63 protein-coding genes and 1 pseudogene (2 of these 64 running past the window's edge) are annotated in these 57159 nt (G+C 28.5%); 30 read left to right on the forward strand and 34 right to left on the reverse strand.

The window, feature by feature from the left end; all coding sequences use genetic code 11:
• The 9 genes and pseudogenes from AC5SMR_RS05590 to rnhA all read left to right on the forward strand — a co-directional run.
• Positions 1–320, forward strand: partial view of a F0F1 ATP synthase subunit B family protein gene (locus AC5SMR_RS05590; RefSeq protein ID WP_230454319.1) — the 3' portion only. Its footprint begins 271 nt before the window's first position; only the last 320 of its 591 coding nucleotides appear in the window; the start codon falls outside the window, past its left edge; its stop codon occupies positions 318–320.
• Entirely contained in the window at positions 301–807 is a 507-nt protein-coding gene (locus tag AC5SMR_RS05595; protein ID WP_006997789.1) for a F0F1 ATP synthase subunit B family protein, read from the forward strand. The genes AC5SMR_RS05590 and AC5SMR_RS05595 overlap by 20 nt, the downstream gene beginning before the upstream one ends.
• A gap of 39 nt (positions 808–846) precedes the next feature.
• Positions 847–2304, forward strand: a complete 1458-nt coding sequence (gene crtI, locus AC5SMR_RS05600) for a phytoene desaturase family protein (protein WP_494576605.1) — start codon at positions 847–849, stop codon at positions 2302–2304.
• Positions 2304–3155: a phytoene/squalene synthase family protein gene (locus tag AC5SMR_RS05605; protein WP_494576606.1), complete on the forward strand. Its 852-nt coding sequence runs from the start codon at positions 2304–2306 to the stop codon at positions 3153–3155. The genes crtI and AC5SMR_RS05605 overlap by 1 nt, the downstream gene beginning before the upstream one ends.
• Positions 3142–4218: a lycopene cyclase family protein gene (locus tag AC5SMR_RS05610; RefSeq protein ID WP_494576607.1), complete on the forward strand. Its 1077-nt coding sequence runs from the start codon at positions 3142–3144 to the stop codon at positions 4216–4218. Before AC5SMR_RS05605 ends, AC5SMR_RS05610 begins: the two co-directional genes overlap by 14 nt.
• Positions 4208–5146 (forward strand): Brp/Blh family beta-carotene 15,15'-dioxygenase, encoded by a 939-nt coding sequence (locus AC5SMR_RS05615; protein WP_494576608.1) that lies wholly within the window; start codon positions 4208–4210, stop codon positions 5144–5146. Before AC5SMR_RS05610 ends, AC5SMR_RS05615 begins: the two co-directional genes overlap by 11 nt.
• A complete protein-coding gene (ispH, locus tag AC5SMR_RS05620) occupies positions 5136–6080 on the forward strand; it encodes a 4-hydroxy-3-methylbut-2-enyl diphosphate reductase (protein ID WP_494576609.1) in 945 nt (314 codons plus the stop codon). Before AC5SMR_RS05615 ends, ispH begins: the two co-directional genes overlap by 11 nt.
• A pseudogene (locus AC5SMR_RS05625) lies at positions 6081–7048 on the forward strand (homoserine kinase). It abuts the gene before it with no gap.
• Entirely contained in the window at positions 7048–7473 is a 426-nt protein-coding gene (gene rnhA, locus AC5SMR_RS05630; protein ID WP_494576610.1) for a ribonuclease HI, read from the forward strand. Before AC5SMR_RS05625 ends, rnhA begins: the two are co-directional and overlap by 1 nt.
• Here the strand turns inward: rnhA and AC5SMR_RS05635 are convergent.
• The 9 genes from AC5SMR_RS05635 to AC5SMR_RS05675 form a co-directional block, all read right to left on the reverse strand.
• Positions 7465–7950: a peroxiredoxin gene (locus AC5SMR_RS05635; protein WP_494576611.1), complete on the reverse strand. Its 486-nt coding sequence runs from the start codon at positions 7948–7950 to the stop codon at positions 7465–7467. The two genes, rnhA and AC5SMR_RS05635, sit on opposite strands and share 9 nt — an antisense overlap.
• Entirely contained in the window at positions 7947–9326 is a 1380-nt protein-coding gene (gene thrC / locus AC5SMR_RS05640; protein WP_494576612.1) for a threonine synthase, read from the reverse strand. Before thrC ends, AC5SMR_RS05635 begins: the two co-directional genes overlap by 4 nt.
• Complete coding sequence (locus AC5SMR_RS05645; protein ID WP_494576613.1) at positions 9327–9980, reverse strand: SURF1 family protein; 654 nt, start codon at positions 9978–9980, stop codon at positions 9327–9329.
• A 10-nt stretch (positions 9981–9990) separates the two neighbouring features.
• Positions 9991–10779, reverse strand: coding sequence for a cytochrome c oxidase subunit 3 (locus AC5SMR_RS05650; protein ID WP_494576614.1), 789 nt, complete (start codon positions 10777–10779; stop codon positions 9991–9993).
• A 2-nt stretch (positions 10780–10781) separates the two neighbouring features.
• A complete protein-coding gene (locus tag AC5SMR_RS05655) occupies positions 10782–11318 on the reverse strand; it encodes a cytochrome c oxidase assembly protein (protein ID WP_494576615.1) in 537 nt (178 codons plus the stop codon).
• A gap of 121 nt (positions 11319–11439) precedes the next feature.
• On the reverse strand, positions 11440–12351 hold the full coding sequence (gene cyoE / locus AC5SMR_RS05660; RefSeq protein WP_494576616.1) for a heme o synthase: 912 nt from the start codon (positions 12349–12351) through the stop codon (positions 11440–11442).
• A gap of 32 nt (positions 12352–12383) precedes the next feature.
• The gene (gene ctaD, locus AC5SMR_RS05665; RefSeq protein ID WP_011281496.1) at positions 12384–14018 is read right to left on the reverse strand and encodes a cytochrome c oxidase subunit I; all 1635 of its coding nucleotides are present in this window, start codon (positions 14016–14018) and stop codon (positions 12384–12386) included.
• A 2-nt stretch (positions 14019–14020) separates the two neighbouring features.
• Positions 14021–14836 (reverse strand): cytochrome c oxidase subunit II, encoded by an 816-nt coding sequence (gene coxB, locus AC5SMR_RS05670; RefSeq protein ID WP_271499669.1) that lies wholly within the window; start codon positions 14834–14836, stop codon positions 14021–14023.
• Between the two features lie 61 nt (positions 14837–14897).
• Positions 14898–15599 (reverse strand): RsmE family RNA methyltransferase, encoded by a 702-nt coding sequence (locus AC5SMR_RS05675; protein ID WP_011281498.1) that lies wholly within the window; start codon positions 15597–15599, stop codon positions 14898–14900.
• Between the two features lie 17 nt (positions 15600–15616).
• Here AC5SMR_RS05675 and AC5SMR_RS05680 point away from each other — a divergent pair, with 17 nt between their 5' ends.
• Positions 15617–16279, forward strand: coding sequence for a haloacid dehalogenase type II (locus AC5SMR_RS05680; RefSeq protein WP_006997771.1), 663 nt, complete (start codon positions 15617–15619; stop codon positions 16277–16279).
• Here the strand turns inward: AC5SMR_RS05680 and AC5SMR_RS05685 are convergent.
• Positions 16272–16631, reverse strand: a complete 360-nt coding sequence (locus tag AC5SMR_RS05685) for a winged helix-turn-helix transcriptional regulator (protein ID WP_006997770.1) — start codon at positions 16629–16631, stop codon at positions 16272–16274. The genes AC5SMR_RS05680 and AC5SMR_RS05685 overlap by 8 nt on opposite strands.
• 94 nt (positions 16632–16725) lie before the next feature.
• On the opposite strand from AC5SMR_RS05685, the gene AC5SMR_RS05690 reads away from it, so the two are divergent.
• Genes AC5SMR_RS05690 through AC5SMR_RS05700 form a run of 3 tightly spaced genes read left to right on the forward strand, consistent with a single transcriptional unit; the run spans position 16726 to position 18815 of the window.
• Positions 16726–16965: a CDGSH iron-sulfur domain-containing protein gene (locus tag AC5SMR_RS05690; RefSeq protein ID WP_271564200.1), complete on the forward strand. Its 240-nt coding sequence runs from the start codon at positions 16726–16728 to the stop codon at positions 16963–16965.
• A 36-nt stretch (positions 16966–17001) separates the two neighbouring features.
• A complete protein-coding gene (locus AC5SMR_RS05695) occupies positions 17002–17841 on the forward strand; it encodes a pirin family protein (RefSeq protein WP_494576617.1) in 840 nt (279 codons plus the stop codon).
• Positions 17841–18815, forward strand: coding sequence for a quinone oxidoreductase family protein (locus tag AC5SMR_RS05700; protein WP_494576618.1), 975 nt, complete (start codon positions 17841–17843; stop codon positions 18813–18815). The genes AC5SMR_RS05695 and AC5SMR_RS05700 overlap by 1 nt, the downstream gene beginning before the upstream one ends.
• On the opposite strand, the gene AC5SMR_RS05705 is transcribed toward AC5SMR_RS05700, so the two are convergent.
• Complete coding sequence (locus AC5SMR_RS05705; protein WP_271486171.1) at positions 18812–19216, reverse strand: DUF2721 domain-containing protein; 405 nt, start codon at positions 19214–19216, stop codon at positions 18812–18814. The two genes, AC5SMR_RS05700 and AC5SMR_RS05705, sit on opposite strands and share 4 nt — an antisense overlap.
• A gap of 52 nt (positions 19217–19268) precedes the next feature.
• Between AC5SMR_RS05705 and ubiA the strand changes: the two genes are divergently transcribed.
• The 5 genes from ubiA to AC5SMR_RS05730 are packed head-to-tail and all read left to right on the forward strand — an operon-like array spanning position 19269 to position 24919.
• Positions 19269–20132 (forward strand): 4-hydroxybenzoate octaprenyltransferase, encoded by an 864-nt coding sequence (gene ubiA, locus AC5SMR_RS05710; protein WP_494576619.1) that lies wholly within the window; start codon positions 19269–19271, stop codon positions 20130–20132.
• Entirely contained in the window at positions 20133–21875 is a 1743-nt protein-coding gene (locus AC5SMR_RS05715; protein ID WP_494576620.1) for an ABC transporter ATP-binding protein, read from the forward strand.
• Positions 21875–23131 carry a 3-deoxy-D-manno-octulosonic acid transferase gene (locus AC5SMR_RS05720; RefSeq protein WP_494576621.1) on the forward strand — a complete coding sequence of 419 codons (1257 nt, stop codon included), beginning with the start codon at positions 21875–21877 and terminating at the stop codon, positions 23129–23131. The genes AC5SMR_RS05715 and AC5SMR_RS05720 overlap by 1 nt, the downstream gene beginning before the upstream one ends.
• Positions 23121–24062: a tetraacyldisaccharide 4'-kinase gene (gene lpxK / locus AC5SMR_RS05725; protein WP_494576622.1), complete on the forward strand. Its 942-nt coding sequence runs from the start codon at positions 23121–23123 to the stop codon at positions 24060–24062. Before AC5SMR_RS05720 ends, lpxK begins: the two co-directional genes overlap by 11 nt.
• Positions 24059–24919, forward strand: a complete 861-nt coding sequence (locus tag AC5SMR_RS05730; protein ID WP_494576623.1) for a lysophospholipid acyltransferase family protein — start codon at positions 24059–24061, stop codon at positions 24917–24919. The genes lpxK and AC5SMR_RS05730 overlap by 4 nt, the downstream gene beginning before the upstream one ends.
• 13 nt (positions 24920–24932) lie before the next feature.
• Here the strand turns inward: AC5SMR_RS05730 and AC5SMR_RS05735 are convergent, their stop codons facing one another.
• Positions 24933–25121, reverse strand: coding sequence for a DUF2093 domain-containing protein (locus tag AC5SMR_RS05735; protein ID WP_271486152.1), 189 nt, complete (start codon positions 25119–25121; stop codon positions 24933–24935).
• 21 nt (positions 25122–25142) lie between these two features.
• Between AC5SMR_RS05735 and purD the strand changes: the two genes are divergently transcribed.
• Entirely contained in the window at positions 25143–26408 is a 1266-nt protein-coding gene (gene purD, locus AC5SMR_RS05740; protein WP_494576624.1) for a phosphoribosylamine--glycine ligase, read from the forward strand.
• Positions 26405–26971: a 16S rRNA (guanine(966)-N(2))-methyltransferase RsmD gene (gene rsmD / locus AC5SMR_RS05745; RefSeq protein ID WP_494576625.1), complete on the forward strand. Its 567-nt coding sequence runs from the start codon at positions 26405–26407 to the stop codon at positions 26969–26971. Before purD ends, rsmD begins: the two co-directional genes overlap by 4 nt.
• On the opposite strand, the gene AC5SMR_RS05750 is transcribed toward rsmD, so the two are convergent.
• Genes AC5SMR_RS05750 through AC5SMR_RS05775 form a run of 6 tightly spaced genes read right to left on the reverse strand, consistent with a single transcriptional unit; the run spans position 26968 to position 33409 of the window.
• Positions 26968–28125: a phosphoglucose isomerase-related protein gene (locus tag AC5SMR_RS05750; protein ID WP_494576626.1), complete on the reverse strand. Its 1158-nt coding sequence runs from the start codon at positions 28123–28125 to the stop codon at positions 26968–26970. The two genes, rsmD and AC5SMR_RS05750, sit on opposite strands and share 4 nt — an antisense overlap.
• Positions 28125–28457 (reverse strand): DUF3035 domain-containing protein, encoded by a 333-nt coding sequence (locus AC5SMR_RS05755; protein WP_271766931.1) that lies wholly within the window; start codon positions 28455–28457, stop codon positions 28125–28127. The genes AC5SMR_RS05750 and AC5SMR_RS05755 overlap by 1 nt, the downstream gene beginning before the upstream one ends.
• Positions 28441–28941, reverse strand: a complete 501-nt coding sequence (lspA, locus tag AC5SMR_RS05760; RefSeq protein ID WP_494577404.1) for a signal peptidase II — start codon at positions 28939–28941, stop codon at positions 28441–28443. The genes AC5SMR_RS05755 and lspA overlap by 17 nt, the downstream gene beginning before the upstream one ends.
• A 9-nt stretch (positions 28942–28950) precedes the next feature.
• The gene (gene ileS, locus AC5SMR_RS05765; protein ID WP_494576627.1) at positions 28951–31668 is read right to left on the reverse strand and encodes an isoleucine--tRNA ligase; all 2718 of its coding nucleotides are present in this window, start codon (positions 31666–31668) and stop codon (positions 28951–28953) included.
• Position 31669: 1 nt separating this feature from the next.
• Complete coding sequence (gene ribF / locus AC5SMR_RS05770) at positions 31670–32587, reverse strand: riboflavin biosynthesis protein RibF (protein ID WP_027307185.1); 918 nt, start codon at positions 32585–32587, stop codon at positions 31670–31672.
• A gap of 3 nt (positions 32588–32590) precedes the next feature.
• Positions 32591–33409 carry a TIGR01459 family HAD-type hydrolase gene (locus tag AC5SMR_RS05775; RefSeq protein WP_494576628.1) on the reverse strand — a complete coding sequence of 273 codons (819 nt, stop codon included), beginning with the start codon at positions 33407–33409 and terminating at the stop codon, positions 32591–32593.
• 123 nt (positions 33410–33532) lie between these two features.
• Here AC5SMR_RS05775 and groES point away from each other — a divergent pair, with 123 nt between their 5' ends.
• On the forward strand, positions 33533–33823 hold the full coding sequence (groES, locus tag AC5SMR_RS05780; protein WP_494577405.1) for a co-chaperone GroES: 291 nt from the start codon (positions 33533–33535) through the stop codon (positions 33821–33823).
• 23 nt (positions 33824–33846) lie between these two features.
• Positions 33847–35508 (forward strand): chaperonin GroEL, encoded by a 1662-nt coding sequence (gene groL / locus AC5SMR_RS05785; RefSeq protein WP_494576629.1) that lies wholly within the window; start codon positions 33847–33849, stop codon positions 35506–35508.
• Positions 35509–35640: 132 nt separating this feature from the next.
• On the opposite strand, the gene AC5SMR_RS05790 is transcribed toward groL, so the two are convergent.
• From AC5SMR_RS05790 to AC5SMR_RS05825, 8 genes are all read right to left on the reverse strand, one after another.
• On the reverse strand, positions 35641–35946 hold the full coding sequence (locus AC5SMR_RS05790; RefSeq protein ID WP_494576630.1) for a hypothetical protein: 306 nt from the start codon (positions 35944–35946) through the stop codon (positions 35641–35643).
• Positions 35943–36215, reverse strand: coding sequence for a hypothetical protein (locus AC5SMR_RS05795; protein ID WP_494576631.1), 273 nt, complete (start codon positions 36213–36215; stop codon positions 35943–35945). Before AC5SMR_RS05795 ends, AC5SMR_RS05790 begins: the two co-directional genes overlap by 4 nt.
• 7 nt (positions 36216–36222) lie before the next feature.
• The gene (locus AC5SMR_RS05800) at positions 36223–36345 is read right to left on the reverse strand and encodes a hypothetical protein (RefSeq protein WP_494576632.1); all 123 of its coding nucleotides are present in this window, start codon (positions 36343–36345) and stop codon (positions 36223–36225) included.
• A gap of 3 nt (positions 36346–36348) precedes the next feature.
• Positions 36349–37176 carry an MORN repeat-containing protein gene (locus AC5SMR_RS05805; protein ID WP_494576633.1) on the reverse strand — a complete coding sequence of 276 codons (828 nt, stop codon included), beginning with the start codon at positions 37174–37176 and terminating at the stop codon, positions 36349–36351.
• 272 nt (positions 37177–37448) lie between these two features.
• Positions 37449–38132 (reverse strand): FkbM family methyltransferase, encoded by a 684-nt coding sequence (locus AC5SMR_RS05810; RefSeq protein ID WP_494576634.1) that lies wholly within the window; start codon positions 38130–38132, stop codon positions 37449–37451.
• Between the two features lie 151 nt (positions 38133–38283).
• The gene (locus AC5SMR_RS05815) at positions 38284–39147 is read right to left on the reverse strand and encodes a class I SAM-dependent methyltransferase (RefSeq protein ID WP_494576635.1); all 864 of its coding nucleotides are present in this window, start codon (positions 39145–39147) and stop codon (positions 38284–38286) included.
• A gap of 3 nt (positions 39148–39150) precedes the next feature.
• Positions 39151–40440, reverse strand: a complete 1290-nt coding sequence (locus AC5SMR_RS05820; protein WP_494576636.1) for a DUF4910 domain-containing protein — start codon at positions 40438–40440, stop codon at positions 39151–39153.
• Between the two features lie 359 nt (positions 40441–40799).
• Positions 40800–42452 carry a DEAD/DEAH box helicase gene (locus AC5SMR_RS05825; RefSeq protein ID WP_494576637.1) on the reverse strand — a complete coding sequence of 551 codons (1653 nt, stop codon included), beginning with the start codon at positions 42450–42452 and terminating at the stop codon, positions 40800–40802.
• A gap of 195 nt (positions 42453–42647) precedes the next feature.
• On the opposite strand from AC5SMR_RS05825, the gene typA reads away from it, so the two are divergent.
• Entirely contained in the window at positions 42648–44474 is a 1827-nt protein-coding gene (gene typA / locus AC5SMR_RS05830) for a translational GTPase TypA (RefSeq protein ID WP_494576638.1), read from the forward strand.
• Here the strand turns inward: typA and yczE are convergent.
• A complete protein-coding gene (yczE, locus tag AC5SMR_RS05835) occupies positions 44471–45118 on the reverse strand; it encodes a membrane protein YczE (protein ID WP_494576639.1) in 648 nt (215 codons plus the stop codon). The two genes, typA and yczE, sit on opposite strands and share 4 nt — an antisense overlap.
• A gap of 53 nt (positions 45119–45171) precedes the next feature.
• On the opposite strand from yczE, the gene AC5SMR_RS05840 reads away from it, so the two are divergent.
• Positions 45172–45852 (forward strand): DUF6134 family protein, encoded by a 681-nt coding sequence (locus tag AC5SMR_RS05840; RefSeq protein WP_494576640.1) that lies wholly within the window; start codon positions 45172–45174, stop codon positions 45850–45852.
• A gap of 2 nt (positions 45853–45854) precedes the next feature.
• Here AC5SMR_RS05840 and AC5SMR_RS05845 read toward each other — a convergent pair whose 3' ends face one another.
• The 3 genes from AC5SMR_RS05845 to tldD are packed head-to-tail and all read right to left on the reverse strand — an operon-like array spanning position 45855 to position 49560.
• Positions 45855–46826, reverse strand: coding sequence for an NAD(P)/FAD-dependent oxidoreductase (locus tag AC5SMR_RS05845; protein WP_494576641.1), 972 nt, complete (start codon positions 46824–46826; stop codon positions 45855–45857).
• A complete protein-coding gene (locus AC5SMR_RS05850) occupies positions 46823–48142 on the reverse strand; it encodes a TldD/PmbA family protein (RefSeq protein ID WP_494576642.1) in 1320 nt (439 codons plus the stop codon). The genes AC5SMR_RS05845 and AC5SMR_RS05850 overlap by 4 nt, the downstream gene beginning before the upstream one ends.
• A 5-nt stretch (positions 48143–48147) precedes the next feature.
• Positions 48148–49560, reverse strand: coding sequence for a metalloprotease TldD (gene tldD / locus AC5SMR_RS05855; RefSeq protein WP_494576643.1), 1413 nt, complete (start codon positions 49558–49560; stop codon positions 48148–48150).
• Between the two features lie 110 nt (positions 49561–49670).
• On the opposite strand from tldD, the gene AC5SMR_RS05860 reads away from it, so the two are divergent.
• The 3 genes from AC5SMR_RS05860 to AC5SMR_RS05870 are packed head-to-tail and all read left to right on the forward strand — an operon-like array spanning position 49671 to position 50972.
• Positions 49671–50033 carry a rhodanese-like domain-containing protein gene (locus AC5SMR_RS05860; protein WP_271564001.1) on the forward strand — a complete coding sequence of 121 codons (363 nt, stop codon included), beginning with the start codon at positions 49671–49673 and terminating at the stop codon, positions 50031–50033.
• A 3-nt stretch (positions 50034–50036) separates the two neighbouring features.
• A complete protein-coding gene (locus AC5SMR_RS05865) occupies positions 50037–50384 on the forward strand; it encodes a thiol-disulfide oxidoreductase DCC family protein (RefSeq protein WP_006997738.1) in 348 nt (115 codons plus the stop codon).
• Between the two features lie 45 nt (positions 50385–50429).
• A complete protein-coding gene (locus AC5SMR_RS05870) occupies positions 50430–50972 on the forward strand; it encodes a tetratricopeptide repeat protein (protein WP_494576644.1) in 543 nt (180 codons plus the stop codon).
• 1 nt (position 50973) lies between these two features.
• Here AC5SMR_RS05870 and AC5SMR_RS05875 read toward each other — a convergent pair whose 3' ends face one another.
• The 3 genes from AC5SMR_RS05875 to AC5SMR_RS05885 all read right to left on the reverse strand — a co-directional run bounded on the left by AC5SMR_RS05875 (position 50974) and on the right by AC5SMR_RS05885 (position 53119).
• A complete protein-coding gene (locus tag AC5SMR_RS05875) occupies positions 50974–51237 on the reverse strand; it encodes a hypothetical protein (RefSeq protein WP_494573954.1) in 264 nt (87 codons plus the stop codon).
• A gap of 782 nt (positions 51238–52019) precedes the next feature.
• Complete coding sequence (locus AC5SMR_RS05880) at positions 52020–52148, reverse strand: hypothetical protein (protein WP_494576645.1); 129 nt, start codon at positions 52146–52148, stop codon at positions 52020–52022.
• Positions 52149–52234: 86 nt separating this feature from the next.
• On the reverse strand, positions 52235–53119 hold the full coding sequence (locus AC5SMR_RS05885; RefSeq protein ID WP_494576646.1) for a dihydrodipicolinate synthase family protein: 885 nt from the start codon (positions 53117–53119) through the stop codon (positions 52235–52237).
• Positions 53120–53169: 50 nt separating this feature from the next.
• Between AC5SMR_RS05885 and AC5SMR_RS05890 the strand changes: the two genes are divergently transcribed.
• A complete protein-coding gene (locus AC5SMR_RS05890) occupies positions 53170–54135 on the forward strand; it encodes a glycosyltransferase family 9 protein (RefSeq protein WP_494576647.1) in 966 nt (321 codons plus the stop codon).
• Here AC5SMR_RS05890 and AC5SMR_RS05895 read toward each other — a convergent pair.
• A complete protein-coding gene (locus tag AC5SMR_RS05895) occupies positions 54132–54638 on the reverse strand; it encodes a J domain-containing protein (protein WP_494576648.1) in 507 nt (168 codons plus the stop codon). The two genes, AC5SMR_RS05890 and AC5SMR_RS05895, sit on opposite strands and share 4 nt — an antisense overlap.
• A 17-nt stretch (positions 54639–54655) precedes the next feature.
• On the opposite strand from AC5SMR_RS05895, the gene AC5SMR_RS05900 reads away from it, so the two are divergent.
• Positions 54656–56731 carry a S9 family peptidase gene (locus AC5SMR_RS05900; protein ID WP_494576649.1) on the forward strand — a complete coding sequence of 692 codons (2076 nt, stop codon included), beginning with the start codon at positions 54656–54658 and terminating at the stop codon, positions 56729–56731.
• Between the two features lie 98 nt (positions 56732–56829).
• A protein-coding gene (locus AC5SMR_RS05905; RefSeq protein WP_006997730.1) for an Hsp20 family protein crosses the window boundary here: on the forward strand, positions 56830–57159 show its 5' portion. 117 nt of this gene lie beyond the right edge of the window; only the first 330 of its 447 coding nucleotides appear in the window; the start codon lies at positions 56830–56832; its stop codon lies off the right edge, out of view.

The following is a 57159-nucleotide window of genomic DNA, read 5'->3' on the forward strand; positions in this document are numbered from 1 at the left end:
TTGAAGAATACGAAAAGATAGTACAATCGAGCAAGAATGAAGCAAAAAACTACTTTAAACAAGCTAGAGAAAAAGTACTGAAAGATATTGGTGTAAAGAAGGAAATACTGGAAAAAGAGCTTGATGAAGAAGTTAATAAAGCTGAGATTGAGATAAAAACTTTTAGAGATAATGCACCAGAAAAAATCAAAAAAATTGCTGTAGAGACCTCTTCGGACTTACTGCAGGAACTAATAGGAGCTGAAGTTAACAGTAGTAGTATTTCTGCAATAGTAGAAGATCTTTCAAGAAAAAAAATGGATGAATATTATGGTAATTGATGCAACTTTTTGGGTAGCTATATCCTTTTTAATATTTATTGGAGCTTTAGTTTATTTAAAAATACCTCAAAAGATTAATGAACTTTTAAATAAGCTTATCCTTGATATTAAAAATGAAATAGATGAAAGTGAAAAACTAAGGCAAGAGGCAAAGGTTTTATTAGATAACGCTCAAAATAAACTTGATACCGCACAAACTGTGAGCAATGATATTTTACAACAAGCCAAAAAAGATAGCGATCATCTTATAATCGAAATGAATGATAAATTTCATAAATCTTCAGAAATTAAAAAAAGTTTAGCAGAAAATAAAATTTCACAAATGAAAGAAGCTGCACTTAAAGAAATAAAAGATGTTTCAATTAAAATTGCTGTTGATTCTGTTAAAAAAATTATTAACACATCTGTTGATAAATCAAAACTTGATGGTCTTTTTGAAAAAAACCTTGAAGAAACAAAAATAGCTTTAAAAAAAATAAGCTCATAATTACCTTACAATTTTTTAAAAAAACTATAAATTAACCCAATGAAATCTATTGTCATTGGTTCTGGATTTGGTGGTATAGCTGCAGCATTAAGATTAAGAGCCAAAAATCATAAAGTAACTTTAATAGAAAAACACCCTGATTTAGGGGGAAGAGCTAGAGTGTTTAAAAAAAATGGTTTTACTTTTGACGCTGGTCCAACAGTTATTACCGCACCCTATCTAATTGAAGAGCTTTTCACTTTATTTAATAAGAAGTCTCAAGATTACATAAAACTCACTCCCTTAAAAATTTGGTATAGATTTATTTATGAGGATGGAGGTGTATTTGATTATTCTGGAAATGAAGATCAAATGAAAAAACAAATTGAAAAAATAAATAAAGAAGATGTTAAAGGCTATGAACAACTTGTAAAATTTACAAAAAAAATATTTGATAAAGGCTTCACAGAACTGGCTGATGTGCCATTTGATAAACCTCTTGTGATGATGAAGCAATTACCTTCTTTACTAAAGCTTAAAAGCTATAAATCAGTTTATTCATTAGTTTCTTCATATATAAAAAATGAAAAATTAAGACGTATGCTAAGTATGCATCCTCTTTTAGTTGGTGGAAACCCTTTTACAACAACTTCTATATATGGATTAATTCTATATCTAGAAAAAAAATGGGGCATTCATTACTCAATGGGTGGAACTGGTAACATAATTAATGGCTTAGAAAAATTAATGATTGAACAAGAAATTGAAGTGATCAAAGGACATGAGGTTACTAAGATAATTTCTGATAATGGGAAAATTAGTGGAGTAAAATTGGATAATCAGAAAGAAATGCTTTCGAATAATGTGATATGTAATGCTGATCCTCCTGCCGTATATGAAAAACTTCTAAGTCTAAATAAAACAAGCCCTCTATTTAAATGGAAACAAAATCGAATGCAGTATTCTATGGGTCTATTTGTTTACTACTTTGGAACAAAAAAAACATACCCAGATGTAGAGCACCATACAATAAAATTTGGTGAAAAATATAAAGAACATCTGAGTGACATTTTTGATAATAAAAAATTAAATGATGACATAAGTTATTACCTGCATAGACCATCAGCTACAGATAAATCAATGGCTCCAGAGGGAAATGATTGTTTTTATGTTCTAGTTCCCGTTCCAAACAATCAATCCAAAATAGATTGGAAAATTGAAGGTGAAAAAATGAAAAATTTAGTAATAGATAAGATGGAAAAAGCACTGCTACCAAATCTTAGAGAAAATATTATTGAAGATTTCTACTTAACGCCAGATTATTTTGAAAATGAATTGAATACCAAATTTGGATCAGGTTTTTCGATTCAGCCAAAATTTACTCAATCTGCATATTTTAGATTTCATAATAAATCAGAAATTTATGATGGATTATACTTTGTTGGAGCAGGAACGCACCCAGGTGCAGGGGTTCCAGGTGTGCTCTCTTCAGCAAAAGTTTTAGATAAAATATTATAATGTCAAAAAACAATTATTTATCTATTTATGCCAAGTCTTTTAACTGGGCAGGTTTTTTTTTACCAAAAAATATTTATGAAAAATGTTCATCTCTTTATGATTTTTGTCGAACAATAGATGATATTGCTGATGATAAAAATGAACTAAATATTAAAAAGAAAAATTTACTAATCTTTAAGAATAATTTTATAAATAAAAATTTTGATAATTTGATAATAAAAAATATGTGGATCCTTATGGAGGAAAATAAAATTTCAATCAAGATTGTTGAAGATTTATTTGATGGTATTGAGTCTGATTTAAATGAAGTAGTAAAATTTAACAAAAAACAAGAATTGTTAATATACTCTTATAGGGTTGCTGGTACTGTAGGCTTAATGATGGCAAAAATTTTAGGTGTACAAAATAAAAACTCCATGAAATCAGCAATAGATCTTGGTATTGCAATGCAATTAACAAATATTTCAAGAGATGTAATTGAGGATATGAATAATAATAGATTTTATATTAATCATGACTTCGAGACTATAAAGAATACATTAAGTATGGCTGATTTGTTCTACGAAAGCTCCTTTGCCTCTATAAAAGAAATTCCTTTTAGGTTTAGGTTTGCAATACTTGTTGCTAGAAGAATTTATAGAAAAATTGGTGCTAAAATTTTACATAAAGAAAATATATACAATTATAATAGAAGTGGAAAAATCTATGTAGCTAATTTAGGTAAGTTGTACCAAACATTTCTATCTATATTAGACTTGATAAAACTCATATTTATAAATGAAAAAAACCACCTTAGAAATAAAGAGCATCTTTTAATCAATGAAGAAATAGATTTAAATGAAAGAATTTGATTATATCATAATTGGAGGTGGATGTGCGGGATTGTCACTTGCGTATGAGCTCGACCTACATAACAAACTAAAAGATGCAACTTTAGCAATCATAGAGCCACGATTAGAATACAAAAGAGATAAGACTTGGTCTTATTGGAAGACTATAGATCATAACTTTCAAGATTGTGTTCAGAAAAGTTGGAATAATTTTTCAATAAATATACCTGGAAAAACAAAATTTTTAGAGTGTAACGGATTACCTTATGAAGCTATAGATAGTGGTTTATTTTATGAAAAAATAAATACACGATTAAAAAAAAATAAAAATATTAGCTTTTACAAAAATACTAATGAAATAGACCTAAATAGTGCTTTTATCTTTAATAGCGTTCCCCTACTGGACTCTAAAGAGGATAAGCTCTGGCAACATTTTAAAGGTATTGAGATTGAAACTAAAAAAAACGTATTTGATGATGAAATTTTCAATTTGATGGATTTTGATTGTGATCAACGTGATAGTGTTCATTTTTTTTACACATTACCTTACACAAAAAATAAAGCTTTAATTGAAACTACTTGGTTATCTAAGATAAAAAATGATTCTTTAAAAGATTATGATGAACAATTAAAAAATTATATAAGAAATCATCTTAATATCAGAGATTATAAGGTTAACTATAGCGAAGTAGGTGCAATCCCATTATTTCATCCCACAGTTTCTAATGAAAGAAATAAAATGAATATAGGTACTGCTGGGGGAATGACTCGATTGAGTACTGGTTATACCTTTTTAAATATACAAGAGCACAGCAAATACATAAGAAAAAATATTCACACTATCAAAGAGAGTAAAAGATATGAAATTAATAAAAAATATAAATTTTTGGACAAAATATTTTTAAGAGTTCTTAATTACCATCCTGAAAAAATGGCAAATATATTTTTTGATATGTTTAGTAATCCGCCTGAGACAATTATTAAATTTTTGTCCAATAAAAGTAGTTTATTACAAGATTTATTTATAATATTCAAAATGCCTAAATGGCTTTTTATCAAAATATTTTTTAAAAATGATAAATAATCAAATTAAAAAAATTAATTTCTTTCATTCTATTATTTTTTTATTTTTTTCTACTTCACTTGCTCTTATTTTTGATCAATTTAAAAGTCTGTCTATATCTCCAATTATTTGTCTATTACTAATCCTATCAATTGGAATCTCACATGGTGCATTGGACAATCAAAAAGGTAAAGCACTGATAAAATTATATAATATTAATAATATTTATTATTTTTATTTAATTTATTTAATAATTGCTGCTACTATAATTGCTATTTGGCTGCTTGCGCCAACTTTATCACTGATTATTTTTTTAGTTGTTGCTGCCTATCATTTTGGTAAAGAAGATACAGAATTTCTAATAACTAAAAAATCTAACATAAATATAATTCTTTATTTTCTAAAAGGGATATTAATTATTATTACACCCTTAATGTTTCATTTTGTTGAGACAATCAATATTTTTAAATTATTATTAATACAAAATGAAAGTTTTTATTTATTTTTAAATTTTATAGAAAATAATTATATAATTTCTTTTATTTTTTTAATCTCCTTACTCACAAATATTTATTTTTTTTTAAAAGGTTTCAAACTAGTTAACTTATTAATATTTTTTGACTTCACTTCAATTTTAATTTTAAATTACTTCTTTGCACCTTTGGTAGCCTTCACATTATATTTTTGCTTTTTGCATTCTTTTAGGCACTCTCTCTCATTAATTACTGAATTAGATAAATATAATTTTAAAAATGGGCTATTAATTTTTATCAAAAAAGCTGCGCCCTTGACGATTTTGACTGCTATTTTCTATTTGTTAAGCTTATATTATCTTTCAAATCACTATCTAGTAAACGAGGCAATATATAAAGTTATATTTATTGGTTTGGCGTCCTTAACCTTTCCACATATATTGCTTGAATACTTTCTAGAAAAAAATGAAAAATAAAGAAATTAAAATATTATTATCAGCACCACGTGGCTTTTGTGCTGGTGTTGAGCGAGCTATAGAAATTGTCAAAAAAAGTATTACAAAATATGGAGCTCCAGTTTATGTGCGTCATGAAATAGTTCATAACAAATATGTTGTGGATAGTCTTAAGGCAATTGGTGCAATATTTGTAGAAGAACTTGATGAGATTAAAGATAAAAGTAGGCCTGTAATATTTTCTGCTCATGGTGTTCCAAAGTCAGTACCACAACAAGCAAATGGCTATAAAATGGAATATATAGATGCTACTTGTCCACTTGTATCCAAAGTACATAGAGAAGCAGAAAATCTTTATAAAGCTGGATACCATATTGTCCTTATAGGACATATTAATCATCCCGAAGTTATAGGAACTATGGGGCAATTGCCTGAGGGCTCAATTGATTTAATTCAGGATGAACATGATGTTGAGACTTATGAACTAGATGATAATAAAAAAATTGCTTATGTTACCCAGACAACGCTCTCAGTTGATGACACAAAAAATATAATTAAAACTTTAAAAAAAAAGTTTCCTAAAATTAAAGAACCATTTAAAGAGGATATTTGTTACGCAACTACTAATCGTCAATCTGCTGTAAAAAATATAGCAAAAAAATGTGACATGTTTTTTGTTTTAGGAAGTAGAAATTCTTCAAATTCTGTGCGTCTAGTTGAGGTAGCTGAACAATCAGGGTGTCCTCATTCTGAATTGATGCACTCCGATAGTGAAATTCCATTTGAAAAATTAGAAAATTGTAAAGTTATTGGTATTTCCTCTGGAGCTTCTGCACCAGAAATTTTAGTTGAAAACTTTATTAACGAAATTAAAAGTAAATTTAAAGTAAAAATCGAAATAGTTGAGATCATAAAAGAAAACATTGTATTTAAAGTTCCAGGAAAATTGAATTAAATGGCTGTATACACGAAGTTAATTAAAAAAGATATTTCATCATTAATTAACAATTATCAAATTAATAAAATAGAAAAATTCAAAGGTATAAAAAAAGGAATTGAAAATACAAATTATTTATTAAAAACAAAACAGAATAAATTTATTCTAACAATTTTTGAAAAGCGGGTTAAAAAAAAGGATCTACCTTTTTTTATGAATTTAATGGAGAAGTTAAATCATAAAAAAATTATTTGTCCTAAACCTTTAAGAACTAAAAAAGGAACGCATATAACCAATATTAAAACAAAATCAGCCTGTATTGTAACTTTTTTAGAAGGCAAAGATAAAAAAATCCTTAACAATAAAAACTGTTTTGATGTGGGAAAAAATATTGCAAAATTTCATAAAGTTACTACAAAATTAAAATTATATAGGCAAAATTCTATGTCGATACATAGACTTAATGGTTTGTTGAAAACTATAAAATTTAAATCTAATCAAATTACACCTAATCTTAAAAACACGCTCAACCTGTGTCTAAAAGATATCAAAAATAAATGGCCCAAAAATCTACCTCAAGGAATTATTCATGGTGATCTTTTTATAGATAATATTTTTTTTAATAAAAATAAATTTTCAGGTTTTATTGATTTTTATTTTTCATCTAATGACTATTTGATATATGAAATTGCAATCTGCATTAATGCTTTATGCTTTGATAAAAAAAAAATAAGTTTGTAATGAATAGTAGTAAAATTAAAAACTTAATTAATGGATATGAAAGTATAAGAACTTTATCTAAAAAAGAAAAAGATGCACTAAATGTAATGTGTAGAGGTGCTGCATTACGATATCTTTTAACAAGGATATATGATTATTTTAACACTCCAAAAACTGCTTTGATTAAAATAAAAGACCCTATGGAATATCTACAAAAATTAATTATTCACAATAATCTTAGTCACTATAAAGATTATTATAAGTAATGATTAAAATTTATACAGATGGATCATGTTTAAATAACCCCGGTAATGGCGGTTGGGCTGCAATTATAAACCAAAATGGTGAAGTCAAAGAAATTAGTGGGAGCGTAAAAGACACTACTAATAATAAAATGGAATTGATGGCTCCTATTATGGCTCTAAAACAAATTAAACAAAATGATCAAATTGAAATCTATACAGACTCACAATATGTAAGATTAGGAATTACTGAATGGGTGCATAAATGGATAAAAAATAATTGGCAAACCTCAAAGAAAGAACCCGTTAAGAATAAAGAACTTTGGATACAACTATACGAGCTAACAAATCAATTTGAAATAAAATGGATTTGGGTTAAAGCACATGCAGGTAATACCCTAAATGAAGAAGTAGATTTACTCGCAAAAAAAGCTGCTGAATTAAACTAAGGATAGAAAATTTTGTGCTGCTGAAACTTCACAAGCACCAGCGTCTTCCTCTTCTTGTAATTTAATAACTTTAAGATTATCAATTAACATTGTGTATCTATTAGATCTAATTCCCAATCCTCTGGCACTTTTATCTACATCTGCACCTATTGCTTTTGTAAATTCTAAGAAAGGATCTGCCATCATTATAATTTTATTTTCTACATTTTGGCTTTTCCCCCAAGAGTCCATTACAAACGGATCATTTACTGAAATACAGACGATGTAATCTATGCCTTTTTCTTTATATTTTTCATAGTTATTTACATATCCAGGCAAGTGTTTAGCTGAACAAACGGATGTATATGCTCCTGGTAAACCAAAAAGAACAATTTTTTTATCCTTATAAAATTCATGCGTATTTTTTTTAGTAGGATTGCCATCTTCCATAATAAAAAATTCTGAATTTGGTATTTTATCGTTCTCTTTTAATTTCATTGTAATTTTTCCTTAATATATTTTTGAGTTTCATTTATATTATTTGAAATTATATCATAATTTTCTTTTTCATTCATTATATATTGTAATGCATTTGGAAGACTTGGCTTGATACCAATTGATTTATCAATTGCCTCTGGAAACTTACAGGGATGTGCTGTTGCTAAAACAATATTGTTACCTTCTATGTTAATTTTTTTTAATGCACCAAAGCCTATTGCACTGTGGGGGTCTAATATAACATTATATCTATTATGAACATCTTTAATAATATTTAAAACTTCAGTTTCACTCATATTTTCTGAAAGAAAATCTTTACTAATTTTTTGTAATTTATCTTTTGGAATAATATATTTTCCCTCTTCTTTAATTTTTTTCATAACATTGCCAGTTTCAACATCATTAAAATCATTTAAATCATAAATTAATCTTTCAAAATTACTTGCAATTTGAATGTCCATACTTGGCGAATTTGTTTCAAGCACTGTTTCAGCTTCATATTTTCCATTTGTGATTGCTCTATGCAAAATATCATTTTGATTTGTCGCTACTATAAGTTTATTTATTGGTAGACCCATTTTTTTAGAAAGATAACCAGCATAAACATCGCCAAAATTACCAGTTGGAACTGAAAAATTAACAAGCCTGTCATCCCGTATTTGAAAATATGTATAAAAATAATAAACAGCTTGTGCAATAATTCTTGCCCAATTTATTGAATTTACACCAGACATGTTTATTGAATTAGAGAATTCTTTATCTGCAAACATTGCCTTAACTAAATTTTGACAATCATCAAAATTACCATTTATAGCAATATTAAATACATTTTTTTCTTTAACTGTAGACATTATTTTTCTCTGAACCTGTGAAACTTTATTGTGTGGGTGTAGAACAAATATATTTATATTCTCTTTACCCTTAATTGCATCTATAGCAGCAGCACCAGTATCTCCTGATGTTGCAACTATAATATTAATTTGTTTACTATTTTTACTTAGATAATATTCATAAAAATTACCAAGTAACTGCATTGCTATATCCTTAAAAGCAAGTGTTGGACCATGAAATAATTCTAAAATCTTAGCATCACCAATTTTTATCAAATCTACGACGTTATCTTTTCGAAATGAAGAATATGACTTGTCTACAATTAATGAAAGCTCTGCTTCTGTCATGAAATCACCAATAAATGGGAAAATTATTTTTTTTGCTAAGTCTTGATAGTTTAAATTACTTAAAGAGTTTAATTCTTCTGTAGTGTATTTTTTTATTTTTTTTGGGATAAATAGACCACCATCATCTGCTAGTCCTTTGATAAATACCTCCTCAAAACTATACTCTTTTGAGTTATCTCTAGTGCTTATATATTTCATCTAATAATTTTTTTTTCTCAAATATAAATATATTAAAAGAATTGAAATCGCTAACGAAAACCAAGTTAATGCATATTTTTTATGATTATTTGAAATATTTGCTGTAATTGATTTTGGTTTAGGAAATTCATTATTTCCAGAAAGATAAATTACATAAGGAGAAAAATTTTTACCTGTGAACTTAAAAATATCATCTCTATCTAATGTAAACCAGTAATTTTCAGATAGATCGTTTTCAGGCTTAAACATATTGGGTTTGATTTGTTTTCTCAAAACTCCATTAATATAGTTTTCATCTATTACGTTTATAGTTTTATCTTCTTTTTTATTAAATGGTATCCAGCCTCTATTTAATAAATAGTTATTATTTCCAACTTTTAATGGGTTAATAACTTCAAAGCCCGGTTTCCCTTTTTCATTTAAGTTATAAAGATAAATTTGTTTTTCAAAATCAATTGATCCTCTAGTCTTAATTCTAAGATAATTTTTATGTTTACTATTTGATAAATTGACAGGTATGTCTTTCAGAGATGACTCTATTTGATTAATTAATTCTAATTTCCAATTAAGTCTAATAATTTGCCAACTCCCTAATGCTAGAAAGACAGAAATAAAGAAAAATACAAAAATAGAAAATAAAAATTTATATCTCAAGAGCTAAAAATTAACTTCCCCAAATATAAATGGCAGCAAATAAGAATAGCCAAACAACATCTACAAAGTGCCAATACCAAGCAGCTGCTTCAAATCCAAAGTGATGCTCTTCAGTAAAGTGACCTTTTCTTGCTCTCATTAAACATACCGATAAAAATATAGTACCAATGATAACGTGGAAACCATGAAATCCTGTTGCCATATAAAATACTGAGCCATATATATTTCCTGCAAAATCAAAAGTTGCATGCTGATATTCATAAACTTGTAGTAGTGAAAAAGAAAAACCAAGTATCACTGTTAGAACTAGTCCTTGAATAAAGCTTTTTCTATCACCTTCTAGCAATGCGTGGTGTGACCATGTTACTGTCGTTCCTGATAATAATAAAATTAATGTATTGATTAGTGGGATGTCCCATGGATCAAAAGTTACAATATCTTTAGGTGGCCATATTCCTCCTATTGCTAAAGATGGAAATAAACTTGCATCAAAATAAGCCCAAAACCATGCAACAAAGAACATAACTTCTGAAGCAATGAACAATGTCATTCCATATCTGTGGTGAATTTGTACTACTGGTGTGTGATGACCTTGGTGCTCTGCTTCGATAACAACATCTCTAAACCACATGTATGTTCCATATAATAGTAGTGCTAATCCCAAATACATTCCCCAAGAAACTTCGCTATGTAGATAATAAACTGAACCTATTGCTAAAATTAAGCATGAAAATGAAACGTAGATAGGCCATGGACTTGGGTCTACTAAATGATAGTCATGTTTTTTTTCTGCGGACATTTTTATAATTTTGATTGGTTATAGTAATCTGATGAAAAAAAAGTATAGGACATAGTTACATCTTTAATATTTTTAGTATTGGGATCATTTACCATTTCTGGATCCAAATAAAAAGTCATAATATAAGTGGCCTTTTCGCCTGCTTTTAAGGCCTGTTTTTCAAAACAAAAACATCCCAATTTGCTATAATATTTACCAAATGATGATGGAGAAACATTGAAAGATGCAACTCCATAAGTCGTTTCATTGCCATAGTTTTCAACTTCAAATTCGATTCGGTTCACTTGACCAATTTTAACATCCATAACATTTGTTTTTGCTTTAAAATTCCAAGGAAGTTTATTTACATTTGTATCAAAACGAACGTTAACTTTTTGGTTTAAAATTATATCTGGCGCTTCTCTTGATATTTGTGTTGTTCCACCAAACCCAGTTACTCTACAAAATAAATCATACAAGGGTACTGCAGCAAATGAGAGTCCTAACATTAAAAAAAATATTCCAGCTAAAAGAATTGGAGTTAAGGTTTTATTTTTCACTATATTGATCTATCAAAAACACCCGTATTATAAAGTGTAAAAAAAAACAGAAATATCATAAATCCTATTATTGCTACTGCTGTTAAAATATTTTTTCGCTTAGTTTTTTTGTCTGGTATCATCATAATATCTTATCTATCAAAAAAATAACGAATATCAAAAACAAATATAAAATTGAATATCCAAATATTGTTTTTGCTTTCTTGGGGTTAAATTTATTTTTTTTAAACTTATAAAGCTCAAAACATAAAATGTTATAATACAATGTAATCATTAGGGCTGGTACTAGAAATACTAATCCAACAAAATCTATTGCGTAGGGTAAAATAACCATTGGCAACATTAATAATGAATAAACTAAAATATTTATTTTAGTGCTCTCTATCCCATTAGTTAATGGAAGCATTGGAATTTTTGCCTTTTTATAATCATCTGATTTATAAAGACTTAACGCCCAAAAATGCGATGGTGTCCAAAAAAATATAATCAGAAAAAAGGTTATTGGCTCAAGAGATAATGAGTTAGTTGCTATAGTCCATCCAATTACTGGCGGTAATGCTCCTGCAGCACCTCCAATGACAATGTTTTGTGGAGTTTTTCTCTTTAACCAGATTGTATAAACAAAAACATAAAATAAAATTGTAAACAGCAATAATACTGCTGAAATTGTGTTAGCAAAATAATCTAATGCGATTACTGAAAAAAATGAAAGTGATGTTCCAAAAATTAGGGCTTGGTTTTTATTAACCTTTCCCATTGGAATTGGTCTCAAGCAAGTTCTTGTCATTAATGCATCAAGATCAGATTCGTACCACATATTTAGAGCACCAGCGGCTCCTGCACCAATTGATACTAAAAGAATTGCAATCATTGCATCTTTTGTAGAAACTGTAGAAGGCGCCATTAATAAACCCACAGCACACGTGAAGATTACCAAAGACATTACCCTTGGTTTCATTAGCTTGAATAATTCAGAAAAATTAAACACATTCACTTGGTTTAAATTTCTATTTTTTAATTTAGAGTTAATCATCAATATTTAATATAGAAAAAGCTGTAACTTTATTAACTAGATACTTTTTCAGCACCATCTGGATCTTCAAATTTTGGTAATTCCTCAAAAGTATGAAAATTTGGTGGTGATGGTACAGTCCATTCTAGAGTTGTAGCTCCTTCTCCCCAAGGGTTCTGAGCTGCAGCTTTTTTCTTAGAAAAAGAATAAATTAAGTTAGCAAAAAATACTAGTAAGCCAGCAACCGCTATGTATGAGCCGATTGACGAAACATAATTCCATCCAGCAAATGCATCAGGGTAATCAGCATATCTTCTTGGCATTCCAGCTAAACCTAAAAAATGTTGAGGGAAAAATACTAAGTTCACTCCAATGAATGTTAACCAAAAATGTAATTGTCCCATCCATTCTGAATACTCATACCCAGACATTTTACCAAACCAATAATAAAATCCTGCAAAGATTGCAAATACTGCACCTAAAGATAATACATAATGAAAGTGAGCAACTACATAATAAGTATCATGCATTGCAGTATCAACACCTGCATTTGCAAGAACAACACCTGTTACACCACCTACTGTAAATAAAAATATAAAACCTAATGCCCACATCATGGGAGTTTTAAATGAAATTGATCCACCCCACATTGTTGCAATCCATGAAAATATTTTAATCCCTGTTGGGACCGCAATAATCATTGTTGCAGCTAAAAAATATGCTTTAGTATCTGTACTTAAACCTACCGTATACATGTGGTGAGCCCAAACAACAAACCCAACAACCCCAATTGAAACCATCGCATAAGCCATTCCTAAATATCCAAATACAGGTTTCTTAGAAAATGTTGAAACGATATGACTGATCATTCCAAAGCCAGGTAAAATTAAAATATAAACTTCAGGGTGACCAAAGAACCAAAATAAGTGTTGGTATAAAACTGGATCTCCTCCAGTTTGAGCATCAAAAAATGCTGTTCCAAAATTTCTATCTGTTAAAAGCATTGTGATAGCACCAGCTAAAACAGGTAGTGATAGTAATAATAAAAATGCTGTAACTAAAACAGACCAAGCAAATAAAGGCATTTTATGCAAAGTCATGCCTGGCGTTCTCATATTTAAAATTGTTGTAATAAAGTTAACTGCTCCTAAAATTGAAGAAGCTCCAGCTAAGTGTAAGCTTAAAATAGCAAAATCCATAGCAGGTCCTGGTTGTCCAGCTTTTGACGATAAAGGTGGATACAAAGTCCATCCTCCACCAACACCTTGCTGACCTGGAGGGCCATCTACAAATATTGAAAGTAATAGTAAAATAAATGAAGCTGGTAATAACCAAAATGAAATATTATTCATTCTTGGAAAAGCCATATCAGGTGCACCGATCATAATTGGGACAAACCAATTACCAAATCCACCAATCATTGCAGGCATTACCATAAAGAAAATCATTATTAATCCATGGCCTGTAACCAACACATTATATAAGTGATAGTTGCCACCTAAAATTCCATCACCAGGATGCATCAATTCAATTCTCATTAATACTGAAAAAGCTGTACCAATAATTCCTGCAACAATTGCAAAAATTAAATACATTGTACCAATGTCTTTGTGGTTAGTTGAGTAAGCCCAACGTTTCCAACCTGTTGGTGTGTGATGATCGTCGTGTGATGCTGTTTTTGTGTACATTTTTATTTACTCGCTAGTTTTTTATATTCATTTTCTGCAATTGGCTCTTTTGCAAATTTCATTTTAGCCTCTGCTAACCATATTGCATATTCTTCATCTGTCACAACTTTTACTGTGATAGGCATAAAAGCATGCTCAATTCCACAAAGTTCAGAACATTGACCATAGTACGTTCCAACTTTTTCAGCTTTAAACCAAGTTTCGTTTATTCTTCCAGGAACTGCGTCTCTCTTAACTCCAAATGATGGTAATGCCCAAGCATGCAATACATCATTAGCTGTAATTAAAACTTTAACCACTTTATTAACTGGAACAATAACTTCATTATCAACAGTTAGTAATCTTGGTTGGTTTTCTTTTAATTCAGCTTCTTTAATCATATACGATTCAAAAATAATATTTTCATCAGGATACTCGTAGCCCCAGTACCACTGGTAACCAACAGCTTTAATTGTTAGGTCAGCTTTTGGAATAGTATCTTGTTTATACAAAATTTTAAAAGATGGAACGGCCATCACTATTAAAATCAAACATGGAATCAGTGTCCACAAAACCTCTACAGCAACATTGTGAGTAGTTTTTGATGGGTTAGGATTTTTTGACGCTCTAAATCTTATACAAACATAAATCATAAGAAATAAAACAAAAACACTAATAGCAATAATTACAGGAAGGAGAATGTTGTTATGAAAACTAACAATCTCAGTCATACTTTGAGAGGCAGAATCTTGAAAGCCTAGCTGCCAGTTTTTAGGCTGATCCGCCCAAGCGCTAGTCATTAACATTGTAGTTATAAATGTTATTAAAAATTTTTTCATTTGTTACACACTATATAAAGTGTCTTTTAAAAAATTACACTTTAGTTTTCGCGACAAAATATCAATTAATTAGGTAATTAACAATTGATAAGGCTGAAATTACAGCAGTTTCTGATCTAAGTATATTTTCGTTTATTTTAATTGGCTGAACCCCTTTAAAGGCAAGAATCTCCCCCCTTTCCTCTTCAGAAAAATCTCCTTCTGGACCAATAATTACACAAGTTGGATTATGAGCTAATTTATTAAAATCTAATTTTTTATTTTCAGAATTTAAATCTGTGAATATTAAGTCCATCTTTTCATGATTTAAAAAACTTTTTAATGATTGGGGATCTTCAATAAGCGGAACATTAATACGATTAGATTGCTCAGCAGCTTCTATGATTACTTTTTCTAATCTTTCTTTATTTATTTTTCTAACAATTGTTCTATCAAATATTATTGGTAAAAATTTTGTAACACCAAGCTCTGTTGCTTTTTGAATCATAAAATTAAAATAATTTGATTTAATAGGTGAAAAAGCTAACCACAAATCTTTTACATTTTCTTTTTGTCTTAATTGTTTTGTAATATTAAATTCAACTATACTTTTTGAAATAGTTAAAATTTTTGCTTCCCACTCTCCACTGTTATTAAATAAAGAAAAAACCTCGCCCACTTTGATTCTCATTACTTTATTCACATAGTGAGATTGAGATTTATCAAGCTTAGCAGTTAAATTAAGTGATAAACTTTCTTTAAAAAATAATCTAATATTACTCATTAATGTTAAGTTAATTTATGAAAAATATTAAAGCAATAATTTTTGATGCATATGGCACTTTATTTGATGTCAATTCAGCAGCAGAAAAATGTAAAGATAAAATTGGTGATAAATGGGAAGGCTTTGCTAATTATTGGCGAACTACTCAATTAGAATACACTTGGCTTAGAAGTCTAATGAATAGACATAAAGACTTTTGGCAGGTGACAGAAGATAGTTTGGATAAATCTATGAAGGCTTACGAAATAGATTTATCAATGAAAAATGAATTATTAAATCTTTATAAGGTGCTCTCCCCTTTTCCTGAAGTACCTGAAATTTTAAAAAGATTAAAAGAAAAAAATTATAAATTAGGTATTCTTTCAAATGGAACACCCTCTCTTCTTAACGAATTAGTTAAGAGTAATAATTTAGATAATATATTTGATGATATTTTTTCAATTGAAGAAGTTGGAATTTATAAACCAGACTCAAAAGTTTATGACATGCCAATTAAAAAATACAAAATACAAAAAGAAGAAGTCGCATTTTTAAGTGCTAATACTTGGGATGTTTCTGGTGGTGGAAATTATGGTTACAGTTCTATTTGGGTAAACAGAAATAATAATATTTTTGATAATCTTGATTATAAACCTAAAGATGAGGTTAAAAATTTAAAACAATTGCTTGATATTATCTAATTCTATTTTCTTCAAAATTCTTATTTAGTTTTACTGAAATGGTTCGAGTATTTCTTTTATTCCACTCTGAAAAGGATCTTAAGATAGGCATAACCGAAAGTCCAAATTCTGTAAGTGAATACTCAACTTTTGGGGGCATTATTCGAATTACTTTTCTATTAATTATTCCATCTCCTTCTAGTTCCTTAAGCTGCTTGGATAACATTTGTTGTGTAATGGTTTTTAATCCTTTTTTGAGCTCACCAAATCTAATTTTTTTACTTTGCAGCAAACTAAATAAAATTCTAATTTTCCATTTACCTCCAAGAAAGTAAACGGCTCTTTCAGCTGGACAATCTATTAAATTTTTCATGGTATGTTTTTGTATACTAGTATGTTTACTTTGCGTTATTGCTTTATTAATACCAAAGCACTAAATAGAAGTCAAATAAATTGAAAGGATCAATATGACTAAAGGACAAAACGCAGGTAACGGACCAATTGCAGTAGATGTAGAGAAAGATAAATCTTACTACTGGTGTTCATGTGGAAAGAGTTCAAAGCAACCATTTTGTGATGGATCTCATCAAGGTTCAGAATTCACTCCTCTAGCTTACAAAGCAGAAGAGACAAAAAAAGTATTTTTTTGTGCTTGTAAACAAACTAATAACCAGCCTCTTTGTGATGGTTCACATAACAAAAAGTAACATTGAACTTTATAAATTATTGAATAGTCTTTAATTATGAAAAATATTGAAGTAGAAAAAATAATAGAGCCAGTTGCAGCATCAGATGGTGCTGGTGTTAAATTAAAGAGAAGTATTGGCACTCACCTTATTGATTACCATGATCCCTTTTTAATGTTAGATGAATTTGGTTCTGAAAATAAAGATGATTATATTGGAGGCTTTCCTCCTCACCCTCATAGAGGAATTGAAACAGTAACGTATATGCTTGCTGGCGACTTTGAACATAAAGACAGTACAGGTGGCGAAGGAATAATGACTGCTGGAGATGTTCAGTGGATGAAAACTGGAAGTGGTATCATTCATTCAGAAATGCCTGCAATGAAAGAAGGTAAGCTTCATGGATTTCAATTATGGGTAAACATGCCTGCTAAATTGAAAATGACTAAACCTGAATATATTTATATTGATGCAGATAAAATGAGCACTCATAAAGATGATGATAAAACTGTCAAAGTGATTGCTGGAAAATTTCAAGATGCAGAAGGACCTGTTAAAGGTCACAATGTTGAACCTGTTTATTTTGATGTAGAGCTTGAAAAAGGAAAAGAATTTAATTTTGATCTTCCCTCAACTCACAATTCATTAATATATTTAATTGAGGGTGAAATTAAAGTTGGCAATCAAGATCATGATGCCGTTAAAGATTCTACTTTAATTATTTTGACTAGAGGAGAAAAGTTAAAAGTCTCTAGCTTAACTAAAGCCAAGTTTTTATTGATATCTGGAAAGCCAATTGGTGAGCCTATTGCTAGAGGAGGTCCATTTGTAATGAATACTAAAGCAGAGATCTTGCAAGCAGTTCAAGATTATCATAATGATACATTTGTAAAATAATGAAAACTATTAAAATAGAAAAATTTGGTGGTCCTGAAGTATTAGAGGTTAAAGATATTGAAATCGGTAAACCAGGTCCAAAAGAAGTTTTGATCAAAAATTTATCAATTGGTCTTAACTATATTGATGTTTATCATCGAACAGGCTTGTACCCTATTCCTCTACCAAGTGGAATTGGCCTAGAGGCATGTGGAATAATAGAAGAAGTTGGTTCTGAAGTTGATCTGTTTAAAGTTGGAGATAGAGTGGCTCACTCTTCAATGCCAATTGGAAGTTATTCAGAAAAACAATTGTTTCCTCAAGAAAAATTAGTTTTAGTTCCAGAGGGTATCTCAGATGAAATAGCATCTTGTATTATGCTTAAAGGGATTACTGCTGAATATTTATTACACAGAGCTTATCCAATTAAAAAAGGGGATAAAGTATTATACCACGCAGCCGCTGGTGGTGTGGGTCAAATTTTATGTCAGTGGGCTAATGCATTAGGAGCTGAAGTCATTGGAACAGTTGGCTCTAAAGAAAAAGAGACTATTGCTAAAAAAAATGGTTGTCATCATGTAATAAATTATACTGATACAAACTTTGTTGAAGAGGTGGAAAAAATTGCAGGTAAAAATGGAGTTGATGTTGTCTATGATGGTGTTGGTATTAAAACTTTTGATGGATCAATTGAAACCTTAAAGGTTAGAGGTATGATGGTCGCTTTTGGTAACGCATCAGGTTATGTTGATACGATAGATGTTAAAAAACATATTAATGCAAAAGGATTATTTTTTACTCGTCCTTCAATTGCACATTACACCATGACAAGAGAAGAGTTGGTTGAATCTGCTAAAAAAGTTTTTGATGCCATCTTATCTGGAAAATTTAAAGTTGAAATTTCAAAAAAATATTCGCTTGATGATGCTAAAAAAGCTCATGAAGAATTAGAAGCAAGACTACTAACCGGTCCTGCAGTTATTATTCCTAATTAATCTAAGTCAACATCCATATCAGACATATGCAATTTTAATGCATTTGTTGATACTTGAATTTCTCTCATAAAAACAACGATTGAAATCATCATCGATAAACAACAAGATCCAAAGATTAATCTTGCAGCAAAAATTTCATTCAAATAAAGGGCAAACACAGTCAACATATTAAATAAGAAACCAAATGCAGCAAACATAATAGTCCATTTTAAAAGAACAATTCTTCCACTTAAATTTATAAACTGTTTTTTCCACTCAGGAGGAATATGATTTTCATACACATGTTCATCATGAAGCTGCCTAATAAGCTTGCTCAAAGAATGAAATCTGTTGCTATATACACTCATCAATAAAGGAATGGCTGGAAACATCAATGCTGTAACTGTGTAATCTATATTCATACGAATCAATTTGATTATGAAACTAGCCTTTGTTATTTACAAGTAAATTATTATGAAACAATTAAATCTCTTTATTGAACTAACAAGATTTAAAAGACCTATTGGCTATATGCTATTATTTTGGCCTTGTGCATGGGGACTAACTATTGCTTATGATTTCTCAAAAAACTTAAATGATTATTTTTTTTACTTACTATTATTTTTTTTAGGATCAGTTCTAATGCGTTCTGCAGGATGTATTGTAAATGATATTTCTGACAAAGAATTTGATAAAAAAGTTTCAAGAACAAAAAATAGACCTATTGCGTCTAACCAAGTTTCCATAAAATTAGGAATATTTTATACTTTGATTTTATGTCTACTTGCACTTTTGGTTTTAATTAACTTTAATAACTTAACAATCTTACTTGCTCTTGGGTCTATGCCTCTAGCCTTCACTTACCCTTTAATGAAAAGATTTACTTATTGGCCTCAACTATTTTTAGGAATAACATTCAATTATGGTCTAATTTTAGGATGGACTGCAATACAGGGTGAAATAAATGCTGTAGCTATTATCTTTTACTTAGGAGCCATATTTTGGACACTGGGATACGACACAATATACGGGTTTCAAGATATTAAAGATGATGAAATTATAGGAGTAAAATCTACTTCAATAAAATTTAAAAAAAAACCAAAATTATTTTTAACAACATGCTATTTAATCTTTATAATTTCTTTAATACTAGTAGGTATTTATATGAAGCTTAATACAATGTTTTATTTTTTTATTCTCATTCCAACTACTCACTTATTTTTTTATCAAATCTATAATTTTAATTTCAAAGATCCTAAAAATTGTTTAAAAATTTTTAAAAGTAATAATTTTTTTGGTGCAATTATTTTGTGTAATATTTTAATTGGAAAATTTTAAATGAATAAAATAGAAACTATAAAAAGACTTTTTTTCGATTACACAAAAAAACATATAAAAAAAATACTATTATCAGTTTTTTTTGCACTACTAGTTGCTGGAAGTACTTCGGGGATTGCTTATCTTTTAGATCCAGCAATTGAAAAAATATTTATTGAAAAAGACCAAGCTCTAATAATTATTATTCCAATTTTTATTATTATTGCTTTTGCAGTAAAAGGCTTTTCATTATATTTAGCAAAAGTTATCATGATAGGTGTTTCGGAGGAGGTAAGAAAAGATCTCCAGTGTGACATGTTAAATAACTTAATTGCAGCAGATACAAGATTAATTGATGGAAAACATACTGGAAAATTTATATCCAATATAACTAATGATGTAAGTCATATTACCAACCTAATTAGTGTTGCAGTTTTAAATTTATTTAAAGATAGTTTAACTTTAATTGGTTTACTTACTGTAATGTTTTTTCAAAATTGGAAACTTGCTTTGATAGCAATCATAATGATCCCTTTGGCTACTTTTGCAGCAAGAACTTTGGGTAAAAGAATAAGCAAAGTAGCTACAGAGCAAATGCTTAAGGCTGGAATTCTTAACACATATTTAATTGAACTATTTAAAAATCATAAACTTATTAAAATTTTTCAACAAGAAAAATATGAGAATAAAAGAGCAGAGAAATTTATAAACGATGTAAAGGAAAAAACTGTAAAAATAGCAACTGTCTACGTTAGATCTTCACCGATAATGGAAACCTTAACTGGTATTATGATAGCAGTTTTAATTTTTTATTCTGGAAAATTGGTTTTAAAAAATGAAATTGATATAAATAATTTTTTCTCTTTTCTTGCAGCCATGATGCTAGCGTATCAACCAGTGAGGTCACTTGCGACTTTAAACATAACTATTAGCCAGGGCTTATCCGCTGCAACAAGAATTTTGCCAGTTATCGATGAAAAATCAGAACTTCAAGAAAATAAAAATAGTGCTGAAATAAAAGTTAATGCTGGTGATGTTGAGTTTAAAAATGTTTCTTTTAAGTATGAAAAGGAAAGAAAAAATAACACTTTAAATTCAGTTAATATAAAAATGTTAGGTGGAAAAATGACTTCAATTGTAGGTCATAGTGGTGCTGGGAAATCAACAATTTTGAATTTAATCCCAAGATTTTATGATGCAATTTCAGGAGATATACAAATAGATAATCAGTCAATCTATAATTGCACAATCAGCTCTCTTAGAAAAAATATCTCACTCGTTAGTCAAGACACTACTTTATTTGATGATACGATTAGAAATAATATTGCATATGCAAACCTAGGTGCGAGTCAAAAAGAAATTGAAGAAGCAGCAAAATATTCTTTTGCCAGTGAATTTATAGAAAAACTTCCAAATAAGTATGAAACTATTATTGGTGAAAATGGAACAAGATTGTCTGGTGGAGAAAAACAAAGACTCTCTATAGCGAGAGCAATGCTAAAGAAAAGTCAAATTATTTTATTAGATGAAGCAACATCGTCACTAGATGCAGAAACTGAAAATAAAATTCAAGATGCTATAAATTTTTTAACCAAAGATAGAACGACAATTGTGATAGCTCATAGATTATCAACAATTTTAAACTCAGATAAAATTTATGTAATAGATGCTGGCACAGTTGTTGGTGAAGGAACGCATGACCAATTATTAGCTAATTCAAAAGTTTACAAGAACTTCTATGAAAAACAAATTAAGAAAGTTTAATGTTTCTTTTTTATAGGATACTAATAAATTTAATTTTACTTTTATCACCTATAATTGTTTTAATAAGATTATTGCAGAAAAAAGAGGATCCACTAAGATTTAAAGAAAAACTTGGTTTTTTTTCTAAAAAGAAACTAAAGGGAAAATTAATATGGTTTCATGGTGCAAGTGTTGGAGAAATACTAAGTGTAATTCCATTAATAGAAAAGCTAGAAAAAAATAAAGAAATCAAACAAATTTTAATAACTTCAAATACACTAAGTTCCTCTAAAATTTTATCAAAATTAAAATTAAAAAAAACTGTCCATCAATTTTTTCCAATAGACACAAATTACAATACAAATAAATTTTTAAGATATTGGGATCCGTCCATTGCAATCTTTATAGATTCCGAGATATGGCCAAATATGCTCACAAATATAAAAAAAAAATCAATATCATTAATGTTAATTAACGCAAGAATAACTAAGAAATCTTTTAAGAAATGGAAGTTTTTTTCTTCCTCAGCTAAAACGATATTTCAAAATTTTGACATATGCATATCATCAAGCTTGGCGTCGAAGAATTATTTAAGATTACTTGGGGCAAAAAAAATTTCATATTTTGGTAATTTAAAATTTACTCAAAGCAAACAAACTACAAATGAATTAAGTAGTAATTTAAATAAATTTTTTTTAACAAAAAAAATATGGTGTGCATCCAGCACACATGGAATTGAAGAAAAAATATGTGCAAATACACATAAAAAACTTAAAGTTAAGTATAAAAACTTATTAACAATTATAATACCAAGACATATTCATAGAGTTAAAAAAATTCTCCAAGATATAAAGGAAATGAATTTAAAAATTCACTTGCATGACTCTAAAAAAAAGATTGATAAAAAAACAGATATATACCTAGTAAATACTTTTGGACAAACCCAATCCTTTTTTAAGATTAGTAAAATTGTTTTTTTAGGAGGCTCAATTATTAAACATGGAGGGCAAAATCCTTTGGAGGCAGCAAAGTATGGGTGTCAAATATTACATGGCCCAAATATATGGAATTTTAAAGAAATTTATAACCTTTTAAAAGTTAATGGAGCATCACATAAAGTTACCACACCCAATCAATTAACTCTTAAAGTTAGCAATATACTGAACAGTAAAAGCAACTCTAAAAAACTTCAATTAAAAATAAAAAATCTTAGTTCTAAAATTTTAAACTCAACCTTAAATGAGATAAACTTTCATATAAAGAAAAATGAAATTTAAAAAACCAAAATTTTGGGACTATCAACGTCCAAATTTATTGTCATATATTTTATTGCCACTAACTTTTCCTCTAATTTTAAATAATTTTTTCTTAAATAAAAAAAAAAATAAAAAAAAAGATCATAAACCTAAAAAAATTTGTGTAGGAAATATATATGTAGGTGGCACAGCAAAAACTCCATTGACAATAAAAATTTATCAAATTTTAAATAAACTTGATATTAATGCTTGCACTATTAAAAAGTTTTACAAAAGCCATTATGATGAGCAAAAAATACTATCTGAAAAAACTAAACTTTACTGTGAAAAAAATAGAATTGATGGACTTAATAAGGCAATTCTAGACAATAAAGATGTGGCAATTTTTGATGATGGTCTACAAGATAGATCAATAAATTATGATCTAAAAATTGTTTGCTTCAATGATTTAAAATTAATTGGAAATGGTTTTTTAATTCCTGCTGGACCTCTAAGAGAAAAAATAAATAGTATCTCAAAGTACGAGATAGCTTTTATTAATGGAAATGAGGTAGATAACTCTAAACTAAAGTTACTATTAAAAAGTTATAATGCTAATATTGAAATATTTGAGACTAACTATAAAGCTATAAATATCAAAGAATTTAATATTAACGATGAATATATGGTTTTTTCAGGCATAGGTAATCCTGAAAGTTTTAGACAAACATTGATCAATAATAATATTAAGGTAACTAAAGAAATAATTTTTCCCGATCATTACAACTATACTCATAAGGATATTGAGCAAATAAAATATCAGGCAAAAAAACTTAACTTAAAGATATTAACTACTGAAAAAGATTATATTAAGATTAAATCAATCGATAACCATGATATTAGATATTTAAAAGTTGAGCTGGATATCAAGAATGAAGATAGGCTAATAAATCATTTAAAAAAATATATATGAAATTAATAAAATATTTTTTTCAATTTGTAATTATAATAACACTTCTTCTTTTATTTAGAATTTTAGGGCTTAAAATTGCTTCATTTATTTCTAATAAAATTGCATCTAGTTTTGGGCCCTTTTTTAGATCTAAAAATTTAATTAAATCAAATATTCTTAAAGCACTTCCACATTTAAGTCCGGAGGAATTAGATAAAATTTCAAAAAAGATGTGGGGAAATTATGGAAGAATACTTGCTGAATATGTTTTTATAAAAAATTTTAGAGGGCCCAAATTTAATAATAATATAAAAGTTAAAGGTCAAGATGTGCTTGAAAAAATTAAAAAAGATAATGAGCCTGTTATATTTGTTTCAGGACATTTCAATAACTTTGAATTAATGGCTCTACACATTGAAAAATCAGGGATTAACCTAGCAGCAATTTATAGACCGCTTAATAATAAATTTCTTAACTTTATAATGGAGAGAGTAAGAAAAAAATACATTTGTAAAAATCAAATCAAAAAAGGAATTTCAGGTACTAAAAAATTACTTGGATTTTTCAAACAGAAAACTTCTATAGCACTCATGATTGATCAAAGAGTTTCTCAAGGTATTAAAGCTAAATTTTTTAATGATGAATGTTTTACAACTACTATTCCTGCACAATTTGTTAAAAAATTTAAATGCAAAATAATCCCTGTTTATATTGAAAGAATACAGAGCACAAATTTCCAAATTACTATACATGAGCCAATAAATTTTTCAGGTGATGAAACAATTGAGTCGATAACTTTAAACTTAAACCGTTTGTTAGAAAAAATGATTTTAAAAAACCCTGAACAATGGATTTGGTCTCATAATCGTTGGAAATAAGAATTTTTTAAAGTTATTCACTTTCTCTTTTTTTTGCTGCCTCGACGTACGAATAATATGGTTCTTGCAAATCCACATTCCAATAATTCAAAGTATTTAGATCAATCTTCTTACCGGATACTGCGCAAATTACATGATCACCCTCTTCAATAACTTCAAAATTATTTGGTAAATATTTTATTTTTGCTAATTTTTTATTCATTTTTAGTTTATACATTATTACATGAAAGTTGGGATAATAGGAAGTGGTGGTCGTGAACATGCTATTTGTCACAAACTCAGCACTATTAAAAAAATAGAGCAATTATATTGTTTTCCGGGAAATGCTGGAACAGCAAAAATTGCCAAAAATATTTCAATAAACTTAGAAAATTTCAATGAATTAAAAGATTTTATAAAATTAAATAAGATTGATTTAATTATTGTTGGTCCTGAAAAGCCACTCGTAGAGGGCATTGTAGATTTTTTAGAAGCAAACAATATTCAAGTTTTTGGTCCCAACAAAATTGCATCTCAATTAGAAGGTTCAAAAATTTTTACAAAAAACTTATGTAAAAAATATAATATTCCAACTGCTAACTTTGGAATTTTTCAAAATATTGATGAAGCTAAGCAATTTATAAATAAAACTAAATATCCTATTGTTATAAAGGCTGATGGATTGGCTTCCGGAAAAGGTGTTTATATTTGTAATAAGCTAGATGAAGCTAAAATTGCAATAGATGAAATTTTTAATGGTAAATTTGGTATTGCTCATAACTTGCTAGTTGAAGAATTTTTAAGTGGTGAAGAAATGAGTTATTTCATAATTAGTGATGGTAAAACAATAAAAAAGTTTGACACTGCTCAAGATCATAAAAGAGTTTCAGAAGGAGATGTGGGTAAAAATACTGGAGGTATGGGTGCCTACTCTCCCTCAAGATTAATCAATAATGAATTAGATAAAAAAATTTTATCAAAAATTATTGAACCGACAATTTTAGGTTTAAAAGAAATGGGCACAACCTATAAAGGTTTTTTATATGCGGGCCTCATGATTGTAGAAGGTGAGCCCTATTTAATAGAATATAACGTACGTATGGGAGATCCTGAGTGTCAAACTATTCTACCAAAACTAAAATCTAATTTATTAGAAATTTTTTTATCCTGTTGTAATGAAAAACTAAATAATACTCAGATAGAATGGCATAATAAAAAAAGTTTATGTATTGTAATGTGCTCAAATGGATATCCAGACCAATTTAAAAAAAATATTTTGATTAAACATTTGGATGAAATAAAATTAGGCACAAATGAATATTGCTTCCATGCTGGAACAAAACTTATTGATGATAAATTCTATGCAATTAGTGGGAGAGTTTTAAATTTTGTCTCTTTATCAGAAAATTTTTCTACCTCTAGAATAAAGATAATAGATATGATTAAATCACTTAATTGGAATGGTGGCTTTTACCGAAAAGATATTGGTTACAAGGTTATTAATGAATGAGAATAATATCTGGAAAATCAAAAGGTAAAAAAATATTTGATCCTATAGATATTAATACGAGACCACTTAAAGATTTAACAAAAGAATCTATATTCAATATAATTACTCATTCAAATAAATTTAATACTGCACTTGAAAAATCAAATATTTTAGATTTATTTTCTGGAGTAGGGTCTTTTGGACTTGAGTGCCTTTCTAGAGGTTCCAAAAGTGTAACTTTTGTAGAAAACTACAGTATTGTTTTGCCAATCTTAAAAAAGAATATTTTTAATCTTGGTTACCAAGATAATTCATTGGTGATCGATAAAAACATCTTAAACCAATTAAATTTTAAAAACTTTGATACTAAGTTTGATATTATTTTCATGGATCCTCCTTATAAAGAAAAAAACCTGAGTAAAATAATAAAAGATATATTTGAGGCAAAGATAATAAAAGATAACGGAATAATAATTATTCATAGACACAAAAAAGATAAAGATGAATTTCCAAAAGTATTTAAGATTATTGAAGAAAAAACTTACGGAATATCAAGAGTATTTTTTGGTTCGTATACTTATTAAAATAATATTTTTTTTGTCTCTTTTTTGATGAGCTCTACAGCAGGTTGATCATATGGGTTAATTTTTAGCGCTCTTCCAATTAAAATAGTTTCTAAGATAAAAAAACAAAATAACTCTCCTAAAGCATTTTCATTCCGATTGATTATTTCGAAACTTCTAAAGGGAATTTTTTTATTTAAAAAAACTTTTTCCGTTGCTAATTTTTGAGAGATAATTATTTCGCTGAGACTTTTATTTTTTAAATGACTGTGTGAATCCAGAATCTTGCTATTAATAATTTTATCTGATTTTTTATTACTGACATGAAAAAAAGTAAAAAAATTATTTTTTGGGCCATCTAAGTAAAGCTGCATCACACTGTGATTATCTTTCGGCATTAAAGATATTGTAGGCAAAATTCCATTTCCCTTTTTTCCTAAACTTTCAGCCATTAATTGCTGATACCATCTGAATAAACTTTCTGAACTTTCGTCATAATTAAGAATAATTGAGTTAAATTTTTTTTTCTTTAAAAAATATAAAGAATTATTTACATTTATAACTAAAGCATCAATAAATTTTTTGTTTTTAATCAGGTTATTTAATTGTTTAAATTTAGTACTATTTAAACCCATAAGTTCAGCAGGTAACATTCCCACTTCAGAGAGAACAGAATATCTGCCTCCAATAAAATTATTATGGTGTACTATTTCAGTTTTTAATTTTTGAGCCAACAAGTGTAAATAATTATTTTTATTTTCTGTAATAAAAATATTTTTATCTTGATTTTTAATAATAATATTTGAATTTGATATTGTTTCAAGAGTGTTTCCTGATTTTGAAACAATAATATTTAGGTACTTTTTTTTACTAGAACCGGTATCAATCTTTGACTGAAGATTATTAAAAAAAAATAAATTTTTTTTTATTCTATTCTTCAAGAAATAATAAATAGATTCTGTTCCTAGAATCGAGCCACCCATACCAATTATTCTTATATTGCTAAATTTTTTAAATTTAAGAATAATTTTTTTATTATAGCTACTCTTATAATTTGTACTTAGAGAATCTAATACTGCATTTCTATTAAGTAAAATATTTTTTAAGTCTTTTTTTATTTTCTTACTATCTTTTTTAATCTTAAAATTTTTAAATTTAATATTTTTTGTAAGCATTAATTGCTTTTAATTTTTTCTAATATACTTTTTTCTAATGAACTATCTGGTGACTCAGATAAAGTAACTGTGCTCTCAGTATTAGAGCCTTTAGTTAAAATTTCTTTCAAACTAATCTCACTTTCTTCCTGATTATCATCTTTATTTAAAGTTGTTGGTTCTGGTAAATTTTCAAAATCTGGTGGAAGTGATAATGGATTTTTTTTCTTAACTAAAAATTCGTCTGAATTGGATTGTTTTTTTCCAGTCAAACCATCTTTGACACTTTGACAGGCGCTGACCATAAACAAAATTGTTAATGTAAGAAATATTTTTTTAAATAGATTTTTCATTTTTTTTATTATTAGCAAATATTTCATCAAAAATAAGGCATATAACACCTAATGTTATAAATATATCTGCGATATTAAAGACAAACCAATGAAAATCATTAAAGTGAAAATCAATAAAGTCTGGTACAGCAGAATAATATATTCGATCAAAAAGATTTCCTAAAGCTCCACCAAGAACAAATATTAAGGATATTTTTTTAAAGCCATTACTATTATAGATCATTATCGCTAATATAATACTTATCAGTGCTATTATTAAAGTGATCGAGTTATAAATAAAACTTTCATTAAAAGAAAATAATCCAAAGGCGATCCCTTTATTCCAAATAAGGTAAAAATTCAGATACTCGGTCAAATAAATATCAACTTTACTTTCTATTTCGCTAATTTTAATAATGTAAATTTTAGAAACCCTATCGACTAAAAAAATAAAAAAGATAAGTAAAATGTCGATTGATATTTTTTTTAAATTCACTTTAGGTATTTAATTTTTTTAGTTTGGATGTCTTTCACAGCCATTTTTATTTATTTTCCAGCATACAGTACATTTTTCACCTTCAGCTTTATTGGTAATTACTGTTATTTCACTTGATGAACTTTTTTCAACTATAGCACTTGAAGTGATACATAACTCTGAAAAATCTATATCTTTAAAACTATCAATCATTTTATCATTTAAATTAATTAATATATTTGCCTCTAAGCTTGAGCCTATCTCTTTAGTTGCTCGTTTTGCTTCTATACTAATATTGCAAATATCTCTTATTTTTTTTAATTCAATCCATTTGTTATTTAATTGATTGTTTTCAAAAGATTTTGGAAACTCCATAAATTTTTCAAGATGAATGCTTTTTTCATCTTTATTAATCAACGTAAAAATTTCTTCAGTTGTAAATGATAAAATTGGTGCAAACCATTTACTTAAAGACTCAAGCAATATATTTAAAACTATAATACAACTTTTTCTTCTTTCCGAGTCTTTGCTATCACAATATAAAGCATCTTTTCTGATATCAAAATAAAATGCAGATAAATCTACAGTACAAAAATTCAATAGTTCTTTATAAAGATTATGAAAATCATATGATCTAAAATAGTTTTTAAAATTTTTATTTAGCTCATATACTCTATGAAGCATATATTGCTCTAATTCAGGTAATTGATTTAAATCTAATTTTTCTAAATCTATCTTTTTAAAATCATCATTTAAATTTCCTAATAAATATCTAAAGGTATTCCTAATTTTCCTATAAGAATCTGCATGCTGTTCTAAAATTGAATAATCTATTCTTAAATCCTCCTCATAATTGGATGATGCAACCCATATTCTTAAAATATCAGCACCATATTTTTTTAAAATATCCTCAGGTGCAATTACGTTTCCTACAGATTTTGACATTTTCAGACCTTTGCCATCCACAACAAATCCATGTGATAATATCGACTCATAAGGCGCTCTCCCTCTTGTTCCACAAGATTCTAAAAGAGACGAATGAAACCATCCCCTATGCTGATCTGAACCCTCTAAATACATTGATGCTGGCCATTGAAGATCTTCTCTTTTTTCTAAAACAAATGCATGAGTGCAGCCGCTATCAAACCAAACTTCAACAATATCACTTATTTTTTCGTAATCTTCTGCTTTATATTTATCCCCTAAAAATCTTTGAGGACTATCAGAAAACCAACAATCAGAACCTTCTTTTTCATAAATGCTCGCAATATTCTCATTTACATTATCATCTACTAAAATTTCTTTAGTAGTTTTATGAACAAATATTGGAAGTGGAACTCCCCAAACTCTTTGTCTTGAAACACACCAATCTGGCCTTGTTTCAATCATTGCTTTTATTCTTTCTCTGCCTTTGTCTGGATAAAATTTAGTATCATCAAGAGCTTTTAATGCTTTTTTTCTCAAGCCATGACTTTCCATAGAAATAAACCATTGCGGAGTTGCTCTATGAACAAGAGGTGCTTTTGATCTCCATGAATGTGGATATGAATGAACTAGTTCCCCATCAGATAATAATTTTTTTTGTTCTTTTAATTTTTCAATAACAATTGGATTAGCTTTGAAAATATGAGTTCCCTCAAATAAAGGAAGGTTTTTAGTATATTTACCATCACCATCTACTGTCTCTATGGCTTTTATCCCATGCTTTAAACAAAGATTAAAATCATCAGGACCATGACTGGGTGCACAATGAACAATGCCTGTTCCCTGTTCTGTTGTAACAAATCTTGCCTCAAGCATTGGGATATCATAATCATAACCAAGATCTAAGAAAGGGTGACTACAAATTGTATCTTTAAAATCTTTACCTTTAAATTTTTTTATTTCTTTGTAACTTTTGATTTCACAATCTTTGATTACAGATTCTAGTAGAGCTTCCGCAACAACTATTTTTTTATTCTTAAAATCTCCTTCATCACCTAATTCAATTATTAAATAATCTAAGGCTTCATTATAAGCTAGAGCTTTGTTTGCAGGTATAGTCCATGGAGTAGTTGTCCATATAATAACTTCTGTATTTTCTAATTCTTTTATATTTGTTTTTTTTACTGGGAAGGCTGTATAAATTGTATCTGATTTATGATCTTGATACTCAACCTCAGCATCTGCTAAAGCTGTTTTTTCTACAGTTGACCAAAGTACAGGTTTAAAACCCCTATAAAGACTTCCTTCTTTTAAAAATTTTCCTAATTCTCTTACAATTTGGGCTTCTGCTTCAAAGCTCATTGTCGCGTAATGATTATCCCAATCTCCAACAACACCTAGTCTTTTAAATTGTGTTTTATGAACTTCAATCCATTTTTCAGCAAACTCTCTACACTCTTTTCTAAATTCTGTTATTGGAACTTCATTTTTATTTTTTTTGTTTTTTTTATATTGTTCTTCGATTTTCCACTCAATGGGTAAACCATGACAATCCCATCCTGGGACATATACAGAATCTTTACCATCCATTTGATGGAATTTAACAATAATATCTTTTAAAATTTTATTTAAAGCAGTACCCATGTGAATATTACCATTCGCATATGGTGGACCATCGTGAAGTATGAACTTCTCTTTTCCCTTATTAGATTTTCTCAACTCCTTATAAAGATCAATTTTTTTCCAATATTCTAAAATTTCAGGTTCTTTATTCTGTAAATTTGCTTTCATGGAGAAAGCTGTTTTAGGTAAATTTATATTTTCTTTGCTCATGTTAACTTTTTTTAGCGACTTTTAAGTCACTTTGAATTTGTTTTTTTAATTGATCAACGTTTTTGAATTTTTTCTCTTTTCTTATAAATTTTGTGAACTCTACTGATAAATACTTATTATAAAGATTTCCAGAAAAATTAAAAATATGAACTTCTAATAAAATTTTTTTTTGATTAAAAGTTGGTCTATAACCAAGATTAGCAATCGCTTTTAGTGATTTATTTGAGTTTTTTTGTTTTACTTTAACAGCATACACTCCAGGCATCGCAATCACATAATCCTTAATATCAATATTGCAGGTTGGAAAACCAATTTTTTTTCCTTGCTGTCTTCCCTTTTGAACAATTCCTTCAATTGACCAATTTCGACTTAATAACTTATTAGTTTTCTTTAACTGTCCTTTTTCTAGAAGAGAGCGGATATATGTTGAGGAGATAACTTTTTTATTTAAAATTAGTGGTTGTGGTTTTACTATTTTGTAATGGTATCTTCCCTCATTTTTTATTAACTGCCTAACATCTCCCTCTCTTTTATTACCAAATCTAAAGTTATTGCTAACAAATATGTATTGAGCTTCTAATTTTTTTGATAAAATTTCTTTAATAAAAAAATCAGACTTAATTGCAGAAAATTTTTTATCAAATTTTTTAGTAATTATAAAATCAACTCCTAAATGATCTAAAATTATTTTTTTTTGATTTATATTTGAAATTCTAAAGTTTTTAAAACTTTTATTAAAAAACATTTTAGGCATTGGCTCAAATGTTAAAACACCAATTTTTAGATTAAATTTTTTTTTATAAGTATTTGCTAATTTAAATAATTTTTGATGACCTAAATGAACGCCATCAAAATTTCCAATCAATATAATTGATTTTTTATGATTATTTGAAATTTTAAAATCTTTATACAGTTTCATATTTTACCACTTTAATTCTGTTTGAATAAAGTTTACAACAACTTCATATTTTTTTGAAATTACATCGATTCCTTCTTTTTTAATTTCATCTTTATGAACACCATTTGATATAATTAATGAATTAAAATTTAAAAGATTGGCTCCCTTAATATCTGTATTTAAATTATCACCGATAGATAAAACTCTTTTTCCTTCGTTATTGATTACTTGATTATAAACTTCAGGAAATGGTTTTCCAAAATAAGTAACCTCTCCTCCCATTTTTTCAAAAACAAGAGCCACAGACCCTGCGCATAATTCTCTTTTTTCACCTCTATCAACAATTAAATCCGGATTAGTGCATATCATTTTCTTATCCATATGATCTTTGAATAACTCCGTGTAATATTTTAAATCCTCACCTTGCTGCTCAAATAATCCTGTACAGAGTAAGTATGAGCTTTCTTTAATGTTATTAGTCTTATTTTTTTTAAAATCTAAAAATAAATCAAAATCTCTTGGTGGTCCCACATGATAAAACTTTTCTTCTAGAGAATTTTTTTTTAAATAATTCAGCGCTGCTTCTCCTGAAGAATAAACTTTTTCTCTAATTTCTTTATTCATTCCCATTTTTTCTAAAAAATTGTTTACTATTTTATTAGGTCTTGGCGCATTGGTTAAAAGAACATAGTCTTTATTTGCTTTGGTGATTTCTTCTAAGGTTTCGATTGCGTTTTTATGAAGAGTTATCCCATTATGAACAACACCCCATAAATCGATATAAAAAATATCATAATTCTCTACAATCGACCTTAATCCATCCTTATCTAAATTCTTAGTCATTATGGGAGGTATAACTTATAAAAAACACAATTTCTCTGGTTTTTTGCCTTACATATTTTTTTTAACATCTCTTGAAATAGTAAACCTAATAGCTATATGAGTCGCATAATAAAAGGAGAATTTATGAAATTTAAACCGTTACACGATAGAGTTTTAATAGAAGTTTTAGACAGTAGTGAAAAAACTGCTGGAGGAATAATTATCCCTGATACAGCTCAAGAAAAGCCTCAAGAAGGTAAAATTATTGCTGTTGGTGGTGGTGCAAAAACTGAAGATGGAAAACTAATTCCAATGGATGTGAAAGTTGGAGACAAAGTTCTTTTTGGCAAATGGTCAGGAACTGAAATCAAAATAGATGGCAAAGAATACAGCATAATGAAAGAGTCTGACATTATGGGTATTTCTGGCAAATAATTTAATTTAAAGGAGAAAATAAAATGGCAAAAGTTGTAAAATTCGACTCTGAAGCAAGAGCAGCAATGATAAGAGGTGTTGATATCCTTGCTAACACAGTAAAAGTTACTCTTGGACCAAAAGGTAGAAATGTTGTTATCGACAAATCTTATGGTGCACCAAGAATTACTAAAGATGGTGTTTCTGTTGCAAAAGAAATTGATCTTGAAGATAAATTTGAAAACATGGGTGCTCAAATGGTTAAGGAAGTTGCTAGCAAAACAAATGAGGAAGCTGGTGATGGAACAACTACAGCAACTATTTTAGCACAAGCAATTGTTAAAGAAGGTGTAAAATATGTAACAGCTGGCATGAACCCTATGGATGTTAAAAGAGGAATAGATTCAGCAGTAGATCATGTTAAAGCAAGTTTAATTGCTTCAGCAAAAAAAGTAAAAGATACTGATGAAATTGCTCAGGTTGGAACTATTTCAGCTAATGGTGATAAAGAAATTGGTAACATGATTGCAAAAGCTATGCAAAAAGTTGGTAATGAAGGTGTTATTACTGTTGAAGAAGCTAAGGGAGTAGAAACTGAGTTAGACGTTGTTGAAGGTATGCAGTTTGATAGAGGTTATTTATCACCATACTTTATTACTAACGCTGATAAAATGACTACAGAGTTAGAAAACCCTTTCATCTTATTGCATGAAAAGAAATTAACTAACTTACAACCAATGGTTCCACTTTTAGAAGCTGTTGTACAAGCTGGTAGACCACTAATGATTATTTCTGAAGATGTTGAGGGCGAAGCTCTTGCAACTCTTGTGGTAAATAAACTTAGAGGTGGTTTAAAAGTTGTTGCAGTTAAAGCTCCAGGTTTTGGTGATAGAAGAAAATCAATGCTTGATGATATTGCAATTTTAACAGGCGGTCAGGTTATCTCAGAAGATATTGGTGTTAAACTTGAAAACGTTAAACTTACTGATCTTGGATCTTGTAAGAGAGTTAAAGTTGATAAAGATAACAGCACAATCATTAGCGGCAATGGTAAAAAATCTGAAATTGAAGCTAGATGTGCTCAAATCAAACAACAAGTAGGTGAAACAACTTCTGATTATGACAGAGAAAAACTTCAAGAAAGACTAGCAAAACTTGCTGGTGGAGTTGCTGTAATCAAAGTTGGTGGTGCAACTGAAGTAGAAGTTAAAGAAAGAAAAGATAGAGTTGAAGATGCTCTTAACGCAACTAGAGCTGCTGCTGAAGAAGGAATAGTAGTTGGTGGTGGTTGTGCTCTTTTATACGCTTCACAGAGTCTTGACACACTTAAAGTTAAAGGAGATGATCAAAAAGCTGGTGTTGCATTAGTTGCTAAAGCTTTACAGGCTCCTATTAGACAAATAACTTTAAATGCTGGAGTTGATGGTTCAGTTGTAGTTGGAAAACTACTTGAACAAAATAAAAAAAATATGGGTTACGATGCTCAGAACGAAGAATACGTTGATATGTTTGCAAAAGGTATCATCGATCCTGTTAAAGTTGTAAGAACAGCTTTACAAGATGCAGCTTCGATTGCTGGATTACTTGTAACTACTGAAGCCATGATTGCTGATAAACCAGATGATAAAGATGCTGGTGGTGGAATGCCTGGTGGAATGCCTGGTGGAATGGGTGGCATGGGTGGCATGGGCGGAATGGGCATGTAATCCCATCTATTTAGACCTAAAAATTATAAAACCCCCGTTGTTAAACACTTCGGGGGTTTTTTTTTATCTATTCGTTACAATGTCCTTACAATGTCCATACAATGTTGTTTGCTTCCGCAAATTCCCATTCCACTATCTTATTTTATAGTTATCTAACCACTCATATAAGAGGTGTTTAAACTTTTCTTCCCATATTTTTTTGGCATCATCATAATATTTACATTCTTCACCATATCTATAACCAAGTGTACCTGGAATACTTCTTCTGCAACTCATACAATTAATAAATTCAAATTCTGTGTACCAAGGATCATCTAATTTAACTTTATCCATTAATGACTGATAGGCACTAGAAGTGCCATCTTTAGAACCACACTCAGGGCAGATGAAAGGGTTGATGTGTATTATACCATCTTCGTCTTTAAGATAAGGTTTCATTTCTTTTTACCTAATAATTTTTTAAGATATTGATAAATGGGTTTGACAATTAGATTTAATAAAATTGTACCTATGAATAAAATAAGCAGTAAAAAAGTAATTAACGTTAAACTATAAACAATTATATTAGTTATTAGTTCCCAAATTGTACCACCTATTGGATCTCCAAAAATTCTAATGTTATCAATAAAATCAAAGTCATATCCAAAAATCATGAAAGATACGAACAGAACTCCAAGACCAATGATAAAACCTAATATAGATTCCATATATTTTTCATTTAGATTCGGACAATTGTGTTGATGTGCCTCGAAGAACTTTACCAGAGGTTGGGGCAACTTTTGACGCAACCTTAGCAATTACAATTAAACAAACAAATGCTATTAAAAATATTTTCATTTATTAAATAAATTTACCATCTTTAAATTCAACAACAAATTTTGTTCCATCTGGTTTATACACGGTGCCTTGACCATGATATTTACCATCTTTAAATTCAACAACTAATTTTTCTCCATCTGTTTGATACATGGTGCCTTGACCATGATATTTACCGTCTTTCCATTCACCTACGTATTTTCCTCCATCACCAAACATATAAGTTCCTTGCCCATGATATTTATCATTTTTAAATTCACCAACATATTTTTTTCCATCTGGATATGTTGCAGTGCCTTTATGATATTTACCATCTTTCCATTCACCCACATATTTTACTCCATTTGGAAATGTTGCAGTGCCTTGCCCATTTCTTTTACCATCCTTAAACTCAACAACAAATTTTGCTCCATCTGGAAATGTTGAAGTGCCTTGCCCATGATATTTACCGTCCTTAAATTCACCAACATATTTGGTCCCTACTAGTGATGTTACCGTACCGTGACCATGATATTTACCATCCTTAAATTCACCCACATATCTCCCTCCATCTGGTTGATACTCGGTGCCTTGACCATGATATTTATTGTCTTTCCATTCACCTTCGTATTTTCCTCCATCTGGATATGTTGCAGTGCCTTGACCATAACATTGACTATCTTTCCACTCACCAGTGTATTCTGATTTGTTTGGAATTTTTAAGGTACCTTGACCATTTCTTTTACCATCCTGAAATTCACCCACATATCTCCCTCCATCTCGAAATGTTGTAGTACCATGACCGTGTGGTTTATCCTCTTTAACCTCACCAATATATTTTGATCCGTTAGATAAATTCAGGGTTTTCTTCATACACATTAACCTTAGCAAAAGTCATTAAGTTTAACCATTATTCTTTAACAGCATAAAACGTGGGATCTTGTACAATGTTGTTTGCTTCTGACTTGAGGACGGTTAGGTGGTCTTTAACAATGTCTTTACAATGTTCTTTTTAAAAAAGTGATGTGCTTATTGATTAATAAGTCTATGTAATGAGAATGTAATACGGTTCCATCTAGAGAACACTCTAGATACATATACTAAACAAAATTAGAAACCCTCGGAAAGAAATTTCTGGGGGTTTTTTATTTTAAAATTGAAAATTGATATCTTTTCCAAATTCTTCTGGGTGTAATTGGTAAAAAAAAAGTTTGTAATTTTTTATTTTTATAATCCTTTGTAAACATCCAGTCAGATTTTCTAAGATCAAAACCCATACCTGAAAAAAAATATCTATTATTTATAAATTTAGAAACTATCTTAATTTTTTGCCAAAAAGTTAAATGTAAATGTTCAAATGAAATATTTTTAATCTTAAATTTATTTAAGTCTAACTTCATTAAAACATCATAATCCATTCCTTCAATATCAATTGACAGATATTCAATTTGATTAACATCATTTTTAACAAAAAATTCTGATATCCTTAAACACTCAACACTTTTTTTTTCAATTTTACCATATGGAAAGTGTTTTTTTACAAAAGATTTGGAATTTGAAAAAATTTGATAATTTGGAAAATCTTCTAAACAATAAAAAAAATCTATTGTTTTTAAATCAATATTATCAGGAATGATTGCTAAATTGAAAATCTTGACATTTATATTATTTTTATAGAATTTTTTTAAATTATTTATATGAATAGAATTTGCCTCTACAATTAACACTTTTTTTTTTTTAATATTTTTTGAGACTATATAATTGGAAAATCCATCTTGAATATTTGTATCCAAACTTGCTGAACCAGAACCTATTTGTATTAAACACATAAAATTTTATTTCATTTTATCATATTAAATATCAAATAAATATTAAGGTTATCTTTTGAGTTTCTTTTGAATTCATTACTAAAAGTGATGAACAGTGATAAACAATTTTAAGAAAACTAAAGTAAATCAGTAATTTTTTATATTAAATTCTCTAGCTAATTTTTTTACAATCAATAATAAAAGCAGATGCCAAGAAATAACCCTTCCAATCTAATGGGTTTTCTATTTTCCAAGAAATTTTTCTGTAATAATGCTCATCATAGTTTTGGAATAAAGGTGGCAAGGCATGAAAATGATAAAAATATATTCCTTCAACTGACAAGCCTAATTTTGCCATTTCATCAGTTATTGTTAATGGATTATGTGGAATATGATTATAAACACCTTCTTCATCAATATTTTTAAACTTAAATTTGTTTCTATCAGAAAAGTTTTTTGTTAATTTTTTATATGTACTTTTCCATTCTTTTTTTAATTTTTTGACGTCATATATTTCATCTAAAAATGTTTTTGTGTAGTTATTTAAAGTGGTAATATCAAATAACCTATTTCTTAATGAAAAAATTAATCTGCCATTTTTCTTTAATTTTTTTTTCTGATTTAATAGTGTCTTGTTAACATTTTTAGCATAATAAAAAGCCCCCATACCCAGTATACAATCTACAGAATTATTTTTTATTTTTTTTGGACTTTCAAAATCATCATAGAATACCAAATCAGGAGATAATTTATTCTCTATAAGGTTTTTTTTTGCTTCTAAAACCATATTCTTTGCTTTATCGTACCCAATAATATTAAAACCTCTCTTTTTAATGTCAATAAGTGGCATTCCAGCACCACAACCAGCATCTATAATTTTTTTTGGTTTATGTTTTTTTAAAAGTTTTACAAAAATTTGTTCTCTTTTAAGGTTAGCAGGATATCTAATGTCTAGCCTTAATTTTTTATACATAGCAGTATATTTTTTAACTGAATAATTTTTGTTAAAAAATTGAAAAGCATTAGTTTTTTTCATAAATCAATTTACTAATTCATTTTTAAATAAAATACTATAAATTTTTTTTACAGATTTTAAATCTAATTTTATTAAATTTGAAATCTTTTCTAAAGAATTTGTTCCATCAGCATATTGAAGAAAGTTCATATAATTTTTAGTTAACTTGTTTTTATTTTTTGTAGATAATGTTGGATAAAGACCTCTTTTACCCATCTGTGGTTCGCACATTATTTTATATTTTGGATAAATTCTCTCTAATAATATCTCAATTGATTTTCTAGCAACATTGAATCCTCCTAGGCAACCTTTTAAAGTTACAAGGTTAAAATTATCTAAAGAAGTATGATATTCAGGGTATTCACCATATTTTGTTCTAAAAATCGATGAAATTTTTAAGTCAATTCCAGGCGAATTATATTGCCTTTCATCTGAGCCTCTTCTTAAAAAAGAATAAACTTTATACTTTTTTATTTTTAATGACTTATAAGCTTCAATAATTGCTTCATCAGATGGTGAATTCTGATACTTTGAAAACATACAGGAATGCTGTCTTTCGTCACCAATACATGAAAGATTATATCCTCCAATAACGTTCTCTTTTAAATATTCAATATTTTTACTTAAATAAGATATTGAACCTATTGTTTCAGGAATAAATACAAATCTTAAAGTTTTATTTAATTTTTTACTTTTAAAATAATTTATTAAACCCATAGAAACTATAGGTCCAGACAACTCATTATTTGCCATTGAAGGGTGGCAAATATATGTTGAAATCAAAATTTCTTTTTTAGATTTACCTTTTAAAATCAATTCACCATAATTTAAATTTCCTTTTTTGTTTAAACTTGAATTAATAATAACTTTAAATTTATCATTTGAAGAATATCGTTTATCTAAAATTTTATATTCATTATAAGAAACACAGAACCCCCATCTTTTTTCATAATATGAGGTTATATATGGTATGGCTTTTGGATAATTTTGTAAGAAATATAAATTTTTAAATAATTCTTTCTTTGAAAGATCTTTTTTTAAAGGGATTGAATATCCAACCACGTGTAAGTTATTTTTTCTAAAGTCAATAATTTTATTGTTGTATTTATCAATTACATACGCATCTAATATATTCCATTCTTCTGGAACGTTCCAATCAAAAACTTTTGTTTTTGATTTTATTTTTTTTACTTTAAGTTTAGGAAATTCACTTTGAATGATGTTTAGTGTTTTTCTTACCCCTTTACCTGTTAAACTTCTAGTTAAAGGAAAAAGTTTTATTTTAGCAATATTATAATATTTTTTTATAGTCACACTCAACATGTAACACAGATAGAACCTAAATAAAAAAATTTAACTCTCCTGTAAAATTAAGCTATCTCTTATGTTGCTTTTAATTCCCTTCAAAATGACTAACTGTGATGAACAATTTTAAGAAACACAAGTAAATCAATATTTATTGAAATGTTCAATGGTTAAGTAGTTCCCCTCTTTTTTAAGAAAATTCAAAGGCCCTCTTTTTAGGTGGTCTTTTTTTTTATTAAGCTGTTATAAGATTAAGATATGTCAAAAAGATACAGTGGAAAATCATTTAAGGACTCAAGTGCTGCTAAAAAACCAAAATTAAGCCTGAAAGAAAAAAGGAAAAATAAAAAAGAGAAATCTAAAAAATCTTAGACCTTAGCTCTTTTTTGACTATGTTTTTTGAAGGTAAAGCTTTTAGGTCTATCACTTCTGCTTTTAAACTTCTTCTTTCCATCAAAACTAGAGCTTTTTTTCTCTCCACTAGTAGATGAACTTTCAGATGTTTTTTTTCCAAAGTATTTTGGATTATTTGTGAATCCTGTTGGTTTCGAGTTATCTTTTTTTGTAAAACTAGATTTTCCTTTGTAACCGAAACTTTTTTTCTCTCCATCTCTTGATGATGAACTAGATCTTCCATAACCAGAAGGTTTTGATTTGTCCCCAAAACTAGATTTTCCTTTGTAACCGAAACTTTTTTTCTCTCCATCTCTTGATGATGAACTAGATCTTCCATAACCAGAAGGTTTTGATTTGTCCCCAAAACTAGATTTTCCTTTGTAACCGAAACTTTTTTTCTCTCCATCTCTTGATGATCTGTCAGGTCTTCCTTTGCCAAAAGATTTTTTTTCATCTCTGAATTTTCTTTTTTTATTGTAAGGAGCCTTTCCTCTTTTTCCTCCTCTTGAGTCTCCTCTTGCGCCACGAGGTGCAGGTTTAAAATTTGGATCAATTAATTTACTAATTTCATTCCACATCGATCTATCATCTGGAGTAAGAAAAGTTAAAGCAGAACCTTCTGTTCCAGCTCTAGCTGTTCTTCCAATTCTGTGAACATAATCCTCTGGAACTTGTGGAAGATCAAAATTAATTACGTGCTGGATTAATGGAATATCCAGTCCTCTTGCAGCAACATCAGTTGCTATTAATATTCTTTTAAGGCCTTTTCTAAATGAAGTGATTACACGATCTCTTTTACTTTGACGAAGGTCTCCATGAATAGCATCAGCTGAATGGCCCTCTTCTTTAAGACGCTTGACCATTTTATCAGCACCTCTTTTAGTTTTAACAAAAACTAATATCGATCCTTTTCTTGCTATAAATTGGTCTACTAGTTGATCGTATTTATTTTCTTTAAAAACTTGAAGAGTTTCTTGTTTAATTTTTGCGATCGGTACTGATGTTGACCCTGTTGAAATTCTTTGAGGCCTATTTAGATATCTCTCAGAAATTCTAACAATATTCTGAGGTAGTGTTGCAGAAAATAATAAAGTTTGATGATCTTTTGGAACAAATTTTAAAATTAATTCTATTTGAGGGGTAAAACCCATATCTAACATTCTGTCAGTTTCATCTAGTACTAGGTATTTAGTGGCTGATAGATTTAAACTTTTTCTTTTTAAGTGGTCATTAATTCTTCCAGGAGTTCCAACTATTATTCTTGATCTATTACCTAGTTGTCTAAGTTGTTTTTGCATTGCCTCTCCACCAATAAGTAAAGCAGTTTTAATGTTAATTTTATCACTAATAATGCTTTTAATTGCAGCCATTACTTGAGTTGCAAGCTCTCTAGTTGGACACATAACTAATGCAAATGCATTTTTATCTAATATTAATTTATTTATTAGAGGAATGCTGAATGCCAATGTTTTTCCAGTTCCTGTTTGAGCTGTTCCTAAAATATCTTTTCCCTCTAAAGCAACAGGAATTGCCATCGCCTGAATTGGAGTTGGTTTCGTAAACTTCATTTTTTCCAATGAATTCTTTAACGAATCTTCTATTTTTAGTAATTTAAAGTTTTCCATTTAGGTATTTAGATTTTTTAAAATTTAAGGAGATATGCTCTTAATCCTTTAATACGTCTAATTTATATACGGATATCTATACGTTTTTATAACAATCACAAGAAGTGAATTTTTAGAAAAATTAATTTAAGTGAGTAAATATTGATTTTTTTTAAGTTTTCAAATGACTCAATTAATGTATAAGAGCGTCAAATTATGAGTAACAATATTCGAAACATCACAATTATCGCTCACGTTGACCATGGTAAAACAACTATGATTGATAATCTAATGAAACAAAGTGGTTCATTTAGAGAAAATGAAGTTGTAGATGAAAGATTGATGGACTCTGGAGAGTTGGAAAAAGAAAGAGGAATTACTATTCTAGCTAAACCTGCTTCTATTGATTGGCAAGGTACTAGAGTTAATATTATCGATACACCAGGTCACAGAGATTTTGCAGCTGAAGTAGAACGTGTTTTAAGTATGGCTGATGGTGCTTTATTATTAATTGATTCTGCTGAAGGTGTAATGCCACAAACAAAATTCGTATTAGCAAAAGCTCTTAAGCAAGGTTTAAAGCCCATTGTTGTAATTAACAAACTAGATAAAGCTGATCAAAGAGCTAATGAAGTTTTAGATGAAACATTTGACTTATTTGTAAGTTTAGATGCAAACGAGGAACAGTTAGATTTTCCAGTTATGTACGCAAGTGGAAGATCTGGATGGGCAGATAAAGAAGTAGATGGTCCAAGAGAAAATCTACACCCATTATTAGATTTAATCATAGAACATGTTAAGCCAGCAGACCTTGATAAAACTAAACCTTTCGCAATGCTATCTACTTTATTATATGCAGATAGTTTCTTGGGTAGAAGTTTAGTTGGAAAAATATCTCAAGGAACGGCAAAAGCTAACCAGCCTATTAAAGCAATAAATCTTAAAGGTGAAAAAGTTGATGAAGGTAGATTAACTAAAATTTTTAGATACGAAGGAACAAAAAAAGTACCCATTGAAGTTGGTGAAGCAGGAGATATTGTTGTAATTGCAGGTTTAGAAAAAGCTAATGTAGCAGATACAATTTGCGATCTTGAAGTAAACGATCCACTTCCAGCAACTCCAATAGATCCTCCAACAATGTCTATTACTATAAGTGTGAATAGTTCACCTTTGGCTGGGACAGAAGGTAAAAAATTAACAAGTACTCAAATCAGAGATAGACTGCTTACTGAAGCACAAAATAATGTTGGAATTTCTTTTTCTCAAAATGTAAACGTAGATGCTTTTGTAATTAGTGGTCGTGGTGAGCTAATGCTTGAAATTCTACTAACACAAATGAGACGTGAAGGTTTTGAAATGACTGTAAGTCCTCCAAAAGTTTTATACCAAAAAGATGATAATGGTAACAGACTAGAACCAATTGAAGAGATTACTGTTGATGTAGATGAAGAGTTTTCATCAAAGATTATTGACTCAATGAATAGAAGAAAAGGTAAATTACTTGATCTTAAAGATACAGGAAAAGATAAAAAAAGATTAATCTTTCATGCACCAACAAGAGGCTTAATGGGTTACACAAGTAGATTTTTAACTTTAACAAAAGGGACTGGTGTAATTAATAGAATCTTCCATGGTTATGGAAAATTTGAAGGTGAAATGGATGGCAGAAAAAATGGTGCTTTAATTTCAATGGCAAACGGAAAAGCTGTTGCATTTGCAATATTTAACTTGCAGGCAAGAGGTGAAATGTTTGTAACTCATAATGATCCCGTTTATGAAGGAATGATTGTCGGATTAGCCCCAAAACCAGGTGATATGATTATTAATGTCATGAAAGGTAAGCAGTTAACGAATATGAGAACTCAAGGAACTGATGAAAATGTTGTGCTTACACCAGTAAGACAAATGTCAATTGCTGAACAATTAAGTATGCTAAATACTGATGAAGCTTTGGAGATAACTCCAAAATCTCTTAGATTAAGAAAAGCCATTCTAAATCCTAATGACAGAAAAAAGAATGAGAAATCTGGAACACCTCTTTAATTAAAAGTTTTTCCAACAAGATATAATCCTAAAGCAACCGAAGGTCCTATTCCAAAAGCAAATAATAAAGTTCCAATTCCAACTGTTCCACCTAAATACCACCCAATAGACATCACTGTTATTTCAAGAAAAGCTCTTACAGTTGCAATGGGTAAGTTAGTTTTTTTTTGTAAACCAACCATTAGTCCATCTCTTGGTCCTGCACCTAAGTTTGCAACAAGATAAATCCCCCCACCAAGACCAACCGTAAGTACAGCAATCGTTGCTAAAATTAATTGATTTAAATAATTTTCAGGGGTTGGTATAAATTTTATGCAGACATCGATCATTAAACCAATAATTATTGCATTTAAAATTGTTCCAATTCCAGGTTTTTGTTTAAGTGGCAACCAAAGAAACAAAACTCCAATACTAATTAATACTGTTATTATTCCAATTGAAAGATCAACATTCAATGCAATACCTTGTGCAAGAATAGACCAAGGGGAAGCCCCCGCAAAAGAAACTATTAATAACCCCTCACCTAGACCAAATAAAACTAATCCAAGACACAAAAAAAAGAAAGTTGAAATTTTTGGTTTAAGATTTAATGGTTTTTCAGAACTCCAATATATTTTAGGAATATCTTTAATTTTCAAGAACATAATTTCAATAAATTACTTCTTTTAAAACTAAAGTCTATTATTGTTACTCCTTTATGAAAAAATTTTTTATTATAATATTTTTCTTAGCATATTCACTCAGCTCAAATGCTCATATGGCGCATTATAATAAATTTAATAAAATTGAAATGGAGATTTTAAAAGATGGTGAAGTTATTGGTTATAATTATTATTTTTTTAAAAAGGATGGAGATAAGACAACAGTTACAAATCAAATTAAATTTACAGTGAAATTATTTGGTGCAACAATTTTTGAAGTTGAAGGGTTTGGGGAGGAAAAGTATACTAAAGATCAATTAATTTCTTTTAATTCTAAAACACTTCAAAATGATAAAAAAAAATATGTAAATTTAGAATTTAATAAACAAACAAATAAATTTGATATTCGGGGTTCTTCCTATAGTGGTATAGCATCAATAAATAACGTAGTTGGAAACTGGTGGAGCCATAAAATTTTACAAACTGATAGTCAAATTAGTCCAATATCAGGTAGCATCAAAGAACAAGTGGTAACCTTTGTTGCTAAAGAAAAAATTGAACTCTACGGTAAAACTTATGACGTGGATCATTTTAAATTAACCTCAAAAGACATGTCTTTACCAAAAGATAAAAGACTTAATTTTGATATATGGTTTGATAAAAAAAATTCATTAATTTTAAAGGTTGCTTATTCTAGATTAGGAAATTGGGAATATAAGGTTAAAAAGTTTGAATAAAACTATTTATTTATTTTATTAAAAAGATCTTTAGCACTTATCCATCCAGACTCTAGTCTAGGTCCAACAAACCAATCCGCACAAACTCCTAGGTTTAAGGAAGAATTCCAATAACTTTTAATTCTCAAAGGTTTTGAGTTAGATGAATATTTCCAGCCATGATTTAATGAAAATAAAACTTTGGTTTTTTTGATGCCTATAAGTTTAAAAAACTGCTCAATCATAATCTTTGTGTTCAATTTTTTATTTTCTCGATTTTTATCAATTTTTTTATTTGCCCATGAGTAAGTGCTCTGCAAAGTCCAAAGATCATTTTTACTTTTAAATCGCATTTTACTATTTTCATTTCCAGCCCAACCTAAAATTTTATCATTAAAAAAATAACTACTAACATTAAGTTTACTTTTTTTTGTTGCCATCATGACTGTTATATTTGCATCCATTTTTATTTTTTGATTAATAAATGAATGTTTAATATATTTTTTTGAAAGTTTTTTTAATTGAGGAAATGGACAGGTTAATATCAATGATTTATATAATTTTTTTGACCCATCAGAAAAATATATTTCCCAAACTTTATTTTTATTAAAAATTTTAATTACTTCACTATTAAAATTGCAGTTGATATCTTTTAATAGATATTTGCTGATTGCGTTGTTACCTTTTTTTCCAATTATTTTAGTATGTTTTTTGTCTTCTTTCTTATCAGTATTTAAAAATAAATGTTTTCCTGTCCATTTTTTAACAATTTTTTTTGAAATTAAGCTTTTTATAAATTTTTTAAATTGAATACTTTTTGGTGAAATATACTGAACACCATGGTCAAAGCTTTCATTCTTATTAAGCTTTTTATTAGACGATCTTCCCCCAACTCCTCTCGCTTTATCATAAACATCTAATGAATATTTTTTACTAAGAGAATTTGCAATTGTTGCACCAGAAATGCCTGAGCCAATAATACAGAAATCCTTCATTTACCCGCAACTACCATGCCATCTATTAACATCGTTGGAGCATTGGTAGAATATTTAAATTCAAGATCATCAGCCAAAGTAATGTTTTTGAAGATATCTTTAAAATTTCCAGCAATAGTTATTTCACTTATTGGATATTTAAACACTCCATTTTCAACCATAAACCCTGTGGCACCAACTGAATAATCTCCCGTAACTAAATTACTTCCATGACCGATTGTTTCTGTAATATATAAAGTTCTTTGATTTAATTTTAATAAATCCTTGTAAGAAATGGAACCTTTTTCAAAATATAAATTACTTGTTCCACCACTTCTACCATTTGACTTAAGATTTAGCTTTTTTCCATTATAGGTATCTACTAAATAATGTTTTAAAACACCTTTATCTACCAACTTTAATTCATCAGTTTTCACTCCTTCAGAATCAAAATACCTTGACCCTAATCCTTTAACTATATTAGGTTTATCAAAAATATTTATTGAAGAAGTAAATATTTCCTCATTAATTTTATCTTTTAAAAAAGATGTGCCTCTTGCAATTGAAGAAGCAGATATTGCACTTGCAAAAGTACTCAATATTCCTTTTGAAATTCTTCTATCAAAGACAATACTAATTTTTTCACTTTCTATTTTTCTTGGATCTAATTTTTGTAGCGTTTTTTTTGCTGCCATTTCACCAATTTGACTAGGTTTTAACATATCATTTAGATGACAAGTGCTGGTAAATTCATAATCTCTTTCCATTTTATTATTAGAATCTTTTGCTACAGCCACACATGATGCTGAAAAAGAAGAAGATTTATAACCATTTAAAAAACCATCACTGCTAGCTAATATAAAATTTGATTTTGACTCAGAAAAACCAGTTTCTGTATTAATAATTTCTTTTTTTTGAAATGCAGCCTCTTCTACTTCTTTTAAATATTCAATTTTTTCATCATTCTCTATATGATCATCATCATATAAATTTAGATCATTAATTTTATTAGCCAGTAAGTCTTTATCTGGTAATGAATTATATTCATCCTCTGGAGTAATTTTTGTTGTCTCAATACATCTTTCAACCAATGTCTTGATATTTTCTTCAGTAAGATTTGAAGAAGAAATACTTGATTTTTTTTTGCCGATATAAGTTGTAAGACTAACCCCTAGGCTATCTGACCGATCAGATTCGTCTAATTTTTTATTTCTAAAATTTACTGTTTCTGAGATGGAGTGCATCACAGCAGCAGTTGAGTCTGTTGCTCCAAGTTTTTTTGCTAAATCTATACAAAAAGAAGCTGTCTTTTTTAAATAATCTTGATCTTTAACCATATGATTTATAATTGAGTTCCACCAACGGTCATTTTATCAATTAAGATCGATGGCTGTGCCACACCTACTGGAACACCTTGCCCTGCTTTTCCACAAGTTCCAATACCTGGGTCAAGCATCATGTTGTTACCAACCAATGAAACCTCTTTTAAAATTGAAGGTCCATCACCAATTAACGTTGCACCTTTAATAGGTGATCCAATTTTACCATTAATAATTTCATAAGCTTCTGTACAGTTAAATACAAATTTTCCTGAAGTAATATCTACTTGCCCACCACCAAAACTTACTGCAAATATTCCTTTATCAACCGATTTAATCATCTCTTCTTGAGAATATTTTCCATTTAACATCATGGTATTTCTCATTCTTGGGAGAACAACATGTTTGTAGCTTTCTCGTCTTCCACTACCTGTTGATCTTGTATTCATCAATCTAGCATTTAGTCGATCTTGCATAAAATTTTTTAATATACCATTTTCTATTAAAACAGTTTTTTCAGTAGGTGTCCCTTCATCATCTATTGTTAAACTTCCTCTTCTATTATGAAGAGTTCCATCATCAACAATAGTAACACCCTCACTAGCAACTCTTTGACCCATTAAATTATGAAAAGCAGATGTTTTTTTTCTGTTAAAGTCACCTTCAAGACCATGCCCTATAGCTTCATGAATTAGTATTGCTGGCCAGCCTGATCCTAAAACAACTTTCATTTCTCCTGCTGGTGCAGGTTTACTTTCAAGATTTACTGAAGCAATTCTAAATGCTTCATCACATACTTTTTTCCAATTATCATCTTTAAGATATTCATCATAAGATTGTCTTCCACCAATTCCATAAACTCCTGTTTCTTTTTTTCCATCTTTTTCAAGCATGACTGAAACATTAAAACGAATTAAAGGCCTAACATCTGTTAACACTTCACCTCCAGATCTTATAATTTCTATAGATTTATGCTCACCTGCAAAACTAGCAGTGACTTGTTTTACCATTCCACCTTTAGCTCTCGTATAGTTATTAACTTCTTTTAAAAGATCCAATTTAGATTGTAGTGATTTTTCTTCTATCGGATTCACATCTTTATAAAATTTTTCATTAGTTTGTGGAATTTCATGATTGTAAATACCTTTTTGAGATTTCAATGTTGAGCTTAGATTGCTAGCTGATTGTTTTAATGATTTTTTTGAAATTTCATTTGAATGAGAATAAGCTACTACTTCACCAGTAACCGCTCTTAAGCCATATCCTAAATCAGAACTATAACTAGAACCCTTTATTTTATCATCATCAAGTACAATGGATTCGCTTTTAGAGTTCTCTAAATAAAGCTCACCATCATCACAACTATTTAATGTTTCTGATATAATGCTCTCAGCATCTTTTCTTGATAAATCTGTTTTAGTAAAAAAATCATTCATACATAACAAGTAATAGTTATAATTATTTTTTCAATTGTCGTATTTCGCACATATACAATCTATAGGATTCTATATAATTTTAGGAATAAATTAAAAAAAAGGACAATATAATGAAAAAATTTGATGAATTAATGAACGTTTCTAACGAGATAAAAAATATTTCGGTTGATGAGGCTAAAGAAAAACTAAATGACCCAAATGTTCAATTTATAGACGTAAGAGATAAAAATAGTTTTGAGTCAGAGACTATTGGTAATGCTGTAAATTTAGAAAGAGGCTTATTAGAGTTTTATTTAGCTGATGGTAGTCCTTTAGAAAATGAAATGTTTAAGAAAAATCCTGACAAAGAATATATAGTTTTTTGCGGTCTTGGAGGTCAGAGCACACTTGCAACAAAAACTATGCAGGAAATGGGAATAAAAAATGTAAAAAATATGACTGGTGGAATGACAGCTTGGAAAGATAAAAAATAGATTGTGAAAGTTTATTTTAATAATTCATGTAAAATTTGCCGTGCTGAGATAAATTTGTATAAAAAACAAAATATTAAAGACATAGAATGGGTGGATATTACAAATAATAAATCAGCAGAAATAGAAACTCAAAGAAATGCTAAGAACCTTTTGCGTAGACTTCATATTAAAGATGGGGAGAAAGTAATTGGAGGGGCAGAAGCTTTTTTATTAGTATGGAAAAAAATTCCTAAATATAAGTTTCTTTATAGTTTCTTTAAAACTCCAATAATTTTTACTTTATTTTCATTTTTTTATGAGATTATTGCTTTCTTTTTATTTTTAAAAAATAAAAAACAACTTTTGAAATAAGTTTTTAATGTTGAGATGATGCACTGAATAAAATATATTTTAATTATGAAAGTTTTCATACTATTTGTATTTATATTTAGTTTTGTTTCTTCTGTTCAGTCATCTCAGAAAGTTATTTTAAATAATCTTTTTGACCAACTTCAAATTATTGATAATTCAAAAAGTGCTGCTCTATTGGAGCAAAAAATTTGGTCTGTCTGGAATGAACATCCTAGTGATTTTAAATTAACTGAAAAGTTAGAGTTTGGAACAGAGTTAATGCAATATGGTGATTATAATTATGCATTAAAAGTTTTTAGTAATATCTTGGAGAATGACCCTAAATGGTCTGAAGCCTGGAATAAAAGAGCAACTGTATATTTTTTAATGAGTCAGTTTAAAAATTCATTAAATGATATTGATAAAGTTTTAGATATAGAACCTAGACACTTTGGGGCTTTATCAGGACAAGCAAGAATTTTCATAAAACTTCAAGAATATGAAAAAGCAATTAAGAGTATTGAAAGTGCATTAAAATTCTATCCATCATTTAAAAGTCGTGAACTAATACCTGAAATTGAAAGATTGATTAAAGAAGATAGTATCTAATTTAATCTTTTTTAGCTCTTTTTCTTGAAATTAACTGAGTTAACGAGTCAACCATTAGATCTGATGCTTTAAATATTTCATTTGATTTGAATTCATGAGATAAATTTTTTTCAGGATCTGATTTATCTTCAATGACTATTCCTTCATCAGGAGAATTATTTTTTATATAAATTAATAGCAGCCACTCTTCATCAGGTGCTTCATCCCATTTGATAAAGATTTCACCAGTTTCAAATCTTTGATCAATGCATCTAAAAATAGACATGTGTCTAGTGATGTGCCGTTTATTTAGTTGAAAAACTAAACTACTGGCACTTCTGTAAAAGCTTTCAAGAGAAAGTTCAATTTTCTGCCTCGCAACTTTATGATCTTTCTCTTTTTGAAGTAAAGTATCTCTATCCTCATCACCTTGGATTTTTACTCCTAAAGCTTCTACTCTCTCTCTAATTTTTTGGTCTCTTATGACTCTATATTTATCTTTTAGTTTCTCTATCCTTGCTTGAAGACCAGCATAATCATCTCTTTTTTCTTTTAATGAAATCTTTTCAAGTTTTTCTAATTCTTTAATCTCTCTTATTCTAAATTTTTCTATCTGTTTTTCTAATTGTAATTGTTTTAAAAATTGTTTTTGTCTTTCAGCATGTTCAATTCTAAGTAATGCTTGCTCCTTACGTAAAAATAATTTTATGTCTCTTGCTCTTTCCTTTTCAAGTTTAATTTCTTCTTTTAATGCTTTTTCTTTAAGTTTAGTTTGTTCCTCTTCATCTTTTACTTTTTGTTTTTGGATTTGTAATTTTTCTTGTTCTTTTTTTTCAATTTCCTCAAGTTGTCTTCTTCTTTTTTCTTCAGCTTTTAAGGATTTATATTCAGATATTCTATTGGCGATACTATCAAAAAAAGCCTGAATGTATTTTTCTAAATTAAAATTAATTTTAAAATTAAATTCTGGTTTTAAAGAATTCTGAAGTGTAACTATTCTTGATATTAAGGTTACTTTTTTTCTAGTGTTAACTTTTTGTTTTTTCTTGTTTGTTTTTATATTTTTACTTATTTTTTTTTTTTGTAAATATTTTTTTTTACTTTTAAATTTTTTTTATGATTTTTATTTGTAATTTTTTTAACCTTCTTTTTTACTAAAGGTTTTTTTTTAGCTGAATTTTTTTTTATTTTTTTCATACTTTAAGAAAATTAGATTTATCAATTAATTACTGATAAATATAGTCTCTTGTTTCAAAATGTTGTTAAAAATTTGCTAGTTATATTTAAGCTGCCTTAAGTGATCCTAATGTAAAATTAAGCTTACCAAGATCTTCCTCAAGTTGTTTTTTATCTTTTTCGTTTAAAAGACTAACCGGTGGTATAACATTTTTGTAACAATCGTCTTGATCTGACATAAAAGAATGTAATCCTGATATTAAATTGTATTGGTCAAAAGTACCCCTAACCTTGCATAGTATATCATTTACAGTTTGTTGTTTTTTTTCGTTAAAATCATCGTAAACTTTTCTAGATAAATTAGCGGTTACATTGCAAGTTGCCGTAATAATACCATCACATCCAAGCTCAAGACCCTTTAGGAGTTTTAGTTCTGATCCCGGCATAACAGAGAAATTATCAATCTTTAAATTTTCATATAGGTTATAGGAGCTATCCTTGACACCAACTATTTGTTTTGGAAATTTCTTAACAAGCTCCTCAACACACTCAACGCTAAACTTGTAGCCACATAACTTTTCAAAATTATATAATATAATCTTACTGTCTGGCACAGCTTCAACTACTTTTGAGTAAAATTCTTTTACCTCACTATCACCATACTTATAATAAGCTGGTGGCATTATTAAAAAATCACCAAAGTTTAAAGAGTTAGCTACTTTCATTAAATTTATAGTTTCATTTAAAGAATTGAGCCCAGTTCCAATTAAGTATTTTTCTCTATATTTGCTCTTCGATAATTCATTTAAGAGACTAATTTTTTCACTTATAGATATAAGTTGTGCTTGCCCAGTGCTTCCAAAAATAGCAACACCATGACAACCTTGATCTATTATTCTTTCTGCATGATTTATAGTCTTTGTTATATTTAGACTTAAATCATCATTAAAAACTGACATTCCAGCCGCGTAAATACCTTTAATTTTACTCATATGCTAAACTTATATAAATAAAAATTTTAGTAAAGATGATAAAGTATTAAATGAAAATTTTAATAGTACAAAATAAAATGGGAATTGGAGATATGGTAATCTACTTACCTTTTATAGATGCTATTTCAAAAAAATTTAATACACCTGTAAGTATTCTAGTTAAACAAAGTTCAAAAACAGAACAATTCTTAAGAGATAATAAAAATATTGAAAAAATAATCATTCTTGAACAAGGTAACAATCTCAAGGATGCTAGACACCAAGGTTTTGGTGGATTTATAAACTTGGCAAAAGAACTTAGAGAGCATAACTTTGATAAAATTTTTATTTTTAATTCATCACTTAGATTTTATTTAGTTGCAAAATTTGCTGGCATTAAAAATATTTATCAATATCCATTACTTACAAAAAAAAACCAGCATATAATAGATGCTGCAAAAAAATTTATAAATAAAAACTTAAATTTAATTGTAAATGATGATCCAAAAATTATTATCAATGATCAATCTGTTCAGGATGCAAAATTAAAATTTAAAATCAATAATGATCAAAAAAATATTTTACTTGGCATAGGTGCCTCAGGACCAACTAAAAGAATTCCAGCTATAACATTTATAAAGCTAATTCGTTTAATCTCTAATGCTTATAAGTGTAGGTTTTTTTTAGCTACTGGTAAAAATAAAGAAGAGCAAGAAATTTTAAAAGAAATACTTAATACAGAATTTAAAGACAAATGTATTCCTTTGGATGACTTATGTATACGAGAAACTTTACCAATAATTAAAAATTGTGATATTTCTATTTGTAATGACTCTAGTTTTAGTCATCTTTCGTCAGGACTTGGTATTAAAACAATTGTTTTAATGGCAGACACACCATTAATATATGGGAATTATACCTCAAGAATGTATCCAATTATCCCTGATGGAGAAAATACAGTAACACATAATACATTAGGTAAAGAGAAAATTAATCCAGACAAAATTTTTGATCAATTAAAAAAAATTCTTAACTAAGAAATATCTTTTAATACAATCTCTTTAGCTTCATTTACAATCATCGATAACCTTGTGGTCTCAGGAGAAATATCTGGATGTATCTTTTTCTGAATTTTTATGTATGCATTTTTAACATCATCTTTACTAATATTTTTTTTTATATCTAAATTTAAAATTTTGTAGGCTTCCTCTATAGATATTTTAGAGGAATTTTTAACATTTTGATTTTGGTTAAATGAAAATCTCCCAGAGTTTCTAAGTGTTTGTATAAGTCTGAATAAGCCAATTAATTGAAATATTGAAAACCCTTTTAACTTAACTAAAGCTAAGCTCAGTAATGTTAGAGGAATGCTTAATAAAAATTTGCCAGCAACTACAAATAATACTGCTAAAATTATCAAACCTAAGAAAATTAATTTTCTTAAATGTTTTGATATTTTTTTTGATGAAGTGTTAGCTACTAATTTAAGTAAAAAGTAAGCAATTCCCAAAAAAACTAGTGTATAAATAATAATATTCATATATTTAATTTCTATTCATGAAAATACCACATCTTAAAAAAAAATCAGAAATAAAAACGTGTCATAATATTAGTTGGGAAGATGATTATAGTTGGATACATCAAGATGACATCCTGGAGGTTTTAAAAGATAGCAAAAAATTAAACCCTGAAGTTAGAAAATATCTTGAAGAAGAAAACTCTTATACTGATTTTCACTTATCAGATACCAAGGCCATTCAAAAAAAATTATTTGATGAAATCAAAGGAAGAATAAAATTGGATGATGAGTCTCTACCTTTTAAAGATTTTGATTATGAATATTGGTCAAAAACAACTACCAAAGGAAATTATTCCATAAAATTAAGAAAAAAAATTGGAACTAATAATATTGAAGAAATTTGGAATGGAGATGAAGAAAAAAAAAAACTAAAAGTAGAATACTTTGGTGTTGGTGATTTGGAGGTTAGTTTTAATGACAAATATTTGGGATATTCGTTAGATACAAAGGGTTCTGAATATTACACAATATATATTAGAGATATAAGTACAAAAAAATTAGTTACTGAAAAGATTGAGGAAACATCAGGTAGTATAACTTTCAGTTTAGATGATCAGTATGTTTTTTATTCAAAACTTGATGAAAATCATAGACCAAGAAAAATTTATAGACACAAATTAGGAACTAAAGTTAGTGAGGATCAATTAATTTTTGAAGAAAAGAGTGAAGCTTTTACGGTTGGAATTGGTTTAGGTGCAGATGATAAATATTTCTTTATCAACTCTTCAGACCATAATACATCTGAACAATATTACTTTGATGTTAATGAAAAAGATCCCAAACCTAAATTAATAAAAAAAAGACAAAAAGGAATTCTTTATTCCGTCAATTCTTGGGATGGTAAATTTTACAATCATACGAATGAAAATGCTGAAGATTTTAAAGTAGACATTAGTAATAGTTTAGAAAAACCAGACTGGAAAACCTTTATTGCTGCAAAAGATGAGGTTCTAATTGGAGGTTTAACATTCTTAAAAAATTGGATCATTAGATCTGAAACTTCAGATGCTTTAGATAAATTATTTGTAAAAAATATTACAACTGGAATAGAAGAAGAATTAATTTTTTCTGATGAAACTGTTTATATTCCTGGTGCCTCTTTGATGCAAAGAGATAAAAATACAGACGAGATATATATAAGTTATTCTTCACCCAAGACGCAGTCTAGAGTTTATTCTTATAACTTAAGCACAAAAGAAAAAAAATTAGTTAAAGAACAAGAGATCCCATCTGGTCATAATCCTGATGACTACATTGTAGAAAGAGTAGATTGTAAATCACACGATGGAAGACTGGTCCCTCTTACAATTACTAGACACAAAAATACTAAAATGGATGGAAGTGCTCAATTGCTGCTTTATGGTTATGGCTCTTACGGAAGCTCTATGAGCCCTAGTTTTTCTGCTACTAGATTAAGTTTGATTAATAGAGATATCATCTGGGTTACGGCCCATATTAGAGGGGGCATGGAAAGAGGCATGAAGTGGTGGAAAGAAGGAAAGCTGCTTAATAAAAAAAATACTTTTGAAGATTATATTGTTTCTGCAAAATACTTAATTGAAAATAAATATACTTCAAAAAATCAAATAATAGGTATGGGTGGCTCCGCAGGTGGTCTTCTTATGGGTGCTGTAGTTAATCAAGCCCCTGAATTATTTCTAGGAATTATAATGGCGGTACCATTTGTAGACTCTTTGACAACTAATCTAGATCACTCTTTACCTTTAACAGTTGGAGAATTCGATGAGTTTGGAAATGCAAAAGATAAAAAAGATCACTTTGATTATATTTATTCTTATGCTCCCTATAATAATATTAAGAAAATGGATTATCCTCATATGTTGATCACAACAAGTTTAAGCGACAACAGAGTATTGTTTGATGAACCAGCAAAATTTACCGCCAAACTAAGAGAATATAAAACTGATAATAATTTATTACTTTTAAAAACTGAAATGAACGCAGGTCATGGTGGTAAATCAGGTAGAGATGGGGCTATAGAGGAAATTGCACTAGATTATGCATTTGCATTAAAAATTTCTAAAAAAATTTAGTCGTCCTATCTTGAAATTTTTAGCATAATTCCTAAATATCATATGTAAGTCGCCTAATGGGGCTTACTAAATTAACCTTGCTAACAAAGGAGGAAACTATGACAAGTAGGGATCTATCTATATTTAACACTCTAAGACCTTTTTCAATTGGATTTGACGATATGTTTGATCAATTTGAAAATATGCTGGGAAATGGAGGGTTAACCATGCAGTCCAATTATCCACCGTACAACATTAGAAAAACTGGAAAAGACAACTACGCTATTGAAGTTGCTTTAGCTGGTTTTAATAAAAATGATGTAGAGGTGGAGTTTGAAGACAATTTATTAACTGTAAGAACAAAACAAGTTGATAAATCTGAGGACAAATCTGATGATGGTGAAATTATTCATAAAGGTATTTCACAAAGACAATTTGCAAGATCATTT

The sequence above is a fragment of the Candidatus Pelagibacter sp. PS_28 genome (genome assembly GCF_059417885.1).

What these genes read in the sequence shown, in the direction of transcription:
- AC5SMR_RS05595 (WP_006997789.1), top strand. Translation starts at nt 301, where the DNA reads ATGAATATTATGGTAATTGATGCAACTTTTTGGGTAGCTATATCCTTT.
- crtI (WP_494576605.1), top strand. Translation starts at nt 847, where the DNA reads ATGAAATCTATTGTCATTGGTTCTGGATTTGGTGGTATAGCTGCAGCA.
- AC5SMR_RS05605 (WP_494576606.1), top strand. Translation starts at nt 2,304, where the DNA reads ATGTCAAAAAACAATTATTTATCTATTTATGCCAAGTCTTTTAACTGG.
- AC5SMR_RS05610 (WP_494576607.1), top strand. Translation starts at nt 3,142, where the DNA reads ATGAAAGAATTTGATTATATCATAATTGGAGGTGGATGTGCGGGATTG.
- AC5SMR_RS05615 (WP_494576608.1), top strand. Translation starts at nt 4,208, where the DNA reads ATGATAAATAATCAAATTAAAAAAATTAATTTCTTTCATTCTATTATT.
- ispH (WP_494576609.1), top strand. Translation starts at nt 5,136, where the DNA reads ATGAAAAATAAAGAAATTAAAATATTATTATCAGCACCACGTGGCTTT.
- rnhA (WP_494576610.1), top strand. Translation starts at nt 7,048, where the DNA reads ATGATTAAAATTTATACAGATGGATCATGTTTAAATAACCCCGGTAAT.
- AC5SMR_RS05635 (WP_494576611.1), bottom strand. Translation starts at nt 7,950, where the DNA reads ATGAAATTAAAAGAGAACGATAAAATACCAAATTCAGAATTTTTTATT.
- thrC (WP_494576612.1), bottom strand. Translation starts at nt 9,326, where the DNA reads ATGAAATATATAAGCACTAGAGATAACTCAAAAGAGTATAGTTTTGAG.
- AC5SMR_RS05650 (WP_494576614.1), bottom strand. Translation starts at nt 10,779, where the DNA reads ATGTCCGCAGAAAAAAAACATGACTATCATTTAGTAGACCCAAGTCCA.
- cyoE (WP_494576616.1), bottom strand. Translation starts at nt 12,351, where the DNA reads ATGATTAACTCTAAATTAAAAAATAGAAATTTAAACCAAGTGAATGTG.
- ctaD (WP_011281496.1), bottom strand. Translation starts at nt 14,018, where the DNA reads ATGTACACAAAAACAGCATCACACGACGATCATCACACACCAACAGGT.
- coxB (WP_271499669.1), bottom strand. Translation starts at nt 14,836, where the DNA reads ATGAAAAAATTTTTAATAACATTTATAACTACAATGTTAATGACTAGC.
- AC5SMR_RS05675 (WP_011281498.1), bottom strand. Translation starts at nt 15,599, where the DNA reads ATGAGTAATATTAGATTATTTTTTAAAGAAAGTTTATCACTTAATTTA.
- AC5SMR_RS05680 (WP_006997771.1), top strand. Translation starts at nt 15,617, where the DNA reads ATGAAAAATATTAAAGCAATAATTTTTGATGCATATGGCACTTTATTT.
- AC5SMR_RS05685 (WP_006997770.1), bottom strand. Translation starts at nt 16,631, where the DNA reads ATGAAAAATTTAATAGATTGTCCAGCTGAAAGAGCCGTTTACTTTCTT.
- AC5SMR_RS05690 (WP_271564200.1), top strand. Translation starts at nt 16,726, where the DNA reads ATGACTAAAGGACAAAACGCAGGTAACGGACCAATTGCAGTAGATGTA.
- AC5SMR_RS05695 (WP_494576617.1), top strand. Translation starts at nt 17,002, where the DNA reads ATGAAAAATATTGAAGTAGAAAAAATAATAGAGCCAGTTGCAGCATCA.
- AC5SMR_RS05700 (WP_494576618.1), top strand. Translation starts at nt 17,841, where the DNA reads ATGAAAACTATTAAAATAGAAAAATTTGGTGGTCCTGAAGTATTAGAG.
- AC5SMR_RS05705 (WP_271486171.1), bottom strand. Translation starts at nt 19,216, where the DNA reads ATGAATATAGATTACACAGTTACAGCATTGATGTTTCCAGCCATTCCT.
- ubiA (WP_494576619.1), top strand. Translation starts at nt 19,269, where the DNA reads ATGAAACAATTAAATCTCTTTATTGAACTAACAAGATTTAAAAGACCT.
- AC5SMR_RS05715 (WP_494576620.1), top strand. Translation starts at nt 20,133, where the DNA reads ATGAATAAAATAGAAACTATAAAAAGACTTTTTTTCGATTACACAAAA.
- AC5SMR_RS05720 (WP_494576621.1), top strand. Translation starts at nt 21,875, where the DNA reads ATGTTTCTTTTTTATAGGATACTAATAAATTTAATTTTACTTTTATCA.
- lpxK (WP_494576622.1), top strand. Translation starts at nt 23,121, where the DNA reads ATGAAATTTAAAAAACCAAAATTTTGGGACTATCAACGTCCAAATTTA.
- AC5SMR_RS05730 (WP_494576623.1), top strand. Translation starts at nt 24,059, where the DNA reads ATGAAATTAATAAAATATTTTTTTCAATTTGTAATTATAATAACACTT.
- AC5SMR_RS05735 (WP_271486152.1), bottom strand. Translation starts at nt 25,121, where the DNA reads ATGAATAAAAAATTAGCAAAAATAAAATATTTACCAAATAATTTTGAA.
- purD (WP_494576624.1), top strand. Translation starts at nt 25,143, where the DNA reads ATGAAAGTTGGGATAATAGGAAGTGGTGGTCGTGAACATGCTATTTGT.
- rsmD (WP_494576625.1), top strand. Translation starts at nt 26,405, where the DNA reads ATGAGAATAATATCTGGAAAATCAAAAGGTAAAAAAATATTTGATCCT.
- AC5SMR_RS05750 (WP_494576626.1), bottom strand. Translation starts at nt 28,125, where the DNA reads ATGCTTACAAAAAATATTAAATTTAAAAATTTTAAGATTAAAAAAGAT.
- AC5SMR_RS05755 (WP_271766931.1), bottom strand. Translation starts at nt 28,457, where the DNA reads ATGAAAAATCTATTTAAAAAAATATTTCTTACATTAACAATTTTGTTT.
- ileS (WP_494576627.1), bottom strand. Translation starts at nt 31,668, where the DNA reads ATGAGCAAAGAAAATATAAATTTACCTAAAACAGCTTTCTCCATGAAA.
- ribF (WP_027307185.1), bottom strand. Translation starts at nt 32,587, where the DNA reads ATGAAACTGTATAAAGATTTTAAAATTTCAAATAATCATAAAAAATCA.
- AC5SMR_RS05775 (WP_494576628.1), bottom strand. Translation starts at nt 33,409, where the DNA reads ATGACTAAGAATTTAGATAAGGATGGATTAAGGTCGATTGTAGAGAAT.
- groES (WP_494577405.1), top strand. Translation starts at nt 33,533, where the DNA reads ATGAAATTTAAACCGTTACACGATAGAGTTTTAATAGAAGTTTTAGAC.
- groL (WP_494576629.1), top strand. Translation starts at nt 33,847, where the DNA reads ATGGCAAAAGTTGTAAAATTCGACTCTGAAGCAAGAGCAGCAATGATA.
- AC5SMR_RS05790 (WP_494576630.1), bottom strand. Translation starts at nt 35,946, where the DNA reads ATGAAACCTTATCTTAAAGACGAAGATGGTATAATACACATCAACCCT.
- AC5SMR_RS05795 (WP_494576631.1), bottom strand. Translation starts at nt 36,215, where the DNA reads ATGGAATCTATATTAGGTTTTATCATTGGTCTTGGAGTTCTGTTCGTA.
- AC5SMR_RS05800 (WP_494576632.1), bottom strand. Translation starts at nt 36,345, where the DNA reads ATGAAAATATTTTTAATAGCATTTGTTTGTTTAATTGTAATTGCTAAG.
- AC5SMR_RS05805 (WP_494576633.1), bottom strand. Translation starts at nt 37,176, where the DNA reads ATGAAGAAAACCCTGAATTTATCTAACGGATCAAAATATATTGGTGAG.
- AC5SMR_RS05810 (WP_494576634.1), bottom strand. Translation starts at nt 38,132, where the DNA reads ATGTGTTTAATACAAATAGGTTCTGGTTCAGCAAGTTTGGATACAAAT.
- AC5SMR_RS05815 (WP_494576635.1), bottom strand. Translation starts at nt 39,147, where the DNA reads ATGAAAAAAACTAATGCTTTTCAATTTTTTAACAAAAATTATTCAGTT.
- AC5SMR_RS05825 (WP_494576637.1), bottom strand. Translation starts at nt 42,452, where the DNA reads ATGGAAAACTTTAAATTACTAAAAATAGAAGATTCGTTAAAGAATTCA.
- typA (WP_494576638.1), top strand. Translation starts at nt 42,648, where the DNA reads ATGAGTAACAATATTCGAAACATCACAATTATCGCTCACGTTGACCAT.
- yczE (WP_494576639.1), bottom strand. Translation starts at nt 45,118, where the DNA reads ATGTTCTTGAAAATTAAAGATATTCCTAAAATATATTGGAGTTCTGAA.
- AC5SMR_RS05840 (WP_494576640.1), top strand. Translation starts at nt 45,172, where the DNA reads ATGAAAAAATTTTTTATTATAATATTTTTCTTAGCATATTCACTCAGC.
- AC5SMR_RS05845 (WP_494576641.1), bottom strand. Translation starts at nt 46,826, where the DNA reads ATGAAGGATTTCTGTATTATTGGCTCAGGCATTTCTGGTGCAACAATT.
- AC5SMR_RS05850 (WP_494576642.1), bottom strand. Translation starts at nt 48,142, where the DNA reads ATGGTTAAAGATCAAGATTATTTAAAAAAGACAGCTTCTTTTTGTATA.
- tldD (WP_494576643.1), bottom strand. Translation starts at nt 49,560, where the DNA reads ATGAATGATTTTTTTACTAAAACAGATTTATCAAGAAAAGATGCTGAG.
- AC5SMR_RS05860 (WP_271564001.1), top strand. Translation starts at nt 49,671, where the DNA reads ATGAAAAAATTTGATGAATTAATGAACGTTTCTAACGAGATAAAAAAT.
- AC5SMR_RS05870 (WP_494576644.1), top strand. Translation starts at nt 50,430, where the DNA reads ATGAAAGTTTTCATACTATTTGTATTTATATTTAGTTTTGTTTCTTCT.
- AC5SMR_RS05875 (WP_494573954.1), bottom strand. Translation starts at nt 51,237, where the DNA reads ATGTCTATTTTTAGATGCATTGATCAAAGATTTGAAACTGGTGAAATC.
- AC5SMR_RS05880 (WP_494576645.1), bottom strand. Translation starts at nt 52,148, where the DNA reads ATGAAAAAAATAAAAAAAAATTCAGCTAAAAAAAAACCTTTAGTAAAA.
- AC5SMR_RS05885 (WP_494576646.1), bottom strand. Translation starts at nt 53,119, where the DNA reads ATGAGTAAAATTAAAGGTATTTACGCGGCTGGAATGTCAGTTTTTAAT.
- AC5SMR_RS05890 (WP_494576647.1), top strand. Translation starts at nt 53,170, where the DNA reads ATGAAAATTTTAATAGTACAAAATAAAATGGGAATTGGAGATATGGTA.
- AC5SMR_RS05895 (WP_494576648.1), bottom strand. Translation starts at nt 54,638, where the DNA reads ATGAATATTATTATTTATACACTAGTTTTTTTGGGAATTGCTTACTTT.
- AC5SMR_RS05900 (WP_494576649.1), top strand. Translation starts at nt 54,656, where the DNA reads ATGAAAATACCACATCTTAAAAAAAAATCAGAAATAAAAACGTGTCAT.